A 55,945-nucleotide genomic window follows, 5' to 3' on the forward strand; every position below is an offset into this window, starting at 1 on the left:
ACTCCATGACCGGCTGGCGTATCGGTTATGCCGCAGGCCCGGCCTACATCATCAAGGCGATGGAAATCCTGCAAAGCCAATCCACCAGCAACCCGACCTCAATTTCGCAATATGCGGCCGAGGCAGCATTAAGTAGTTCTCAGGACTGCATCAAGCCCATGGTTGCCGCCTTCCGCGAACGCCACAAATATGTGGTGGATCGTTTTAACGCCATGCCAGGCTTGAGCTGCCTGATGGCAGGCGGCGCATTCTATGCCTTCCCGGATGCACGCCAGGCCATTGCCAACCTGCACCAGGCTGGCAAAATCAAGGAAACCACCGATATGGCGCTGGCAGAATACCTGCTTGAAGAGCACAATGTCGCCGTGGTCCCAGGCTCTGCGTTTGGCGCAGAAGGCTACTTCCGCATCTCGTTTGCCACCAGCATGGAAAACTTACGCGAAGCATTAGACCGCATCGAGCACGCACTTAAGGTTTAACAAGATCGTCCCAAATAGACTCACCAAAAAGCGCCTGCGGGCGCTTTTTGCTTTTGCATCGCAACACCTGTCACAAAATCAGTGTAGCGCTCAAAACAAGCGTATCAGCCTAAAACTCCATAGTTTTTCTGCGCTTTGCGCAGGGTTCAAGGTCGAGACTGCCATACCCATCTGCAAGGTATAACGCTCGCTCGCATCGAAATGTACTTGTGGCGTCAATCGGTAACGCCAAGTACCGCCGCGGCTGATTTCCTGATTTATTTCCATGCCCAAGGTCACGCGCGTCGATGCATCATAAAACACCGAGTGATTAAGCAAATAGCCAGCCCTGGCACGCCGATTGACATCCTGTACACGCAGTCCCAGCATACTCAGCGACGACCATGGCTCAGTCCATCGTTTGGCGACAATATAGGTTGCATCGACAGAAACAGTTTTACTATGTTTATGCATATCAACAAAAGCCTGCCAACCGGTGGCCATGCCTCGCGCAGAGGAAACCTGCAGCGTCTGCTGAATGGCCAATTTATAGCGTTCGTGCCGCGTATTCTCGATAGGCAATTCCAACTCCACCCCAATGTCGTCCGCCAGGCCATATTCAAGCTCAGGCGCCCAGCTGACATCCCCAGTCGCCGCACTCACATCCACCAGCGCATTTACCTCCAGATCGCCCTGCTTCACCCCCAACGGTCGCACCAGGTCATAGACCATAGGCTCAGGCACTCTCAACACACGGTCACTATGCGCAGCATCCGATTCAAGAAATAGCGCTTCTTCAGAAGCCTCCGAAACAAGGGCGCTGGTTAACAGCAACACATAAGCACAAACAACAGCACAGACGTTCACAATTACATTTATACAAATATAAAAACCACATCATACCAAGCAAGCGACCAACGCCCCAAGTGATTCATCCTCCCTTAGGCTATTATTGTTTAATATGGGCAGAGACGCCTTTGGAAGCAAACAGCAATGATCAGGCGTTTGCAAAATAAACAAAGAGAGACGAAAGAATGCATCAGGATAAGGTGATCCGATATTGCGAAGCGCTAGGCAATGCTGCAGAAAAGCAAAAAGGCCTCGCATTTGTGCAAGGCCTTTTTCTATTTGGCTCACCAATACAGCTAAAAATGAGAACTGGTGTTTAAAGTTTTATTTTGAATATTAAATTAATCGCTCGAGTTTTGTGGCGGCAATATTCAAAAGAATATTAACTACAACAAAGATTATGAAAGCTCTGACATTGGATTTTTGCTGAGTATTGAAGTCATCAATTAAATTTTGATCGCCTCGATTCATGTTCACGTAGGATAAGTGTGGGTAATTATCTATGAATCTTTCTAGCCGTGCTCCGATAAAAATATTCATCCAAACAACAAGTATTCCGCCATTAACAAAGATAATTAACATTCGTAGCATCGACTGAAGATCTTTGACGTAGTCTGGAATAGCTTTTAATGCTAGATACGTCATTAGAGAGATGCTAAATAAAAACAAAGTAATAGGAATGGTGAATGAGTACTCCTGTACTTTTGTTATCCATTTATTGGGTTTGGTCCGCTTGCAACCCTGAACCCATTCATCAAAAGATTCGAGAAAGCCACGTGCTATAACATAGTCCACATATTCAACTGTTATTTCGGCTATTGGTTCAGGGAACATTCTTATAAAACGTCCCTTCATGAAGGGTGGTTCTTCCTCTTCCGTTTCTTTTAATAGGGCAATTTTTGAATTCAAACCAATGGTTAAAGAGTATTCTTGTGCTTTGTCTATTCCCGCTGGAAGTATCGAAAAGTTGTATTTAAGAACAACTCGCAAAGTTGGCTTGGTATTGTTAGTGTTATATGTCTCGAATCTCTCAAATGAAGTGAATTGCTCTTTTCTTTCCTTTGAGTGAAATACGCTTACAGTTAAGTTATAAGCAGCGATTTTGTGAACGTCTTGTAACTGATTTATTTTGATATGGAGTTGTTTTATCTCATTGAAGTCTATGAGCAGTAACTCTCTGTATCGTTTTCTGATGTTTTCGGTACGACCTGTTATTTGGTGGTAGATTGCTTGATATTCTTTTATTGAAACACTAGGTAAATTTTCACCAATACTTATTCTTTCTATGTTTTCCTCGCCTGAACTATGTTCGATTATTTGGGACATTATGTGACTTCCTCTTTTAGATTTTTTTAACCCCGTTTATGTAACACGGGGGGCTATAAATACATTCCAATCATAATCTAAAACCCCTTAATAAAAAAATACATTGACTTTAGGTATTTATGGGTTATATTTGTAACCCAATTGAGTTACATTTATTTTTGGCGGCTATATGACAAAATATTCAGACGATATATCAAAGGCTAAACAATTAGCATCCATCCTCAGCGGTAAGGCTGGCTCAAGTTTTCGAGGAGCAACCGTTCAGCGGAGCCATCGCTTTCCACTTTACTATTTTGCTTTAATCGAAAACATGGCGAAGATTGCTGATTGCAGCGTTTCATCGATGATCAACCAAATCATTGAGGTTGGAGTTGATGCGATGTACAAGGAACTATCTCCAGAGATGGTGCAAAAAATTCACGCTCTTACAGAAGCCCAAATTAAGTTAGCTGACAAAACCCTGTCTGAAACGTCCGGCAAGTTGGATTAAGTCTGATATGTCAGCCAAACTATTGATCTCAGGCTTTGATACCGTCGAGTGCGCGTATTACCTGATCCCATCACTAGAAGGGAAACTTGACTTCGTAGAGTTGGCTTCACAAAAAGAAGCTCTGGTCAAAGCTAGAGTTAATAAGCCCAAACCAATCAAACTAGGTTCAGAAGAGTTTTTGCTGGCATCTCATGGCACGTCTAGTGGATACCCATTCTTAATTGAAAATGATGTTTTCATCATTCAGTTTGGAGAGTTTAATCGCCCCAACTTTTTCGTTAAGTTTCGCAGCATTGCGCTTTGGCACAGCGACTTAATCAGTTTGCATCAACGTTTTCTAAACTGGGCTGCATCTGTTGGCATGACTCAAGCTCAACCTGAGAGATTGTCTAGGGTTGATTACGCCTTTGACTATCACTTGCCAGTAATTGATTTTGATGAGGATAGTTTTGTATCCCGCTCAACGAAAGATAGTCAGTATCGAAAAGATGGCAAAGTCCAGACTTTTAAATTTGGTACTGAGAATGTCGTTTTAAGGGTTTACAACAAGGTCGATGAGATCAATGAGAAAAGTCAAAAAAGTTGGCTTTTTAATCTCTGGGGAATTGATCAGGATGTTTGGCGTATTGAATGGCAAGTCCGAAAAGACCAACTCCGTAAACTAGGCATTTCATCAATGCAATCACTTGATGAACGTCAGGCTGACCTTATACGCCTACTTTCGACCAATCACACGACATTGAGAGCGAAAAGTGATGACACTAACCGCTCTCGGTGGGAGTTGCATCCGCTCTGGTTAGATTTGCTAAACCAAATCGACAGCATGAATGGCTTGGGCGTTAAGCGAGATCATAAACAACTAGATTTGTATGACGAACGACTAACCAGAATTGCTTTAAGCGTTTATGGCTACCTTAAAAGAGTGGCTGCAATTGATGTCTTGTATTCGGGTAATCAGAAGTCATACATGGATGAAGCATTTCAGCATTTATTCAATATTGTCTCTGAAATTCATGACCCGCTCACATGGCAACAGGATGTTGACCGTAGAGCAAATGAAATGAGGTTGGGTGAATGGTAGTTTTCGGACTCTTTCATCCAATCAAACAATTAATCAATGCTCGTAAGAATAGGGTATTGACCATAGCTCAGGCCGCTTTGCCGGATTCTCAGTTTCAGGCGTTTAAAAAGCTATTCCTGGATGAAATGGGTGAGCGTGGTTTAGAGAAGGACTTAAAGGTTTTTCTGGATGAGCAAAATGGCATGGAACGGAATGGGCGGGAATAGATTATGCACGAAAGGGGGTGCCATCATGATTGAGCAAGCAAACCATATCGCTGCTGATCATTCTGTATCAACAGCAAGCCGATGAAAATGTCAGTGAAGTTGAGTTGCAGCATATCAGTACGTTTTTTCCTGAAATCTTAGCTGAGATATTGCAGCGTATTGAACAAGACGAGGAGTAAACCAAAATGGCGGTAGCACTTTACGCGAGAGTTTCCACAGTCAGACAAGCTGAAAAGGATTTGTCCATTCCAGACCAGCTTAACCAAATGCGTGACTGGTGTCAGGTAAATGGATATGTTGTTGCGATGGAGTATATCGAGCCAGGTGCATCCGCCACCGATGACAGGCGACCAGTCTTTCAGCAAATGATTACAGACGCGACCAGCGACAGTGAACCTTATGAGGCCATCATCGTGCATAGCCGGTCACGCTTTTTTCGCGATATGTTTGAGTTTTTGAACTATGAACGCAGATTGAAGCGGGCGCATTGCAAGCTGGTTTCAATTACTCAGATTACCAGTGACGATCCAGCCGGTGAAATGGCGAGCAAGATTTTCAGCTTGTTTGATGAGTACCAGAGCAAAGAAAACGGCAAGCACACCATCCGCGCCATGAAAGAAAATGCCAGACGTGGATTTATGAACGGATCACGCGCACCGTTTGGCTATCGGGCGATTGAAATCGAGATCATGGGCGCCAAGGGCAAAAAGAAAAAGAAAATCGACATTGATCCGCTGGAATCTGAAATCGTCAAAAAGATTTTTCATTTGTACCTGTTTGGCAATGAATACGGTCACATGGGTGCAAAAGAGATTGCCACCTATCTGAACGACAAAAACATCCGCTTACGCACCCAAAAATGGAACCGTAGCCGTGTGCATGAGGTGCTTTCCAATTCGGCGTACATCGGCGAATACTATTTCAACAAGCAGAACAACAAAACAGGTGAGTTGAAACCATCAAGCGAATGGATCAAGGTCGAGATACCCGCCATCATCGAGGCGAGCACGTTTGAGGACGCACGCATCCGCAGAGCGGAGCGCGCGCCCGCAAAAGTGCCGCCGAGGTTGGTCAACTCACCTACTCTGCTCACTGGTATATTGAAATGCGGCATCTGCGGTGCAGGCATGACGCTAGCAACGGGCAAAGGTGGGCGCTATCGGTACTATAAATGTAATACTCGCATCGGCAAGGGCAATCATTTATGCACTATGCCTGCTGTTCCAATGGAGAAACTGGACAACCTTGTGTTGACCACCCTTGCAGACAAGGTTTTCACGGCGGATCGAGTTTCCACAATGATGCAGGAGATGCGCAAGCGGGTTGTCCAGCGCAACAAAGAACAAACTAATCACGCGCAACCGCTACAAAAGGAACTGGAAGAGCTAAACCAGCGCAATGAGCGATTGTTTGAGGCGGTGGAAAAGGGCTTTTTGCCGATGGATGAAACCTTGCAAGCCAGATCAAGAAATATCCAGACCAGACGACAGGATATTTTGCTTGAGATTGCAGCCATGAAGCGGCAGCAGGATATGCCAGTCGATGCACTGAATCAAAAGAACATCAAAGTATTCGCGCAAGTTCTGAAAGAAAAGCTCTCAGACCGAAAATCCAATTTCGGCAAACAATACTTAAAAGGGCTGATACAGCAAATAGTGCTAAAAGATGGAGAGGCGACAATATCAGGAAGTTATGACGCCATGGCAAGTGCGATTGTTGAGACGAAAAAAATGGGCACTGATTTAACAGTGCCCACTTTTGCATCAAGTTGGCTCCTCAACCTGGGCTCGAACCAGGGACCTACGGATTAACAGTCCGGCGCTCTACCGACTGAGCTATTGAGGAATCGGTACGTCGTTTGAAGGCGCTATATTACTGAGACCACGCCCCTTGGTCAACCACTTTTTGCGAAATATTTTATATTTTTTTGGCCACAGGCCAGCCATCTGCAAAATGCCACTCACGCTGCAAATTTTCGGCAAATTTTTGTAATATTCAGCTTGTCCAAGCTTGACAGACTTAGGCATGTAAGGTTATGAGGATATAATATTTCCAGGAGAATAAAGATGCATAGCATGGTGGCAAAAATTTCACACCTGGATGGTCAGGTCGAAGCAGTCAACGCAATGGGCCAGCACCGGCCACTGATCGCTGGGGACTGGTTACGCGAGGGTGAGCGTATTGTGGCGCATGATGGCGTCCAGGTTTCGCTGGAGACTGCGACCGGGGAACGCTTGCAGGTGCAAGGTCTGCAAACCATGACACTGAGCGCGCAATTGACGGCGGATTATCTGCCGCATGCCAGTGATGATGCGATTGATGCACAATTGTTGCAACATGTCCTCTCCTCATTACAGGCGGGCGATACCGAACTGGATATTTCTACCCTCTTGCAATCACCATTAGAGTTTGCCGCTTTTGCGGCCCCAGCGGATCATCCGCCACAAACGGATGCCTTGCATATCGCTGACTTGATCCCCGAACAAGCCGCCGCTGAACATGGTGCATCCAGTTTAGCGCCTAACGATAGTGTCGCGTTGATGGTTGCCACCGCACTGCCTAGCGAGATCGCGCTGCAGCAGCAATTATTAAAAGACCTGGATCAACACTAATCTTGTGAGTGATGTCTGCTAAAAGCCTTGCATTGTTGCAAGGCTTTTTACTTATGCGGGCCTGCGCTCTTACCAACAAGTCATCAAACGGCGTCTCTTTGTCAGGCAAACGCCGAGGATAGATTTTTTTACTTGCAGACGGCCCTGTGGCAAACTTAATGGGCGTAGACACGGTCTATACGGTTGATTTCCGCAATAGCAGGCGATATCCCTCTCCGGCGGCGGGAAGGTAAGGTGGTAGAAAGATCAATATGTCTGATTTGGCACTGACACTGGCGCGTATCCAGTTTGGTTTTACGATTTCGTTTCACATCATCTTCCCGGCCATCACCATAGGTTTGGCCAGTTACCTGGCAGTCCTCGAAGCACGCTGGCTCATGACCAAACAAAGCGTGTATCTGGATCTCTACCACTTCTGGATTAAAGTGTTCTCGCTATGTTTTGGCATGGGCGTGGTATCTGGCCTGGTGATGGCCTACCAGTTTGGCACCAACTGGGCTGGCTTCTCCAATGTCGCCGGCGGCGTGACCGGTCCTCTACTGGCTTATGAAGTGCTTACCGCCTTCTTTCTTGAGGCGGGTTTTCTCGGCGTGATGCTGTTTGGCTGGAACAAGGTCGGGCCAGGCCTGCACTTTCTGTCAACCTTGATGGTCGCGGTTGGCACCTTGATCTCTGCCACCTGGATTCTGGCTTCGAATAGCTGGATGCAAACGCCACAGGGCTTTGAGTTAATCGCCGGTAAAGTAGTGCCGGTGGACTGGTGGCAGATCATATTCAATCCCTCATTCCCTTACCGGCTCATGCACATGGTCATCGGTGCCTATCTGGCCACAGCCTTGCTGGTGGTGGCGACAGCGGCCTGGCACTTGCTCAAGCAGCGGGATCACGCCAGCATCCGTAAAATGTTGTCCATGGGGTTATGGCTGATTCTGCTGATTGCGCCCTTGCAAGCATTTATTGGCGATATGCATGGCTTGAATACCCTCAAATACCAACCCGCCAAAATCGCCGCGATTGAAGCGCACTGGGAGAACAAAGGCAATGAACCGACACCGCTGATTCTGTTTGCCTGGCCAGACATGCAACAGGAAAAGAATCATTTTGTCCTCGAAATCCCGGTGCTTGGCAGCCTGATTTTGCGTCACTCATTGACCGAGCAGATTCCTGCACTCAAGCAATTCGCCCCTCAAGATCGGCCCAATGCCACCATTATTTTCTGGACCTTCCGCGTGATGGTGGCGCTGGGCTTGCTCATGATCTTGCTGGCATTCTCCTCCGTGTGGCTACGCTTGAAACAACAACTGTATCAACAGCCGCTGTTCCTCAAGTTTGCAGTGGCCATGGGGCCCGCAGGCATTATTGCCATCCTGGCAGGCTGGTTCACCACCGAAATCGGCCGCCAGCCCTGGGTAGTGTATGGCGTGTTGCGTACTGCAGAGGCGGTGACGCCGCACCCTGCCAGCGAGGTGGCACTGACCTTGGGCCTGTTTGTCATCATTTACCTGTTAGTGTTTGGCATGGGCACGCGCTTCATGCTCCGGCTGCTCAAAGCAGGCCCTAGTACCGGGGAGGCACTGCACGGCGACGCCATTTCACCGCAGCTTGACCACGCCACTGCATTTACGCTGGCCCCTGAGTTTCACCCGGAGACCAAGACACCCGCTTCGGCGCAGTCAGCAAAGCACCAGGCTGGCACTCAGGCTGACGATCAATCAAAGGATCAATAAATGGACTTGTCTCTGATATGGGCTGCGATCATTTTGTTTGGCATCATGATGTACATCATCATGGATGGCTTTGATCTTGGCATAGGCATTCTTTATCCCTTTTTTAAAGACAAAAGCGACCGTGACCTCATGATGAACACGGTAGCCCCGGTGTGGGATGGGAATGAAACCTGGCTGGTGTTGGGGGGCGCCGGCTTGCTCGCTGCCTTCCCCTTAGCCTATTCGGTGATTTTGAGTGCGTTTGCGCTGCCTTTGCTGCTGATGCTGATGGCACTAATCTTCAGAGGCGTGGCGTTTGAATTCAGGTTTCGCGCCAAGGATAGCGAAAGGCACTTCTGGGACAAGGCATTTACCGGCGGATCGGTTGCAGCGACCTTTTTTCAGGGCATGACGCTAGGGGCTTACCTGCAAGGGATCCCCATGGCAAACCAGGCGTATGCGGGTGGTTCACTGGACTGGATTTCACCCTTTTCGCTGTTTACCGGCGTTGGCTTGCTGGTCACCTATGCCCTGCTCGGCAGCACCTGGCTGATCATGAAAACCGATGGCGCGCTACAGGCCAGCTGTTACCGCCTGTCAAAACACATCGCCACCGCCTTGTTTGCCATCATTGTCATCATCAGCGTGTGGACGCCATGGATGGATAGCCGCATTGCTGAGCGCTGGTTCAGCATGCCGAATCTGTTATGGCTGTCGCCCGTGCCGTTGCTGGTAGGGTTGTGTTTTTACCGCTTGCAGCGAGCCCTGAGCCAGCAAGCTGAAGCCCGCCCATTCCTGTACACCCTGGCACTGGTTCTGCTGGGCTATGCCGGGCTGGGCATCAGCATCTGGCCTAACATCATTCCGCCCGACTTGCCGATACAAGCTGCCGCAGCGCCGCATATCAGCCAGATGTTTGCATTGATAGGCGCACTGGTGATCATCCCGATTATTTTAATTTACACCGCCTGGGGCTACTATATTTTCAGGGGCAAGGTGAATAGAGATGAGCACTACCATTAAGCACACAACAGGGACAAAGTCTGATCAGGCAGACGCCCCACGCCCCAACTGGCGCAAGCGTGTAGGCTGGCTATGCCTGATCTGGCTCGCCAGCATTGCGGCGTTGGGCCTAGTCAGTTTATTGCTGCGCTTTTGCATGCGCCTGGCAGGCCTGCATACTTAAGAGTCACATCAAAACAGGCGCGCACTCCTCTACTGAATACGTCGGCTTGCGCACACCCGGCAGCGCATCGCTCAGAAAATCCTTCTTGCCCCTTCCCCTGCTCTTTTCACCATGGCGAAAAGGATGAGACAACAGGGATTTCAAAGCGCATATGCGTTGAAAAATCGTGTGCATCAAACCGCCCTAAGAGACAATTCTTGTCATCAGTCCCTCTTAATGAGTGTCTAGAGCACGGAATTTTTCTTGCCTGATCAAATCCAATCCCATTACTATGCTTGTATCCAGCCTGTTGAAAAACTGACAATCCGCTGCCTGCAACCCCCTGTATGACGACCCAGCAACCGACAAAATGGCGACGCTTGCGTGCCTGCCCAGCCTGTGACATGGTCAGTGCCATTCCGGTACTGCGGCCGGGTCAGCACGCCAGTTGCCCGCGCTGTGGACATGTGCTGGCACGCCGCTACCTGCATCCGGTGCAACGCAGCATTGCGCTGGCGGCAAGCGCGCTCATCACGCTGTTGATTGCGGTGGCGTTCCCGTTTATCCGTGTCGATGCCGGTGGGCTGGATAACCAGATCGCGCTGTCGCAAACTGCCTCCACCTTGTTGCAATCGCATCAACCCATTGTGGCCTTTATTGTAGCGTGCACGGCAATTGTGCTGCCCGGCTTGTACCTGACCGGGGTGATTGCCATGCAGGCCAATGTATTACGCACGGTACCCAAAGCCTACAGCGATGTGATTGCGCGCCTGTTTTCACAACTGCACCCATGGATGATGGCGGATGTTTTTATCGTCGCCGCGCTGATCAGCCTGGTGAAGCTGACCGGCATGGCCGATGTGCATCTGGGCGCCTCGTTCTGGGCGTATTGCGTGTTTGCGCTACTCTTGCTGATGACGACACGCTCGGTGGATATAGACTGGCTGTGGTACCGGCTGGCAGGCGAACCGGAAACCCCGGAAGATATCCGTTGCGGCATCACCGCCGCCGAGCAGCATGTCACCGGCTGCCCGACTTGTGGGCTGATCAACCACCTGGCTAGTCATCCTGATAACGAAGGCCATCATGCCAGCTGTATCCGTTGTGGCACGCTCTTGCATGCGCGCAAGCCGCACAGCCTGCAGTTCACCTGGGCGCTGTTGCTCACCGCCATCATTTTATATATCCCGGCCAATGCCTACCCGATGATGATTACCACCGCGCTGGGGCAAAGCCATGCAGCCACCATTATCGGCGGCATGATGGAGCTCTGGCAGCATGGCTCGCAACCGATTGCGGTCGTGATTTTTGTCGCCAGTGTACTGGTGCCCATCCTCAAAATGCTGGTGTTAATCCTGTTATCGTGGCTGGTCAAACACCCGGGGCCACTCAATGCCCTGCAAAAAACACGGCTCTATCATCTAACCGAGTTTGTCGGCCGCTGGTCCATGGTGGATGTGTTTGTGGTCGCCATCATGGTGGCACTGATCCAGTCCGGCAACCTGATGTCGGTGTTGCCCGGCCCCGCCGCGCTGGCCTTTTGCGCCGTGGTGATTACCACCATGCTGGCCGCAATGGCGTTTGATCCGCGCCTGTTATGGGATACTCAAGGAAAACAATATGACTGATACGTCTGATGACAATTTATTGGCCCGGGTAGGCAAGCAGGCCCGAGTTTCACCGATCTGGATCGTACCCATTGTTGCGTTGCTGATAGGCTGCTGGCTCATCTATGACAACTATACGCGCGCTGGCAAGCAAATCACGCTCTCAATGTCAAACGCCGAAGGTATAGAAGCCGGCAAAACCAAAATCAAGGTGCATAGCGTCGATATCGGTCTGGTCGAGCAAGTCAAACTGTCCGAAGACCTCGGGCATATTCAGGTCATCGCCCGTATTGCGCCAGATGCGCAACCGCTGCTGGTCAAAGATACGCAATTATGGGTGGTCAAGCCCCGGATCGGCCTTGAGGGCATCAGCGGCCTCAATACCGTGATCTCAGGCGCCTACATCCAGTTGCAACCGGGCAAGGGTCATGAAGAAACAGACGAATTTACCGTGCTCGACCAGCCCCCCATTTCATTGAATGGCGCCGGCGGCGTACATATTAATTTGATCGGTACCGTCGGCAACGCCTTGCGCATTGGTGACCCGGTCACCTATCAGGGCCTGCGCGTGGGCCGGGTGGCGAGCGCCACCTTTGACCCCAAGCAACGCAAAATGCAGCATGAGTTGTTTATCGAGCAGCCCTACGACGTGTTGATCACTGAAAACACGCGCTTCTGGACCACCGTTGGCATAGACCTCAAGCTGGATTCCGAAGGCTTCAAGGCCAGCATCCCCACCGTGGAGTCGTTGATTGCGGGCGGGGTCAGCTTTGGCCATGCCGACAATCGGCCCATGGGTAAACCGGTGCCGTCCGAAACCACTTTTGAGCTGTATGCCAATGAAGAAGCTGCCCGCCAGCAAACCTACGACCAATATCTGGAATATGTGCTGCTGGTGGATGATACGGTGCGTGGACTCTCCAGTGGCGCGCCGGTCGAGTTCCGCGGCCTGCGTGTAGGCACGGTGATGCAAGTGCCGTGGAAATTCAACTCGCCCGCACGCAAACAGGACTTTAACTATGCGATTCCGGTGCTGATTCATCTCGAACCTGGCCGTCTGGCAGACAGTGGCAAGGCAGACCTCAACGAGTGGAAATCGCGCCTCGGCATTATGCTCAAAAACGGCCTGCATGCCACGCTCAAATCTGGCAACCTGCTGACAGGCTCGTTGTTTGTCGACTTGAACATGGACAAGCATGCACGCAAAGTCAACTACAAAGCCAAAACCTTTGAAGGCTTGCCAGTGTTGCCCACAAGCGCGACCAGCCTGGCACAGATCGAACAGAAACTGTCTGATCTGCTGGATAAACTGAATAAGCTCAATGTGGAGCCAGTATTAAGCGGCCTCGATAAAAACCTGCAACAATCCGAGCAAACCTTGCGGGAGATCCGTGCGCTGAGCCAGCAAGTGAACCAGTTTGTGGCGCAACCCGAGTTCCAGCAAATGCCGGCCAACCTGAACCAGACCATGCAAGAGTTGCGCACCACCATCAAAGGCCTGTCGCCCGAGTCACCGGCTTATCAGGAGCTCAGTAGCACCCTGCAACGGCTGGAAAAGGTCTTGCGCGAAGTCCAGCCGCTGGTGCGTACGCTAAATGAGCAGCCCAATGCCATCCTGTTTGACCGCAAACCCGGTAACGACCCGCTGCCACTGGCACCGGCAACTCCATAAGGACAGTTTTCATGCATATGCCTTTTTCTTTCTTGCGTACGACAATTTGCCTGCTCTGCAGCCTGTCGCTGACCGCTTGTCTGGGCAACCGCCCGCCGGTCAATACCCAGCGCTACAGCCTGCCAGAAGTCAGTCTGCCTAGCACGACCACGCCCCCCACACGCATCCTTATTCTGGGCAATCTGGTGCTGGCCGATGCGCTGGACAGCGACCGTATTCTGATCCAGCTTGATGACATTACCATTCAACCCACGCGTGACCATTTATGGAGCGCTTCGCTGTCTGAAGAATTACGGCAAGGCCTGCGCAGCCGACTCGCCCAACGCCTGCCTGACACCCTGGTCACCGATGCCTTGCCCGGCACCAAACTGCAAGCCAGCCGCTTGCAATTGCGCATAGATCAGTTTCAAGGACATTTGCGTGGCGTGGCGATCATGAGCGGCCAATGGCAATGGCTGTCCGCCGATCAACGTCCGCTCAAAATCCAGCCGTTTCAATTTACCACCCCGCTCACAGAAAACGGCTACCCAGCGCTGGTCCGCGCACTGGGGCAAGACTTGGACAAATTATCCGACCAGATCGCCAGCCAGATCAAAGCAACGCCAAGCCAACCCTGAAACATGAGTTAGTACCCAACGCCCTTTCACTCAAACAGCGCCCCTGACAAGCGCGCTGTTTGGCCTAGAACACATCACCCGCAACCACACCTTCGTTAGTAATTCTTTGCGTTTCTTAATCCATTGCCCCACAAGAGGGACAGGAAATTTTCAGGTAAACTCACTTGTTAGATTTACTCTTGATGGATAACAGTCTTGCAACGCTTTCTCCTCTTTTCCCTGATGCTGCTCTTGACCTGGCTGCCTACGCAAGCCCAGGCAGACGCGCAATTGTCGGGTACAACCTGCATGAGCAGCAAGGGCGAAATCGTAGGCAATATTCCGCTGCAAGGCGGCCGCTTCGTGTGTCAGGGCGTGCTCAAGATCACGCAGGCCGGTCAGTATGTGATTGACTTTAAAAACACCTCTACCCTGGCCCAGTTCCAGCACGAAATTTCTGATGGTCACCACACCATGCATGTCATGTCAGGCGGACTCAGTAGCGAGCATACAGACCAGCTTCTGCTCAGGCATGGCCGCCTCGTAGCACTGCAGCCGGGGACCTACCGGCTCATTACCTGGCTGCAATCCCCTTATTATCTGGCGCAACCAGAAGTGTTTGTGACTGACCTCGCCAGCTACCAGCAACAAACCAATATCAGCACCGCCGTGAGCCTGTTGCTGCTAGGCATTTTGCTGGGGATTTTCAGTTATTACATGGCCATTGGCATCATGCCCGGCCACGTCACCGAGCGCATGTATGCCTTGTTTATTCTGGGCAACCTGATTTTTCAAAGCGCGGTGCTCGGCCTGTTCAAACAATTGTTTGACTGGCACTGGTTCTACCTGACCAGCCTGCCTATCCTGTTTTCCAATCTCGCTTATATCAGCTTTGTCTGTCATTTACTCGGCATCAGCCCGTTTCGCCATAGCCGGCTTTATCAGGTTTCGATTGCGGCCAGGCTGACGCTACTGGCGCTCATGGTGTTCGCCATGATCTACCCCAACTGGATGCTGGAAATGGACAGGCTAGGCGTGGCCATTTTTCTGGTCTTTGGCCTGGTGTGTGGCATCCGTTTGAGCTTGCAAGGTCAGCGCGTGGCGCAGTTATACCTGCTGGCCATTTCCATTTTTGGCGTGCTAGGTGGTTTGACGATTACCGCAAATCGCCTCAGCTCAAACGCCTGGACTGTAGAGCAACTCGGCCTCATCGCAGTGACCGTGGAAGCCGTCGCGCTTTCACTGCTGGTGGCATACCAGATCAACCGTCTGCACAAAGAAAAAGAACACATGCTAGCCGAGCTCGAATCCACGCGCTCGCTGGCCATGACAGACCGCCTGACTGGCGTGCCCAACCGGCATGCGCTGGAGAATCAAATGCTGCATTTTCCCGAGCATGGTTGCCTGATGTTCCTTGATATCGACAACCTCAAGCATGTCAACGACCAATATGGCCACGAGGCCGGGGATCAGCTGCTCAAGAGTTTTAGCCGCATCCTGACGAACAAGCTGGATACGCATGGCAAGCTATACCGCCTGGGGGGTGATGAATTTGCCATCGTCTGCCATGAGGATGATGTGGAATGGTGCCAGCACCAGTTGGAATACACGCACTTGCACCTGCAAAAAGAAGGCATCGTTGGCGCGGGCACCAGCGTAGGCATCGTGTTTGCCCACGAAGCCACAGACACCGAATCGCTGATGCGCATCGCTGACAAACGCATGTATGCCGATAAGCGCGCACGCAAAAATCGCAAAGAAATGGTCCAGGTCTTTACGCACTAAGCCTGCGCAACAAAGCGCCGTTGGTTTTTTGCGACGTCATTGACACAGATGCAGCCCTGAACGCCAATGCGCGCCCTGATACATGCCATCCGCGCCTAAATCCGTTACACTCTATTCTGCACGCGCGCTACGCTAAGCCTGCACCGTCCGTGACTTTAATCTTGATGGTTCAAACCAAAAGAAGTCCTCGCGCAACGACCCCATTGATCTTGCCTTATGGCGCGCTGCCCAACCATAAGAGAAACCAATGCCATTACTGACATCGCTACTGATTCTGATCGTCACCGCCCGCCTGCTCGGGCAAGTCTTCAGTCGCTTTAGCCAACCCGCCATTATTGGCGAAATGTTGGCCGGGGTGTTGCTTGGGCCCAGCCTGCTCAACCTGATCACGCCCAGCCCAGCGCTGTCTGGCATCTCTGAGTTTGCCGTGTTCTTAATCGTGCTGTCGGCCGGGCTGGAGATGAACTTCAAGGAGGTCATAGACTCCATGCGTGGCAAAGGCGCAGTCATTGCGCTGCTGGGCTTTTTGCTGCCACTCACGGGCGGCATTCTGGTCGGGGTTGGCTTTGGTCTGGATGTCAGCCGTACGGTATTTCTGGGCCTGTGTGTCTCGATTACAGCGCTACCCGTCACCGTCAGCATTCTGCAAAGCTTCAAACTGCTGGACTCTACCATCGCACGCTATTCAGTCGCCACGGCGATCTTTAACGATATCGCCGCGCTGCTGGTGTTAGGGGTGATTCTCAACTTGCCCGAACAAAAATCCTATCAGGCCGTGGCCGCTGCCACGTTTAACGCGAGCTGGAAGCTGATTTTGCTCATGACGCTGATTGTCAGCATTAGTGTGCTGATCAAGCAGGTCATTCAAAGAGGCATTCTTATCGACCAACTGTCAGAAAAGCTGGTCACCATCATCGGCAACGAGGCCCTGTTCGGCTTGCTGCTCCTATTGGTACTCGTATTTGGTTCAGTCAGTGCCGCGCTCGGGTTTCACTTTATCATCGGCGCCTTCTTTGGCGCCCTGCTCATAGACCGCACCTTTTTCTCACCCGAACGCTACAAAGAGCTAGAGCTCACCTTGAGCTCCATCACGGGTGGCTTTCTGGCCCCGGTATTTTTTGCCTATCTCGGGCTGGAATTCAAAATTCAGGTCATAGATTCAGTCTGGTTTGTCGCTGTGGTACTGGTGGTGTCGATAGTGACTAAAATTCTGGCCGGTTGGCTGGGGGGCCGCCTCATCGGCCTGAGCAAAAGCGATGCACTAGGCATCGGCTTTATCCTCAATGGCCGCGGCGTGATGGAGCTGGTCATCGCCAGCATTGCCTATGAACGCGGCTTTATCGGGCAGGATTTGTTCTCAGTGCTGGTGTTGATGGGCGTAGTGACAACAATGATCACGCCGCTCATGTTCCGCAGATGGATCATGCCAAAACTCCCCAAGACAACGAATACAAGTAATCCTTAATCAATAACAAGGCTCGCAGGTTTTTATCATCGCCTGCGCGAGCTGGTAGCCGCTCATCCATGCGCCTTCTACCTTGCCGCCATTGAGCCAGTCGCCGCACATGCCCAGCTGCTGGGCTGCATCCCAGGCAAAGCCCTGGTGCAGATAATTGGCACAATCCGCATAGCGCCAGCGGTGCACACTGTGTTCCATGGGCGCTTCACCGCCCAAGGCCTGGAATGCCGCCAGCAACGCCAGCGCAACCTCCTCTGGTGCACGCTCAATATTGGCCTCGGACCATTCAGCACTGGCATGTAACACCCAGACCTCTTTGACCGCACTCCCCTCAGGCAAACGCCCGGGCTTGCTACTGTCTCTTGCCACCCAACTCAGCGGGCCTGCATTCACAAACAAGCCATCAAACGGCAAATCGAGCGTATGTGTATAGCGCCCCATCAAGGCCCAGCAGCCACGCATGTTTACACTGGCCGCCAGCGTCTGCATCTCCAGATTAAAGCCTAGCAGCGCCTGTGCCTGCGGTGCCGGAATCGCCAGCACAACCTTGTCAAACACCTGCGGATACGCGCCGTGCTCTTTGCTGTGCACGCGCCATTTCCCCTCGGCAAAGGTAATCTGCTGCACCGTCTGCTCCAGCTCTACGGTTAAAGACTGTGCCATCTGCCGCGCTGGTCGCGTATTGCGCGGCACGCCAACATAACGCTGTTTTTCAGACAGCTTGGCGCGTAAACCGGCCTCATTCGCCTCGTAAATGCGCCCTTGCCACTCAGCCACCACGCCCGCCTGCAACCACTTTTGCACCTGTGTCACAAACGGCTGCTGGCTCACCGTAAAATACTGTGCGCCATGGTCACACTGCCAGCCCTCGCCCAATCGCGTAGACACGCGCCCCGAAGGCCCACGGCTCTTTTCAAACACCGTCACCAGATAACCGGCCTGCTGCAACGCCTGGCTGCAAGACAAGCCCGCCATCCCCGCACCAATCACCGCAATATTTTTCACGCCACCCACCCCTGTTTCCACACTGCGCGGTCTTGCAACGCATGCCAGTCAATCACCTGCACGCGCCCAGTCATGACCGCTTCTAACTCAACGGTTTCAATCACTTGCGTCTCCTCATCACCCATCTTCTCATCGCTTACGATGAGCTTGGTCACCATAAAGTGTTTTTCTTTATTCACGGGCTTTACCGCTGTCCACTTAGAATGTAACAGCTTTTTAGGATTAAGCCGCAATGGTTTTGTTTGCATGATCGTGTGACAACGTAAATCCAACAATTTATCCACTATTTAAAGAGATTTCTAACGCTTGCTAACCATTGCAAGCCCCCCCCTGAACTCGGGATTGAGCAGCCCACTGATTTGTCAGTCCTGCACCGCAGGCCAAATGCAAGAGTTTTACGCTCAAAAAGCCATGACTCTCTTAGTGATTGACGTTCACAAAATATGGCATATACTATTTGTATATGCAAAAAGGAGTGCCTATCATGTCAAGTCCATCCAAAGCACCTCACCGAGAAGCCAAGCTGTTTCGCAACAACCGCAGCCAAGCTGTTCGCATCCCGGTTGAGTTTGAGCTACCAGGTGATCGTGTATTAATTCATCGTGAAGGCAACAAGCTGATTATTGAACCAGTAGAACGCCCCGCCAACCTTGCCGACCTATTGGCGCAATGGCGTCAGGAGCCACCACTCGCGCCAGAAGATCAATTCCCGGATATTGAAGATATGCCCGCCAAGCCGGAGGACATATTTTGAATGGCTACTTGCTAGACACCAATATCATCAGTGATCTGATCCGTAATCCATCAGGGGCTGCCGCACGTCATATCGAAAAAATCGAAGCCAAGGATATCTTTACCAGCATTATCGTTGCCGCCGAATTACGCTATGGTTGTGCAAAAAAAGCATCTCCCAAACTCACAGAAAAAGTGGAAAATCTACTCGCCACCATCACGGTGGTCCCATTAGAGAACCCAGTAGATACCGAGTATGGACGCATCCGCGCAGAACTTGAAGCAGCAGGCCAAACCATCGGCATGAACGATTTACTGATTGCTGCACAAGCCTATACTTTAAAGCTAACACTTGTAACGGATAATCTGCGAGAATTTAGCCGTATTCACGGCCTCAAAATTGAAAACTGGCAGGAGCGATAGCTGATGAAGGTTTTAATTTTACTCTGACACCAATCTACGTATGGAAATCATCAACCTTCAATAACTCTAGGCAATCATGCGAAAAATCACTCTGCTTATTTTTATCGCAATAGTCGTTGCGATTACAGGAAAAGCTGTAGCAACTGAAATTAATGATAATTCAAATAAAGAGGTGAACATCGCCTCATTCAGAAAGGTCATGGAAACTGGTCATAAACTACCTATTGATAAAAATATTAAACTTCAAATGGTATGGAAAGAAAATACGCCAGTTAAAGAACTGGACTCTCTGACAGGCGATACGAAAATAGTTGCCCTATATAAAGTTTTATTTTTGGTTAATAAAAACGAAAAGTTTATCTTTGATCAAACTGAAACAAACTCACATCAATTGGCAGCTAGTCTTCTGAGTAGAGTGGAGGCTTTATCAAATATCAAAGAGTTAGTTGGCAATTCTGAATTAGAGCTTGCTATAAAAGAATATTTAAATAATGAACTTGCTGATTTGACGTTAGTTCATTCAAGTACTTTAAGCCAAGATGAATATTCCAAAGCAAGGAAAATAAGAAATGAAAAGCTTTGGTCAAATCTAACTGGAAATGAGGACTTTAACAAAACATTCTCCATCAACACCAACAACGAGCAACAAAATCAGCTAGTAAGAAACGTCGCAAACCTAACCTCATGGCTTGCATACTCTAAGATTTGCATGACTCATAAAGAAGATCTATGCGTGAAGTTATAAACCATTTCACATAACTCTCTGCAGGTCCTTTGATTGTAAAAACCTCTTTTAAAAAGGAATTCACTTTTGCACTCCCCCATGTTATTTGACATGGGGTTTATTTTTAGACAAGTGAACGAACCTTTTACAAGACTTGGGATGGAATATTAAATAGAATCAATCGTGTATGAACCTTTAGATTCTGCTTATTTTATTTTGCAAGACCTGACCCCAAGATTGATTGCTGTGCTTATTGCTTAGGCATTCACGCCAAATCACTCCGCGCGGCTGGTGAAAGCAACTCGCGGATTGATCAATTAGGCGGCTGGCAAGTGAGCGACCAATATAGCGAAAAAGAACGCGCAGCCTTAGCCTGGACTGATGCCGTGTCCAACATCACCACCTCAGGCACACCAGATGATGTTTTTAATGCTTTAAAAACGCATTTTACTGATCAAGAAATCTCAGACCTGACGTTTGCGATTATTACCATGAATGCGCTTAATAGGTTGGGCATTAGCATGCGAAAATAACCTTAAGACTCGTGCTTTGGGAAGTTACAACAAAGAGAACGATTTTAAGAAATTAAAATCGTTCTCTCTTATTCGCGTGAGAATTATCGAAACCGTCTCACCTTTGATTGATTGCCTTTCAGCGATAATTGAGCTTATGACTATTGAAGATTGACGGCTTGACGAGATTCGCAATAGACCCATAACCTCCCTAATGAGCACCGATCTTTGCATATCCGTTGGAGCTGCTTTGATACAGAATTTGGATTAATATTCCAGAATGTAATTATTCACCCGTGTTACATTTACGGCTAAGCCTAATAATCGATCATTGAGAAAACACAACTTCATATGGTTACTCTTAACATCACAGATTTTTCTTGCATTGAGTCCGCGAGCTTAGAATTGAGCGAAATTACGCTAATCATTGGTCCGCAAGCTAGTGGAAAAAGTGTTATTTGCAAATTGAATTATTTTTTCTTTGATGTTTTAAATCAGATGCACTCTAACATTAGTGAGGGTCTTACTTTTCATCAATTCAAAGAAAGTATTAAAGAAAGATTTTTGGACTGGTTTCCAATTACAGCATGGGGAACAAATGGATTTGTTATTCAGTTTATAGCCGGTGATCTCGAATTACGTTTCACTAGAACAAGTTATAAAGGCAAAGCATCAGACAACTTCCGAATTTGGACATCATCTAATTTCGAAGAGGCCTATGTTCATATTGATAAAAAAGCTCTTGAAGAAGAAAGCCTTAACATTTCATACATCTTAGATTTAAGAGAAACCACAAGAAAAAATCTTAGGAAAATTTTGAGAGAAGATTACATTGAAAATCAAGTTTTTGTTCCCGCTGGTAGATCTTTTTTCACAAACATTGGGAAGGCATTGTCACTTTTTGAGCATGGAAAAGTGCTTGACCCGATGACTTTGAATTTTGGCAGAATTTATGCTCGACTTCGGGACAATGAACTAAACCTTTTTAGAAGAAGTACAAAAAATAAAACAACACAAATTCTGAACGAAATTCTCGGAGGGGAAATTAAATCCAATCGAAATGAAGAATACATCCTCTCTAATGACGGAAGAAAAATCCCATTTTCGTCACTATCCTCCGGTCAACAAGAACTACTCCCCCTTTTAACTGTTTTGCCGATTTTAATGGGTAAAAGAGATAATGTGACCTTAAATTATATCGAAGAACCTGAAGCGCATTTATTCCCCCAAGCCCAAAGCTCATTAATAACTGCTCTTAATTCAATTATTAACTCATCCGAACGTTCTTTGAAGATGGTTATTACAACCCATAGCCCTTATGTACTTTCAACTTTCAACAATTTAATAAAGGCTCATTTAGTTGCAAATTTGAAAAAAGAGAACTTCGAATTAGTAGAGAAAATAATTCCGAAATCTTCATGGCTTGACCCAAAAAACATTAATGCATATGCAATTATAAATAAGAGATTAGTAAAAATTATTGATGAGCAGGGCTTTATATCTAGTGCGTATCTAGACAATGTCTCCGACGACATTTCAAAAAAATATGAGGAGTTATTAGAAATTGAATACCCTGATTAATAATCAATGTTCAGAAAAAACAAGAGACTCCAAAATAAAAGTGGAGGAAAAAGGGAAAAAAGCAGTAATACTCAACAAAAACAATGAAGAATTTTTCAAAATAAATATTGATGGTTGCCTCATAAAAAATAAAACAGCTGCCGATAAAGCTATTAAGAAAGTCTCTACAAATAAACAAGAAGGATGTAAGTTATTAATCATTGAGCTTAAAGGCACGGATATCGATAAAGCTGTAGATCAAATTGATGCAACCATTAATTTCATCAAAAGTGAAGATACGGATTGCAAAAAGATTGCTGCCCTTATTGTTTGCAATAGCTCACCTCACTTTGCAAACAAAGCTCGTAAAGGGATTGAGCGTATTCGCAAAGACCATAGAATAATATTAAGAACTACAACTAAAAACCAAGAGCATGACTTTGATAGCTTTTTTTCTTAAGAAGAAAATTAGAAAAGCGGAGTTTGCCAAGTTAGTCGTGCTTAGTCTCAAAAGGCTTAATTTATTTAAGCTTTTTTAATTCTTACTTCTTGTAATTTGTCACCTTAGAACTATATAAGTCGAAACACTTAGCAATCCCCATAATCATCCGCGTTAAAATACTCCCACACTCGTTTTATTAGAATTGTTATGGATAAACGTATCCCCGTCACGCTGCTCACTGGTTTTTTAGGCAGCGGCAAAACCACCCTGCTCAACAAGCTGCTGCATAACCCGGCGATGAAAGACACCGCAGTGATCATCAATGAACTCGGCGAAGCAGGTTTGGACCAGATTTTTGCCAATAGCCAGATTTCGCAAACCATTGAGAGCGAGCATATTGCCGATAATACGGTGTTGTTGAGCTCTGGCTGTTTGTGCTGCTCACTCAAAAACGAGCTGGCTGACACCATGCGCGATTTGTTTTTTAAGCGCAGTTTGCAGGCAGTGCCGGAGTTTAACCGCTTGGTGATTGAAACCACTGGCATGGCTGACCCTGGCCCGATTTTGGCCAACCTGATGAATGAACCGGTGATTGAATCGGTTTATAGGTTAGATGCAGTAGTGGTGACGATTGATGCGGCTTATGGCTTGCAGCAGATTGCAGAGCAGAAAGAAGCGCTTAAACAAGCGGCGGTAGCGGATGTGTTGCTGATTACCAAGCGCGATACTGCCACGCCGGAACAGATTGAAGCCTTGCAGGCCAAGCTGAGCGAGATCAATCCGAATGCGACCCAGCAATTTGTGTCGCATGGTGAGATAGACCCGATGCAGATTATTGATGTAGGCTTATTTGACTTTGCCAGCAAGCAGGCGAGCCCGCAGCGTTGGTTGCGTGCCCCGGCCAGTGGGTTTAGTGCGGCGAAAAAAGGCACTTTGCCCAAGGCGCCCGCACATGATGGGGTGAGCACGTTTACCGTGTATTTACCCAAGCCGATGGCTTATGCGGATTTTAAAAGTGTGATTTTAAAGCTGTGCCAGACACACGGTGAAAAGCTGCTACGCATGAAAGGCATTTTGCATGTGGAAGATGCGCCTGCCCCGCTGGCGATTCACGCCGTGCACTTTACGCCCTACCCGCCCACCTTGCTTGAGGGTTGGGATGAAGATGAGCCGATTAGCCGCGTGGTGATTATCGGCAAGGGGATTGATGAAGAGGCTGTGCGTGAAATGTTGACGCAGTTCTAGCCGTTTGTGTTTTAAACCGCTGGGCATTTAAAGAGTTTATTAATCGCTATTTACGTTTGGAGTTTTCATGGCGAAGTTTTTGGAAAAAATTTTAGAGAGTTTGATTTTTAAGAGCCGCTGGCTGATGGCGCCGATGTACCTCGGCCTGGTCGGCGGGCTGGTCATTTTACTGGTGAAGTTTGGCCAGGAGTTTATGCATATTGCCGGGCATCTGGGCTCGCTCACCGAGCAGGAAACCGTGCTATCGCTACTGGCACTGGTGGATATCACCTTGGTGGGTAACTTGCTGATTATGGTGATTTTTAGCGGCTATGAAAACTTTGTCTCACGCATTGATACGGCTGATAGCGAAGACCGCCCTGAATGGATGGGTAAAGTCGATTACTCCGGCCTGAAACTCAAACTGATTGGCTCGATTGTAGCGATTTCTGCCATCGACCTGCTCAAGGCCTTTGTACACCAAAGCTCGGGCACGGCTACGTTTAGCACCGAGCAAATGGCCTGGCTGGTGGGCATCCACCTGACTTTTATCATCACTGGCGTGTTGTTTGCCTGGATGGATAAAATTGCCGGGCATGGGGATGACCACTAAGCCCTGCCCGGCTTGACTGAACAGCGTTGCTTGTCTTTAAAAGGCTAAACTACAAAACCCGCTGCGGCGGGTTTTTTGTTGCCTTAGAAACCTATTAAATCTTGCAAAAATAACAGCGTTTAAGGAACCTGTTAGCTATCGCGTTAATCATATTGACAACTTTATTGGGGTGGTTAAATATGAAAATTCCTGTTTTCACTTTTATTGTTTTTTTAATTCCATCGCTGTACCAAAACACGCATGCCGACGAACATGCGACAACGCCAGATTGCAATAAACTGTCGCCTAATTACAGCATGAATTATCTGGATGAAAACACCGATGGCATGATTTCTTTGCAGGAGTATTTGCAAGGCGACCCGACGCATCAGAAAAAAATGTTTGAGCATATGGATGCCAATCATGATGGTGTGCTGGATGTTGCGGAGCAAAAAGAAATCGAGCAGGTGTATCAGCTCATGCATGAGAAGCGTGCAGCGAGCAGCCACAAAACCTGAGCCAATAAAAAAGCCCCATCACTGGGGCTTTTTTTTACATGCGGCTGATTAAGCCTTTTTAAAACGGCGGGCGACAATCGCGCCCAAACCCACGAGCATCAAAGCCATGCTTTCTGGCTCTGGCACTGGGGTGACAACTGAGGAAAATGGCGTCAAGTTAGCATTGAAGCTATAGTTACCACCACCATTGATGTTGAATCGCAAGCTGTAAGAGCCTGACACTAAATTGCTGAAATTGAAGTTGTATACATCCCCGTTGGCAGGAACAAAATCTGCCAGGCCTTTAATTAGCGTATCGTTTTTGTAAAGACCAAACACAAAGTCCTGGTTACCATTTTTCTGGAGAGTACCGTCTAGGTCGAGTGACCCCACCAAATTAAACGCGGTATTCTGTGGAACGAAATCAATGATTTCAGTTTTACCCGCAGCAGCACCCGGCTGATCGTAGCCATTTGTGATTGTAATCGTAGCTGCATTTGCATTTAAAGCTGCAAACATGACCCCTGCACAAGTCAGTTTCCAAAACATATTTATATCTCCAAATTATTCGTATAGTTATGTCGACAATAATTATAACTATTAAGTGTTTTCATCCCAATAGCCCGAACAGGCTAATCACAGACTTGGTAGCGAATCATAAAACAACTACAAAGAATATACCTACATTTTACCTTTAAACGAAGAGGAAGTGACAACATATCTGTTTGATCTATTGAACACAAACACAAATCTCTCTCTTATCCCACCATGCCTTAACCCCTTGTTAGCATTTAATCTCATTTGGTATCGCGATAATAATTACAAGATAAATTTATATCAATGAGGGTGAAAAATGGACTGGAATATTTTTAAAAAGCTTAGCAAACAACCTTCTCAGGAAACACTGCTCCGGCAGCTAGATCAAGAAGGACAACTGCGCGCGATTGATAAAGTCATGGGCGTGATTGAATTTGACCTGGAGGGAAACATCCTTGCGGTCAACGACAACTTTGCGGCGGTGACGGGTTATAGCAGGCAGGAGCTGGTCGGCCAGCACCATCGGCTGCTTGTGGATGCCGCGTATCAGGCAAGCCCGGAATATCAGGCACTCTGGCAAAAGCTAGTGCGCGGCGAGCCAGATCAAGGCCTATATTTGCGCAAGGGCAAAGACGGCAAACAAATCTGGCTGCAAGCCAGCTACAACCCGATTCTCGACAAACAGGGCAAACCATTCAAGGTAGTCAAATACGCCACTGATATCTCGGCAGAAAAACGCAAGAACGCTGACTTTGAAGGCCAGATGTCTGCGATCGACAAGGTGATGGGGGTGATTGAGTCTGACCTTGGCGGGAGAATCATTGCTGTGAATGACAACTTTGCCGCAGCCACTGGCTATAGCAAGCAGGAAATCATTGGCAATCACCACAGCATGTTTGTTGAAACCGCTTATAAAAACAGTGCGGAATATAAACAGTTTTGGGACAAACTGGCCAAGGGTGAGGCCGATAACGCGCAATACAAACGCATCGGCAAAGGCGGCCGAGAGGTTTGGCTACAAGCCAGTTACAACCCCATTTTTGATGCGACAGGCAAACCCTTCAAAGTCGTCAAATATGCCACCGACATCACCGCTGAAAAAAGTAAAAGTGCGCAGTTTGAAGGCCAAATTTCGGCCATCAACAAGGTGATGGGCGTGATTGAATTTGACCTCAAAGGGAATATCACACATGTAAACCCCATTTTTGCCGCAGTCACCGGTTACAGCGCGCAGGAAATCATCGGCAATCACCACAGTATGTTTGTCGAGCCGGCTTATAAAAATAGTCAGGAATATAAACAGTTCTGGGAAAAACTGGCGCGCGGCGAAGCCATGAGCGGCCAATGCAAGCGCTTGGGCAAAGGCGGCAAAGAGATCTGGCTACAGGCCAACTACAACCCGATTCTGGATGCCGCTGGTAAGCCGGTGAAGGTGATTAAATACGCCACCGACATCACGGCAGAAATCGTTAAAAATGCAGACTCTGCCGGACAAATTGCGGCCATTAGCAAAGTGATGGGCGTGATTGAATTTGATTTAAAAGGCACGATCACCCATGTCAATGACAACTTTGCAGCCGTCACTGGCTACCGCCCGCAGGAAATCATCGGCAACCACCACAGTATGTTTGTGGAGTCAGCTTATAAAAATAGTCAGGAATATAAGCAGTTCTGGCAAAAACTGGCACGTGGTGAAGCCGATAACGGCCAATATCTGCGTATAGGCAAAGGCGGTAAGCAGGTCTGGCTACAAGCGAGTTATAACCCGATATTGGATATGGAAGGCAAACCCTTCAAGGTGGTGAAATACGCGACGGACATCACCGACAAAATGCTAGAAGCACAAGCCATGAAACAGGCGGTCGATGAAACCGGAGAAGTGGTGGCTTTAGCTAAAGCAGGCGACTTGACAAAGCGCATCAAGACAGATGACAAACAAGGAGAGATCAGGGAATTGTGCCTGGGGGTCAACAGTATTGTCGACACCATGGCTGAGATTCTCGCTGCCATCAAAATTGCCGGAGAAACCATCAAGACCGCCGCCAGCGAGATTTCTGTGGGCAATAATGATTTGTCTCAACGTACCGAAGAGCAAGCCAGCTCGCTGGAAGAAACCGCGGCCAGTATGGAACAGATTGCCTCTACGGTAAAACAGAATGCTGAAAATGCCAAACAGGCTAACAGCATGAGCGCCCAAGCCAGCGAAATTGCTGCACGCGGTGGCGAGGTATTTGGCAAGGTGGTCATTACCATGTCCGAAATTACCGAGAGCTCCTCACGGATTGAGGAAATTATTTCAGTGATTGATGGCATTGCTTTTCAGACCAATATTCTGGCCTTGAATGCAGCCGTGGAAGCCGCACGTGCGGGGGAGCAAGGCCGTGGCTTTGCCGTCGTCGCCAGTGAGGTGCGCAATCTGGCCCAACGCTCAGCCAGTGCGGCCAAAGAGATTAAACAACTGATTGTAGACTCTTCTGAAAAAGTCTCGAGCGGCTCTCAATACGTCAATCAGGCAGGCAGTACGATGGACGAGATGATAGGCGCGATACGTCAAATTTCGGACTTAATCACTGAAATCACTTCTGCTTCGCGTGAGCAAAGCATAGGCATCGAACAGGTGAATACGGCAGTGACGCAACTGGACGAAGTCACGCAACAAAATGCCGCCCTGGTCGAAGAAGCGGCCGCTGCGGCCATGTCACTGGTAGACCAGGCAGAGCAATTAAACGAGAAAGTCAGTCAATACAAATTGAATCACAGTGGCAATACTGCCGGACAACAAAACCAGTTCACGCCACAAAACACTCAAAAAAGACGGGCGTAGCGGCGCATGTCAGCGCCACTACCCGTCATGAAACGGATGCCCGGAGCGACTGGGCATCCTTTTAGGCATAAACGGCGGCTTCCCCTTGATGCCCTGCCTGTTCTGGCTGGCGATCAAGGGGATCACCCTACAATTGCACGCGGCTACCCAGCTCAATGACACTATTGGCCGGGATATTGAAAAACTCAACCGCACTGCTGGCATTGCGCGACATCACCGAGAATAACTGGTCACGCCAGCGTGGCATGGCACCGCCTACATCCGGCACGATAATCTCGCGGCTCAAGAAATAAGAATTGGTGAACGGATCCAGCGTCTTGCCATCCAGCGCCACCGAGCGCAAGGCTTGCGGAATATCAGGATGTTGCATAAAGCCATACCGTAACTGGATTTGCCAGAAGCCTTCTGCCAGCCGCGTCACCCTCACACGCTCTTCTGCGCTCATAAACGGCACCTCCTCAAACGTGACATTTACAAACAGGTTATGCTGATGCAGCACCTGGTTATGCTTGAGGTTGTGTAACAGCGCTTGTGGCACGGTTTCAAGATTGGAAACCATGTAGACGGCAGTGCGCTGGACGCGGGGCAGCCTACAGTGTGCCAGTGACTCGATAAAAGGCAGCAATTTGGGGTCAGACTGCGCAATGCCGTTGAGCAGGCTAAAACGGCCTTTTTTCCAGGTGGTCATGAACAGAATCAACACCACACTCAGCGCAACCGGAAACCAGCCACCTTGCATAAACTTCATGGAGGCAGAACTGAGCAAGATACCATCTACGCTCGCCAATACGGCAGTCAACAAACCTGCTAGCCAAAGCGGAAACTGCCAGCGCTTGCACATGACGATAAACAGCAGGATGGTGGTAATCAGCATGGTGCCCGTCACAGCAATGCCATAGGCCGAAGCCAATGCCGATGAGCTTTGGAAAGCCAGACAGACGATGATGACGGCGATCAGCAGCGCCCAGTTGACGGAGGGCATGTAGATTTGGCCGGACTCGCTGGCTGAAGTGTGAATAATGCGCATACGAGGCAAAAACCCTAATTGAATTGCCTGACGTGTCATGGAGAAGGCGCCCGAAATCACGGCTTGCGAGGCAATAATGGTGGCCAGAGTGGCCAGAATCACAGCGGGAATCAGCAAGGGCTCGGGAAACGACAGGTAAAACGGATTGTTGACGGCTTCAGGATGATGCAGCAGCAAGGCGCCCTGGCCCAGATAATTTAAAATCAGGCACGGAAATACCAAGCCCAGCCAGGCCAACTGAATGGCCGGACGGCCAAAGTGCCCCATGTCTGCATACAAGGCCTCGGCCCCGGTCACGGCCAGCAAGATGGCGCCAATCGCGATAAACACGCCAGCCCCGCGTGATTGCAGAAACTGCCAGGCATACTGCGGATGAATGGCCTGCAATACTTCTGGCGCCTGGCTAATTTGCCAGACACCGATACAGGCCAGCGCCAGAAACCAGCCAATGACCACCGGGCCAAAAAAACGCCCCACCGCATGCGTGCCATGACGCTGAACCCAAAACAATCCGATCAGGATGCCTATCGAAATCGGCAGCACCTGCGCAGCCAGGGTGGGCGACGCCACTTGCAGGCCTTCTACGGCAGACAGCACCGAAATGGCCGGCGTCAGGACACTGTCGCCATAAAACAGCGCCGCCCCGAGGACGCCGAGTAATAACAGCACAGTGCTACGCTTATCTTGTGGACGCAAGCTGGAGACCGCCAGCGACAGCAAGGCCATGACGCCGCCCTCGCCTTTGTTATGAGCCCGCAGCACGAGCAGGACGTATTTAAACGTCACCACAAACATGAGTAACCAGAAAATAGACGAAATCGCTCCCAAGATATTGGGCTGGTTGAGCGGCACACCGGTGCTCTCGCTAAAAATGACCTGTACGGTATAGAGCGGACTGGTTCCGATATCGCCATAGACGACACCGATCGCCCCTAAGGCCAAGGCGGCCAGACTGCTTTTTTTGGTGGAAAACGTTTCCATCACATCCCCTTATGGTTGATTGATGGCGCAAGTGTGCAATCAGGCGTATATCAATCGCATATACATGATGCAATGTTTACAACGCCTATGGTCATGACGACAATGATTAAGCCAGCCGGTAGCCGATCCCCAGCTCGGTTAACACCACTTTAGGCTCAGCGGGCTGATCTTCGAGCTTGGCGCGTAAACGGCCAATGTGAATACGCAGGTATTGCGTATCGTTGAGATATTCTGGCCCCCACACCGCTTGCAGCAATTGCGCATGGGTAAAAATGCTGCCGGGTTTGCTGGCCAGTTGCATGAGCAAGGCGTGCTCAATGGGCGTCAGGTGCAAGGGCGTACCAGCCTTGGTCACAATTCCGGTGGCACGGTTGACGCTGATACCGGCGTGCTGATACACATGGTCGCGCATTTGCATCATGGCAGAACGCCTCAGGGCCGCCTGTAATCTGGCCAGCAACTCCTGCAAGCCAAACGGCTTCATCAAATAGTCATCTGCGCCTAGGTTAAGACATTGCACTTTGTCTGCCTCATCCTGCCGTGCGGACAGCACCAGTATCGGCACGTCGGAATAACTGCGCAGATGCGGAATCAGTTGTTCGCCCTGCCCGTCTGGCAAGCCAAGGTCGAGTATCACCATGGCAAAGCCGCTGGCCTGCCTGGCCTGAGCCAGGTCACGTGCATGCTGCACGTGATAGCCATGCGCAGACAGCGCGGGCAGCAGAAACTGGTAAACACCCGGATCATCTTCGACCAGCAACAGATGTGGGTGCGTAGAATGATCGACTGGTTGGCTCATCAGGCATCCCCTGCACTCAAGGTGGTAGCGGGCACAAATGGAAACAACATACGCACACAGGTGCGCCGGGCGACTACCGTTTTATCTAACGGCGCTGCATTTAATGGGGGCTCATCTGACTGCTGCGTCAGTTGCAATTGCCCTTGATGCAACTGCATGATGGTATTGACGATACTCAGGCCCAGGCCAAAGCCACGGCTACCACTGCCCGCAGGACGGCGCGAGTGAAACGAGGCAATCTCAAAATCTGGTGCAAAGCCGGGACCTTCATTGATGACAGATAGTACCAGCCAATCCGCTTCCCTTGCCAGCTGCAATGCCACGGGCGTCTCGGTGCTGCGCCATTGCAAGGCGTTATCCACCAGATTAGAGAGTGCATGCGCCACCAGCACCGCATCCATATGCACCAGCCATTCTTCACCCTCTGCAACAGCGGCAAACGCCAGTGATACGGGGGGCGTGCGCTGCAGGTAGCGGTGCATCACATGTTGGATCACCTCTTGCAACGATTGCCATTCGCGATGCAAGGCCCGCTCGCCCGCTTCCAGCTTGACCAGAGTCAGGATATTTTCTGTGGCCTGGCTTAAATAACCGGCTTCTGCCAGGATGCTTTGCAGTAACTGTGTGGACTGTGCGGGTGCCAGCGTAATTTGCTGGTCGGCCAGCACATTGGCCGCGCCTAAAATCGCTGTGAGTGGCGTACGCATATCATGCGACAAGGCGGTCAGCAGCGTTTTTTTGAACTGGACCTCAGTGGTCTCGCGGGCGGCGTCTGCCAGGGCAATCTGCTGCCTGAGCTTGAGCGTAGCGTCAGCACATTGTTGTACCAGCCGCTGTAAAAAATGCAGGTCAGGCACATGATCGGCTGGCACGGCAACCACCAGCACTTCGTGCTGCGGGAAACCAAACGGTAGTAAACATTGGCCCAGCGCTGGCCAATCCTGAGTGCCTGCGCCGATGGCACGCTGGTAATCGAGTGCCCATTGCACACTGGAAGGCTGTACAAGCAGCGTGGACTCACCGGCCAGTCGCTGCAATTGCATGTCGGGCGCCAATTGCACCACACAAACCTGCCAGCCCAATCCCTGTTGCATATGCTGGCAAGCGGCCTGCAACAACGCTGCAAGGCTCAAGTGGCTGGATAACACTTCGGCCAGTGATTGAAAAAAACGGGATTGTTGTGCGGCCAATTGTGCCTGTTGCCTTTGCCGCTTGAGCTGTTGCATGGCCCGGCTCACCGTCAATGCCAGCACGGCAAACACCATGAGCATCACCCACGATTGCAGGCTAGCCACGCGCAAGGTGTACAGCGGTTCAATAAAACAGAAATTGATCAGCAGGACAGCGGCAATCGCCGTCAGCATAGCCGTGGCAAAGCGCAGAAAGTAAGCCGCCCACAACACCCATAGCATATACAGCAACGTAAGCAGCGTAACGCCCAGACTGGCAAAATGCCAGACACCCATCCAGGTGGTGAGGGCCATGCCCGACCACAGTACTAGCTGATATTGCCAGTCTGGCCGATGCGACGTTGTGGGGGTAACAAAGCCGTCTGCCATCTGCTGCTCCGGGCGCTAGCGGCCGTAAATATCCTGATTTTTATAATTGGGCCCAAAGAACTCTTTCATCAAAAAGTCTTCGAGCCCCGCGCTGTCTGCAGGCCGTGCAGACAGCGTGACAGTACGGCCCAGGCGATTGGATATCCAGTCAAAATCACCGTTATAGTGCTCGCGGATGATACTGATCATTCGTCTGACCATCACCAGGCGGATATCTTCACCGCTGCGGGCTTCCACCTCGTAGTACTGCGTATTGGCCGAAGTGTAATCATTGACCCAGCCCTTGAAGCTGAAGGTTGCATTCAAGGGATCCATGCGGCGGATCTGGAACAAGCCGTTGGTACCGAACTTGAGATTGTTCATGATGTTTTTGGTGCGGCGCTCATCCTCGGAAGGACCACGCTCGGCCGCTGCAGCAGCATCATTGGCCTGTTTGGCTGAGATTTCATCCGCATAACGGTCCGTCTGCTTGCGCTTGATAAAACTCGAAAAGTCTTCCACCGGCGGTGGCGGCAAGTTTGGGGTAGGCTCTGGCCTGGGTTGCGGCTTGGGCTCGGGCAATTTAAAGGCGCTATCCGGCCGCTGTGACTGAATAATCTTTTTAGGCAGCTTGAGCTCAGATTTGGGCGGTGGCTTTGGTTTAGGCTCGGGCCGCGGTTGTGGGGTGGGCGGAATCTCAGGCGGCGGCGAGACCACTTTGGGTTTGGTCGGCGCAGGCACACCCAAGTCGAGCACAATATTCAGCGGCGCTTGCGCGGGCTCCTCAAGCGGCTTGAGCAAATCGAGTAAAAAGCCCCAGAACAGGATGGCGTGTATCAGCAGCGACACCAAAATCGCCCACATCAGGCGTGCCGGGATACGCAACACGCGCTCGCGTTGCTTGGGCTTTAGCCAGTTAGGCGTACTAAATGGTTCAAAGGGAGAAGGCTGCATGAACAGGGTTGGTCACAGGTTAGCAGTGGTCACGCGATACTATTGCATTTCTTGCCAGAGTTTTTCAAGACGTTTGATTGAGACAGGATAAGGCGTCCTTAATTCCTGCGCAAATAATGATACACGCAACTCCTGTAATTGCCACGCAAAGTCTTGTAACTGGATGGTTACAGGCAGATGCGCCTTGCGCAATTGCTCAATTTTTTGCTGCCAGCGCTGCTCCAGTTGTACCAGCGCCTGCGCATGGCGGCCATCACGCTCTATGCTGGTCGGATATTTGTCTATGCGCAGCTTGATCGCCTTGAGATAACGCGGCAGATGCGGCAATTGCTCCCACGGGGTCTGGCTAAAAAAACCGTGATACAACAAACCCTGTAATTGTTGCTCGCACTCGCGTTTGATTTTCTGCGTCACCGGCGTCATTTTCTGTAACTGGGCAAGCAGCACCTGATACTCATTGGCAATCAGTTGTGCCTGCCGGGTCAGCGCCTCGGTCACTGCTGGCAAGCGGGTCCGCGCCCGTGTTTTAAGTTGCATAAACTCGGCATTGCTGCGCGGCAAGTCGTCCTCGGCAATAAAGGCGCGGTCAGCAATACATTGCAGCATGTCTTCACGCAACTGGTCAGGATTCATGATGGCGCGCAACAGCAAGGCATACTGGTTAAAGCCTGGCAGGCCTTTTTCCAGTTGTTTGACCTGCTCCTTAAGCTCAAAACGCATCAGGCGGCAGACGCCTTTACGGTGAGCGGCCAAGGCAGCTTCTGGCGTATCAAACAGTTTGATGGCCACGCTGTCACCATTGTCTTCCAGGCCCGGATAGCCAGTCAGTTGGCGACCATCTTTGCTAAAGGTAAGGGTGGCTGGCAAATCGCCAAAATCCCACTGCTTGAGTCCGGATTTTTCAATGCCGGGCGAGCCGGTTCTAAACGTCAGTTGCGCGGCCGAACCCAGTTGTTTTTTGAGCTGATTCCAGTCGCGGCCCATGCCTAGCTCACGGCCTTTTTCGTCGACCACGCTAAAGTTCATGCGGTGATGCGGTTCCAGGCCCGCCAGGTCAAACTCTTCCGGCTTGAGCTTAAGCCCGGTTTTTTGCTGGATAAACTCAGCCAGAGCGGGCAATAATGGCTGCGCAGTCTGTTTGGCTTCGAGGAAGCCGGTCACAAACTCCGGCACCGGTACACAGACGCGGCGCAGGGTTTTGGGCAAGGCTTTTATCAGTGCCGTCACCTTGTCGCGTACCATGCCCGGCACCAGCCATTCAGTGACGGTGGCATCAAGCTGATTGAGCAAGGCCAGCGGTATCGTCGCTGTCACCCCATCCAGCACATGCCCGGGTTCAAAGCGGTATTTGAGTGGCACGGTTTCGCCATCTACCACCATGGTCTCGGGAAACTGTACCTCGGTAATGGCACTGGCGCCATGGCGCATCAGCGATTCGCGCGTCAGGTACAACACCTTGGGGTTGGCTTTTTCAGCGTCCTGCCGCCATTTTTCAAATGCAGCGCCATTATAGACACGGTAAGGGTCTGCAATCGGCGGCACCACCTGGTCATAAAACACAAACAACTGGTGTTCGTCGACCAGCACGTCCTGACGTCTGGCTTTATGTTCCAGCGCCTCCACTTCGGCGATCAGGCGACGGTTGGCTTCAAAAAACGGGGCCCGCGTGTCAAATTCCATATTGGCCAGGGCTTCACGGATAAAAATTTCACGCGCTTCGGTCGGCGCAATCGGCCCATAATGTACGCGGCGTTTGGGCACAATGGTCAGCCCGTACAAGCTCACGCGCTCCCAGGCCACCACTTGCGCGGTTTTGCGGTCCCAGCGCGGGTCGCTGTAATGGCTTTGTGTAATGCCACGGCCGCCGCCTTCATGCGCAATTGGTTCTATCCAGTCCGGATCAATTTTTGCAACGCAACGGGCATAAAGCTTGGTGGTGTCGACTAACTCGGCGGCCATCACCCACTTGGGGCGGTTTTTCTTGAGCACCGAACCTGGTGCAACGGTAAAGCGGATCCCGCGCGCGCCGGCATAGGTCTCGCTATCGCCATCTTTAAAGCCGATATTGCCAAGCAAGCCGGACAGTAACGCACGATGGATTTGCGCATAATTCGCTTCTTGCTGATTAGGCTTGATATCAAGCTCATCCACCATTTCCAGCAACTGCGCATGCAGCTCACGCCATTCCTTCAGCCGTAAAAACGAGAGAAAATTCTGGTGGCACTGATTGAGCAAATCACGGTTGGACTTTTTGCTTTTGAGCGCCTGCTCATACCAGTCCCACAACTTGAGATAACTCATAAAGTCAGAGTCATCCGCCTTGAATTTGGCATGCGCATTGTCGGCGGCCTCGCGTTTATCCATGGGCCGCTCCCGCGGATCCTGGATGCTGAGTACGCTGGCAATAATCAGAATCTCACGCACGCAGCCTTCTTTTTTTGCGGTCAGAATCATGCGCGCCACACGCGGATCCAGTGGCAAGCGCGCCATCTGCCGACCCAGCTCTGTAATCTCACGGCGCTCGGTCACCGCCCCCAGCTCTTGCAGCAACTGATAGCCATCGCTGATCAGGCGTGAAGAAGGCGCCTCAATAAACGGGAATTCACCGACATCCCCCAGCCGTAAATCCGCCATGCGCAAAATCACGCTGGCCAGTGAGCTACGCAGAATCTCGGGATCGGTAAACGCCGGACGCTGGTTAAAATCATCCTCGCCGTACAAACGCACGCAAATGCCGTTAGACACACGCCCGCAGCGCCCTGCCCGCTGCTTGGCCGCCGCTTGCGAGATTTTTTCAATCTGCAATTGCTCGACCTTGGCACGTGGGCTATAGCGGTTGACTCGGGCCAGTCCGGTATCAATCACATACTTGATGCCAGGCACGGTTAGCGAGGTTTCCGCCACGTTGGTCGCCAGCACAATGCGGCGCTGGCCGCTGGGCCGGAAAATCTTTTGCTGGTCTTCTATACTCAAGCGCGCGAATAGCGGCAAAATCTCAATCGACTTCAGCTTGGGCGAGCGGCCCTGGTATTTACGCAGATGCTCGGCGGTGTCACGGATTTCACGCTCACCCGGCAAAAACACCAGAATATCGCCATCCCCCAGACGCAACAAATCCTCGGCGGTATCGAGGATGGCATCTTCCATGACTTCCTCTTCGTCATCCTCTTCCAGCCAGCGCGTCTCGGTACGCGGCGGCTTGCGCTTGATGCCCATCAGGTCCTGCGCAAAACGGTCTATGTCATCCAGCCCGTCATCAATCGGCACTTCCACGGCCACCATGGTGGTTTTGTTGCCCAAGGGCCGGTAACGGATTTCCACCGGATAAGTCCGGCCAGACACTTCAATCACTGGCGCGCCATCAAAGTGGTTCGAGAAGCGGTCTGCATCAATCGTCGCCGAGGTGACGATGATTTTCAAATCTGGCCGCTTGGGGAGTAACTGTTTGAGATAGCCCAACAGAAAATCAATATTCAGGCTACGCTCGTGCGCCTCGTCGATAATGATGGTGTCATAGCCGTTAAGGAATTTATCGCTCTGCGTCTCCGCCAGCAAAATGCCGTCCGTCATCAACTTGACGTAACTGCGCTCGGACAACTTGTCGTTAAAGCGCACCTTGTAACCGACCACCTCACCGAGCGGACTTTGCAGCTCCTGCGCAATGCGCGACGCCACCGAGCGCGCAGCAATCCGGCGTGGCTGCGTATGTCCAATCAAGCCACTCACCCCGCGACCGAGCTCGAGGCAGATTTTAGGCAATTGTGTGGTCTTACCCGAACCGGTTTCACCACACACGATCACCACCTGATGCTTGGCAATCGCCGCTGCAATCTCATCCTTTTTACCACTCACTGGCAACTCTGGCGGGTAATCAGGCTGGGGCAATGCCGCCTGACGCGCCTGCAACCGCTGCTGGGAAGCCTGCACCTTGTGTGCAAGTTCCACCAGCGGTTTATCCACGGGTTTATTTTGTTTTAAAGCATCGCGTAGCTGCTGCAAACGACGCTTAAGCGAAAAGCGATCAGCCAGCATGCACTGGGGGAGTTGTTTTTCGAGTTGGCTGATGAGTTGGATGGGAGAGACGGCAGTCATAGGGCAGTGATTTTATCATGGCATGCTAATTGGCATGCAGCCTAGCTGCTTACATATAACTTAAGTTTCTCTAGTTTAATGTATGTTTTTTCGCCTTAATGGCGAGTTACTTTTTTTGCTTGCCCCAAAAAAGTAACCAAAAAGAGGGCACCCAGCCATCCCGGCCTTCGGCTGCCTTGCGTTGTTGGCTTCGGCCGCTACGCTTAACATCGCTACGCGAGTTAGCCTACGCCGTAACAGACTGCTTAGCAGTCTTAGTTATCAACAAAGTAAGCGGTCACGAAACTCGCCCTAGCAGCTTGCCCACCCCGCAAGCTGCCGCGGAGCTCAGACAGTCGCTCCCTTCTTCCTTACTTTTTTCCGCTACTCAGCGTGATGGGATGGGATTTGTCTCGCCAAACTACGAGCGTAGAAGTTTGGACCGTTCAAAAAAATAACTCTTTTATTTATTTCACTGATCGCTGCGCCCATCAGGTGTTCGGGGTCCCCATCTGCCGCGCCGAGTAGCGCAGGCAAAATAAGATGAAGCGAGCGGCTGTCCGAATCCCGCGGTGGCCTGCGTTTTGTGCAGGCCGCTAGGATGAGTTCTGCGAGCGCTTATGCCTAAGTCCGGCAAAGCAACGGACGAAAGTCCTAAACCGAGCAACGCAGGAAACAAGCGGAAGTTGGGGTGCACTTTCTTTTGGTTACTTTATCTTTGTGCAAGCAAAGAAAAGTAACTCGCCTACAGGCGAAACAGAACATCACATACAACACACACCAATCCGCGTGGGCATTCATGCCCACCCTACAACTTCTACTTTTCACCTAAGATTGAACGGGATGCAGGGCAAAGAAATTAACTCGCCGACAGAGGAAAATAACCTATCCAACATTCATAAACCTCTAATTAAAATGCTAAAAATTACTTCCTCACGCACTCCTCGACTCCCGTATTGCCACCTTTAAACCCAGGCTCAAAATAAAACTTCCTAAAACTCAACTGCCCCTTGGCATTCTTCTTAAACTCGGCAATCCCGGTTCCATAATCATGCGTCTTGCCGCCATATTCGCCATTTTCCATCGGCAAGGCAAAATGCATCGCCGCATGCATGCCGTGCGCGGCGGCGTGGCCTGTATAGGTACCGTAATCCGGGACGTCGAGTTGAAAGTCATAGCTGGCATCCGCACCTTTGCTGTGTTCCGGGCGCAACTTCATGGTGACGGTGCCGGTGTATTTGCCTTCATGCGCGTCATCGCCGGTGCAGCTGTAAACACCACTTAAATCCAGCGCATAGGCGTTGATTGCAACAAAAATGCCGACCAATCCAAGCATCCATTTCATTGTGTGATCCTTTCTGTGTCAATTATTCCGGTGGCCGTACCCGTACAAAGCGCGCAAATTTGGGTTTGCCGTTTTTGGTGAGGTCGCGGTAGGTATAGGTCACCTGGCTGCCGATCGGCGGCGGGTTTGCGCGATCGCTATCTTTAAAGCCGGTGCCAAGTTTAAAACGTATCCCTTGCGCGGTTTCTACCAGTAACGCGCCCATTTTACCTTGGTATTTACCTTTGCCGGGCACGTAGGCGATGACTTTGGCTTCGGCATCCAGCTGTGGCTTGAGTTTGAGTAGCACATGGCTGCGGCCGGTCAGATAAGGTGCATCGGCTTGATGCAACATGAGGCCCTCGCCTTTGCGGGCCACCACCCAGTCCAGCGTGCGTTTGAGGGCAGCAGCATCTGCCACGCGAAACTGTTTGATGGCTTTGAGATACGGGCTCTGCTGACGTTTAACCAGTTGCTCGATGTGCTGGGCACGTTGAGTGAAAGTGCCTGGGGCCATTGGCAGTTCAAACACATAATAGGCCACATGACGCCACTCCGCTTCATCAGGCTGGGCGCGGCGCACAGTGCCAGAGAGTCGTTCAAATTGAGCGCGGGCGATCCACAGTTCACCATCCAGGGCCTGTTGGGGGAATTTTTGCACAAACCAGGCCGGGGCGTGGATGGGATGGCCCTGTCGACTGATCAGTTGTTTGCCATTCCACACGGCGCGTATGCCGTCCAGCTTTTCGCTGACCAAGTAGTCGTTGACAGCGATGCCTTCGTGGTAAACCTGTGCCAGCAGAATTTCTGGTACCTGCGCATAGGCTGGCATGCCAAGCTGACTGATCAGCCACAGTAAAAAACAGATGCGCATCCATATCATCATCACCGCCCTCAATTGTTAATTTAATTTAACAATCGTAAATTAGCGGAATTTAACTCGGTAGGCAATACACGGATGTCGAAAATGAGCATCCCGGAGGCTGCTGGTGCAAACAATCAGACACGGCTATAACAACTGGCACCACAATTTGTCGTGATGCATGACGTCCATCCACAGCGCCACCAGGCTGAGAGCGACCAGCAAGCCGCCACTCAGGCGCATGCCTGCCGCTTCACTGAACCAGTGCGGCAGGCTTTGCTGGCCCGCGCGCCAGAAAAAGGGGGCCAAAGCGAGGATGGTGGCGGAACCGGTCGCGAAAGCAATCATGACCAATGCGCCTTGCAGCCATTGCGACTGGAGGGAGGCCAGCATCACCGCCGAGTACAGCAAGCCGCAAGGTAGCAAGGCCCAGACGATGCCGGTCACAAAATAGCCCGACCTGGCATGCGCGGTATGTTGCTTGATCCATGCCCAGACCAATTGCGCCCGCTGCACCGCCCATTGTGGCTGTCGGCCGAGGATAAGCAGCAACACGCCCCAGGCGAAGATCAGCGTATGCGAGAACGTCCAAAATGGTTGAAACAGATGGCTCTGATTGGATAACCAGGCCAAACCGCGCAAGGTTTCGGCAGCAATCGCGCCGAGCAAGCCATAGCCCAGCATACGGCCCAGGTAAAAACTCCAGGGGATGGTCTGTACGACACGCAGAGGGATGGAACGCAGGGGACTAGAAAGATTCGGCGGCGTTTGCATGGCGCCGCAAGCAGCGCCACACATCAGCACACAGTGCGGGCCGCCTGCCAGCCCCATGACAAAAGCAGTCAAGAGTAAACTGGCTAACATGCCAGCAGTTTAAAGGATTTTGGAAAACCTTGCACGGTTGGCATCGTGCTGCAAATAACGGTCAAACACCATGGCAATGGCGCGCACAAAATACCAGCCCATTTCGGTGACTTTGAGGCCATCGTCTTCGAGTACGACCAGGCCTTGTTTCTCTTTCTCGGCCAATTGCGCAATTTCTGCCTGAAAATATTGCTTGAAATTGACCATGTAAGACAACTCAATGGATTCGTAACTCAGTTCACCATGGCACATGACCGCCATGATCACGGCACGGCGGATCAGGTCATCGCGGCTTAATGCCAGCCCTCGCACGATAGGTAACTGGCCTTGGTCAAGAAAGTCGTAATACTCTTCGAGGGTTTTGGCATTCTGGCTGTAGGTAGCACCGATCTTGCCAATCGCGGAGACACCCAAAGCCAGAATATCCTGATCAGCCATGGTGCTGTAACCCTGAAAGTTGCGGTGCAACCTGCCCTGCTGTTTGGCAATCGCCAGCGGGTCGTCAGGCAAGGCAAAATGATCCATGCCGATAAAGACATAGCCTGCCAGCATCAGCTGCTGAATCGCTTCTGACAGCATTTGGATTTTATCTACGGCATGTGGCAAGTCCGCTTGCAAAATCCGGCGTTGCGGCTTGAAACGTGACGGCAAGTGCGCGTAGCCATACAGCGCGATACGGTCTGGCCGCAATTGAATAATCTGGGCGATGGTCTGGCGGAAGGTCGCCGGGGTTTGTTTGGGCAAGCCGTAAATCAAGTCGGTATTGATAGACGCAAACCCCAGGTCGCGCGCATGTTGCATCAGGCTTTCAACCTGCGCATAAGACTGCACCCGGTGCACGGCCTGCTGTACCTCGGCATCAAAGTCTTGCACGCCAAAACTCAGGCGGTTAAAGCCCAGCTCGCGCAAGTGTTGCAAGCGTTGCTGATTGACGGTACGTGGATCAATTTCAATCGAGTATTCACCGTCTTTGGCAAAGGCAAACGCCTGCTTGAACATCTGCATGAGTTGCGTCAACTCGGCATCATTGAGAAACGTCGGCGTGCCCCCGCCCAGATGCAACTGGTTGACGGTTTGCTTTTTGGCAAACTTGTCCAAGTGCAAATCAAGCTCGCGTTGCAGGTAGTTGAGGTAAACCGCGCCTTGCTCATAACGCTTGGTGACTATCTTGTTGCATGCGCAATAAAAACACAGCGAGGCACAAAACGGGATATGCACATACAACGAGAGCGGCTGCGTCCAGTTGCTGATATTGCGCTGCTCGGCCGCCTTGAGATAAGCAGCGGCGTCAAACGCCTCAACAAAGCGGTCTGCTGTAGGATAAGAGGTATAACGAGGCCCGGAGACGTCATAGCGCTCAATATGCTCTTGAGTAATCAGCAACGGGGAGTTCATGGTTTCTGGCAAATTCTTTCCTATCAGTATCCCGAAACTGGACTTTACGGGTTCATCTGGCGCTACTGTGCCATAAACCAATGCAGGGCTTTTTGACACACGTCAAATGCAGCTTGCGTCGCCTGCTGCATAATGCGCCTAAATACAAAAGGAAGAGGTCACACCATGTTCAATGAAATCGCAACCGAAGAGGCGTATAATTTGCCGCATGTTCAACGTCAGTCAAGGACGCCCTCCATGCAAGCAGAATCCAGTTTCAAGGTTGCCTGCTCCAATTGTAACTTGCGTGAACTGTGCCTGCCGGTAGGCTTGAGCACAGATGAAATGACTAAACTGGATGGCATGGTTGCCACCCGTAAAAAGATCAAGCAAGGTGGTCACTTGTATAGCAGTGGCGATGCCTTCACCACGCTTTATGCGATCCGCACTGGTTTTTTCAAGACCTGCGTCGTCTCGGAAGATGGCCGTGAACAAGTCACCGGCTTTCAGATGGCCGGTGAAATCATGGGCTTGGATGGCATTGTCAGTGACAAGCACAACTGTAACGCTATTGCCCTCGAAGACGCCGAAGTCTGTGTGATGCCCTTCAATCATGTCGAAGACCTGTCGCGTGAGATTCCTGTCTTGCAACGCCATGTGCACAAAATTATGAGCCGCGAGATCGTGCGCGAAAACGGCGTCATGATGTTGTTGGCTAATATGCGCGCCGAAGAACGCCTGGCGGCGTTTCTGCTCAACTTGCTGCAACGCCTGCATGCACGTGGCTATTCCAAAAGCGAATTGATTTTACGCATGACGCGTGAAGAGATAGGCAGCTACCTGGGCATGAAACTGGAAACAGTGAGCCGTACTTTCTCCAAATTTAGTGATGAAGGCATTATCGAGGTCAAGCAAAAGAATATCCGTATTCTGGACCACGAAAAGCTTAAAACCATCTTCAACGCCAGCACCTGCTAGGCGGTTGCTGACGTCTGTAAGCGCTGAGGGATGCCACTGCCTTCGTCTCTAGTTGAGGCCTTACAGCGCATGGCCGCGCAACAAGCCTGGCAATATGTTTATCCAGTGTGGTCCCGCCGCGCGCAGGGCCTTTCCATCGGCATCAACCTGCACCCGAATCAATGCTGTAACTGGCATTGCATTTATTGCCAGGTGCCTGGGCTGCATCGCGGCCCCTCCCCGGTCATTGACTTGGACCACCTGCAACAAGAATTAAGCGCCTGCCTGCACTGGCTAAGACAGCACTTACACGCAGCAAAGCGTGTATTGTCGGAAGATGTGCAGGATATTGCCTTTGCCGGAGACGGTGAACCGACCACCTCGCCGCAATTTCCTGAAGCCTTGGCACTGGTTGAACGATTGCTGAGCCAGAGCGCGCAAACAGACCGTCCGGCACGGGTCAGGCTCATTACCAATGGCAGCCAAATGCATCTGGCCACGACACAGCAAGCCTTAAAGGTACTGCAACAGATGGGGGGGGAAGTCTGGTTTAAGCTCGATGCAGGCAACGATGCGGAAATGCTGGCAGTGAATGATGCGCGTTTGCCACTTAGCCTGCATCTGCAACGGTTGGCGGCTTGCAGCATGGCTTGCCGGACCTGGGTACAAACCGCTGTGATGCAGCGATGCATCACGGATCAACTGGTCACCACCCCCGCATTAGCCGGCTATGTGCAGGCGTTGCTACCACTTAAAGAGAACATTGAAGGCGTTTTGTTGTATGGCATCGCCAGACCTAGCCAGCAAGACACGCTGGCCAGCATTCAAGCATCAGACATACTGCTGTTACAGCAGTATGCTGAGGCTTTGCGCACGCAGGGTTTTAACGTGCGCCTATTTGCCTAAACGCTGATCCCTTACCCGCAATGCTCGCGCCTGAATCAGGGATTAGATGCGCGTCAGCGCTGAGAGACAGGCAGACGGTTACTGTTCAGCCGGTTTCAGGCCGGTCTGCGCATGGTTACGCGCCTGGATGGCGGGCGCCATGGCATCTGTCTGGCCGTCTTGCGCTTGCGCATCCAGCGTCTTGTTGATTTCTATGCCCTTGCGGTAGTAATCATCAATCGCTGGGTCAGGATGCGTAATCGCCAGATACAAGGTGATGAATGAAGCCACAATCACGGCAGAAGGGCCGCCTATAATCATCCAGACATAAGGGTTGTGATACCACTTTTTCTGGTCAACCGCTTTAGCGGCCGGTTTCTGCTGTGCTTGGTGTTGTGACAATGTCTGCTCCATTAGTTGCTCGGCACAATAAAGACCGACTTTTCTTTGACCGCTTCGCTGGTTTGTAAATCCGTCATTTCGAAAAAGATTTTATGCGAACCAGCTCTGGTGACACCATCAGGCAACTCCAGCTCAATCACCACATTGCGTGTCTCAAACGGCCGCAAGCCTTTGAAGTCCTGGCTATTCTCGTCAGCAAAGTGCACCACCAAGCCTTCAAGCCCCGTGACCTTCAATGCATAGTCATGGACGGCTTCAGTATCATTTTCAAGCTTGAGGTTATACACGTTTTCAATCATGCCATCATCTGTGTAGCGAGACATGACTGCACGGTCACGTAACACATCCAGCCTGAAATCAGGCTTGAAGTAGAGGCTGACCACCATGCCAACGGTGAGTGCCAACAAAATCGCGGTGTAAATAATCACGCGCGGGCGCAGCAAGCGCTGCAGCATTTGCTGACGGTTCCAGCGGTTGGTGATGCCGTTTTGCGTGGAGTACTTGATCAAGCCCTTGGCATAGCCCATTTTGTCCATCACATCGTCGCAAGCATCAATACAGGCACCGCAACCAATACACTCGTATTGCAAGCCTTTACGGATATCAATCCCGGTCGGACAGACTTGCACACAGATACTGCAATCGATACAACTGCCCAGACCATTGGCATTCTCGGCGACTTTTTTAGAGCGTGCGCCGCGCGGTTCACCACGCGCCTCGTCATAGGTCACGATCATGGTGTCATCGTCAAACATGGCACTCTGAAAGCGGGCATAAGGGCACATATATTTGCAGACTTGCTCACGCATATAGCCTGCATTGCCATAAGTGGCAAAGCCGTAAAAGCAAATCCAGAATGTTTCCCAGCCACCCAATTGCCAGTTCACAATATTGGGTACCAGCTCGCGAATGGAGGAGAAGTAACCCACAAAGGTCACACCTGTCCACAAGCCAAAGGCGATCCAGGCAAACTGCTTGAGCGATTTGCGCGTAATCTTGTTCAGATTCCATTTGCTGTCATCGAGGCGCATACGTGCGATACGATCCCCCTCGATTTTATTTTCCATCCACATGAAAATCTCGGTATACACCGTTTGCGGACAGGTGTAGCCACACCACAAGCGACCGGCAATGGCCGTAAACAGAAACAGCGACAGCGCAGACACAATCAGCAGAAACGACAAATAGATCAGATCCTGTGGATGAAAGATCAGGCCGAAGATATAAAAGCGCTTGGCATCCAGGTCGAACAGCATGGCCTGACGACCATCCCATTGCAGCCAGGGTACACCATAGAAAAACAGTTGCGTGGCCCACACCATGACCCAGCGCCAGTTGTTGAACATCCCGGAGACGCTACGGGCATAGATCTTATCTGCGGATTTATAAAGTGACAAAACCACCTCCTGTTCAGGGATGGTGGTTTTGTTCACAGCGTTTTGTTTAATATCGCTCATGGGTTATCTGCATTCGCCTATTTGTTGGAAAGACCCCAAACATAAGCAGTCAGCAGATGAATTTGCTCTGGGCTGAATTTTTCTTTCCAGGCTGGCATCACGTTGTTTTTACCTTCATGAATACGCTTGATGATCGCGGCTTCGCCTTGACCATGCAACCAGATGTTGTCTGTCAGGTTAGGCGCACCAATCGCCTGGTTGCCTTTGCCTTCTGGACCATGGCAAGCAGCACAGACCACAAACTTGTCTTTACCGGCATTGGCACGACCAGAGTCATGAATACTGCCAGACAAGCTCAATACGTAGTTGGCGACGTTTTTCACATCTTCTTCACTACCAACAGCGGCCGCCATCGGCGGCATGATGCCGTTACGGCCGTTGGTGATGGTCAGCTTGATGGTGTCAGGTGAACCACCATACAACCAGTCATTGTCGGTCAGGTTAGGAAAGCCACGGCTCCCTTTGGCATCTGAACCATGACAAGCAGCACAGTTGTTTAGGAAAATACGCTTGCCAATGTCACGCGCCTCAGGAATCTTGGCTACTTCTTCTACCGGCATGGCTGCATATTTGGCATACAGCGGAGCGATCTTGGCATTGTTCTTTGCCACTTCAGCTTCGTACTGCTTAACTTCCGACCAGCCGAACTTGCCGTTGTAAGTGCCCAGACCTGGAAACAGGTACAAATAGGTCAGGCCAAAAATTACGGTAATGATAAACAAGCCTACCCACCACATTGGCAGCGGATTGTTCATCTCCTTGATGCCATCCCATTCGTGACCATTGGTGTTATCGCTATCCAAAGGCACTTTGACGCGGCTTGCGAAAATCAGCAAACCGACACAGAAAGCAATCCCGCCCAAGGTAATGGTCGAAATCCAGATCGGCCAAAAACCATTTACAAAATCATTCATGATGTTTTCCTTAACCTTTCCGCGCAGTATTTAGTCTTGGTCGAACGGCAGATTTTGCGCGTCCTTGAATTGCGCGGAGTTGCGATTGCGCCATGCCCAAATCAAAATTGCCACAAACAGGACGAAACTCAGTACTGTAAAAAATATGCGTAGTATGTTGATATCCATGGCGCGTCTCCTTATTTCAGGTGTGTACCCAACACTTGCAGGTAAGACACCAGTGCATCCTGCTCGGTTTTGCCTTTGATTTCATCCCCTGCAGCCTTGATCTGCGCGTCGGTGTAAGGCACGCCAACTTTACGCAGCGCAGCCATATGGTCACCAATGGTTTTGTCGTCAACCAGGTTTTCTTCCAGCCATGGGTAGGCTGGCATGATGGACTCAGGTACGACATCACGCGGGTTGTGCAGGTGCACACGGTGCCAGTCATCACTGTACTTACCACCAATACGGTGCAGGTCAGGACCCGTACGCTTACTGCCCCACTGGAACGGGTGATCATAAACGTACTCACCAGCAACTGAGTAATGGCCATAACGCAGCGTTTCAGCGTGGAAAGGACGAATCATCTGTGAGTGGCAGTTGTAGCAACCTTCACGCAGATAAATGTCACGGCCAGCCAGTTGCAACGCGGTGTAAGGCTCCAGACCACGGATAGGCTCTGTTGTGGACTTCTGGAAGAACAAAGGCACGATTTCGACCAGACCACCAAAGGAGATCGTGATGAAGGTCAGCACGATCAGCAGGAAGTTGCTGGTTTCAATCTTTTCGTGAAAATTGCCACTATTGTTTTGATGCGTAGCCATAGTGAATTCCTTAAGCGTGAGCAACCACAGCGGGCACTTCTACAGTGACTGCTTTGCCGTTAGTTGCTGTTTTATATGTATTCCACAACATGATGATCAAACCGCTCATGTACAGGAAACCACCCAATGCACGTGTGAAGTAGTATGGGAACTTGGCTTTCACACTTTCAACGAAGGTGTACGCCAATGTGCCGTCAGCGTTCATGGCACGCCACATCAAGCCTTCCATCACGCCAGAAATCCACAATGCAGCGATGTACAGCACTACGCCGATGGTTGCCATCCAGAAGTGCACTTCAATCGCTTTCACGCTGTACATTTGTTTTTGACCAAACAAACGTGGAATCAGGAAGTACAGGGAACCGATAGACACGAAACCAACCCAGCCCAGCGCACCAGAGTGCACGTGACCCACGGTCCAGTCAGTGTAGTGAGACAAGGCGTTCACAGTCTTGATCGCCATCATCGGACCTTCAAAGGTACTCATACCGTAGAAAGACAGGGAAACAATCAGGAAGCGCAAGATTGGGTCTGTGCGCAGTTTGTGCCATGCGCCAGACAAGGTCATGATACCGTTGATCATGCCACCCCAGCTTGGTGCAAACAGGATCAGGGACAACACCATACCCAAGGATTGTGTCCAGTCAGGCAAGGCAGTGTAATGCAGGTGGTGAGGACCCGCCCACATGTAAGTGAAGATCAGTGCCCAGAAGTGCACGATAGACAAGCTGTAAGAGTAGACAGGACGCTCAGCTTGTTTAGGCACAAAGTAGTACATCATGCCCAGAAAGCCCGCTGTCAGGAAGAAACCAACCGCGTTGTGACCATACCACCACTGCACCATCGCATCTTGTACGCCAGCGTAAGCAGAGTAAGACTTCATGTAGCCTGCTGGAATCGCAGCACTTTCAACGATGTGCAACAAAGCCACCGCCAGAATAAATGCACCGTAGAACCAGTTAGCCACATAGATATGCTTCACTTTACGGATACCGATGGTACCGAAGAAGTTGACCGCGTAAGCAATCCAAACCACTGCAATCAGGATGTCGATTGGCCATTCCAGTTCGCCGTATTCCTTACCTTGGGTATAACCCAGTGGCAGGGAAATCGCAGCGGACACAATCACCGCTTGCCAGCCCCAGAAAGTAAAACTACTCAATTTGTCGCTGAACAGACGTGTCTGGCAGGTACGTTGCACGACATAGTATGAAGTCGCGAACAGCGCACAGCCACCAAACGCAAAAATCACTGCGTTGGTATGCAGTGGTCTCAAGCGGCCAAAAGAGGTAAACGGCAGGCCCAGGTTCAGCTCTGGCCACACCAGCTGGGACGCAATAATCACGCCCATCAGTGTACCCACAACACCCCAAACCACTGCCATGATTGCGAACTGGCGGACTACACTATCGTTGTAGGTCGCAGCCTTCACGGTTGCATTTTGCATGGATTTCTCCCAATGATTAAAACAAACACCCAACACTAAAAAAACTTCTAGTTGTTCACCCTGATATTCTCAGAGATGTCACAAATTTGATTTGACTCACATCAATACTGCTTAAGAATCCCCGATCCTGCTTGAGAATTCCTAATCCTGCTCGAGAATTCTGGACCCCTCTTCCTCCAAGTCTTCAAATTGCCCGGTTTGAATGGCCCACCATAAGCCACCCAAAATCACAAACACCAGCAGCACTGCCAGTGGGATCAGTAAGTATGCAATTTCCATTGAGCGATGCCTAACCTTTCTGCCAGGCCGACTTATCCCAGTCGGTCAATCGCAATGCATTTAACAGTACCAGCAACGAACTGGCCGCCATCCCCAACCCGGCTAACCAGGCAGGCAACAGCCCCATAATCGCCAAAGGCACCCCGGCCGCGTTATACAACGCCGCCCACAACAAATTCTGTTTTACGATGAGGATGGTTTTTTTGCAGTGTGAAATGAGCGAAACCAGCACGCCGATATCATTGCCCAACACTACCATATCGGCCTGTGCCTGCGTCAAAGGGACGCCGGAACCCATTGCAATAGAAGTATGCGCTGCTGCAATGACAGGGCCGTCATTCAAACCATCACCTACCATCAACACTTTCCGCCCCTGTTGTTGCAGCTGCTTGACATGCTGCAGCTTATCTTCTGCTTTTTGTAACCCTGCTGCTCGCTGGATACCCAGTTGTGATGCAAGGTTTTTAACGGCCGCTATTCTATCACCAGATAACAGTTGAATATCAAGCCCGGATGCAATTAATTGTGAAACAGCCGCCTTGGCGTGTGGCTTCACTTGCTCCGACAACGCCAATGTTGCCAACATTTGGCCATTGCTAGCCAAATAGACTACTCGCAACGCCTCGTGTTCCGGCTTGACCGTGATCCCGCAAAACTCAGCATTGCCCAATTTTAATGGCATGGAATCACCAGACTGTGTGATCAAGGTCGCAGACATGCCACCCCCCACAATTTCTTGCCAGTCCTGCATCTCCAGCTGGTCACTCGCGTCTTGCCGGGTGGCAAATCCATGCAAGGCCTGCGCCACCGGATGCAGGGAATCACGGCTCATGCTGGCAATCACATCCAGCAGCCAATGATGGTCTTGCCCGGCGGCCATTTCGACCGCGCTGACCTCTTGCAAGCTCTCGGTCAAGGTTCCGGTTTTATCAAATACAATGGTGTCAATTTCGCTGAGGGCCTGAATCGCCTGCAGACGGCGGATCAGCACCCCGCCTTTGGCAAACGTGCCCGCACTGGCCAGCATGGCCGCAGGCGTTGCCAGCGACAAGGCACAAGGGCAAGTCACTACCAGCACCGCCACTGCTGACATAATCGCTTTGGCCGGATCGGTGGTCCACCAGAAAACCAGGGCATACAGCGCGGCCAGCAGCACACCCCACAAGAAGGGTTGCGCCACTTTATCAGCCAGCAAGGCGATGCCAGGTTTCTCGGTTGAAGCAGAGGCCATCAGGTTCACCAGCGCATGATACTGTGTACCCTCACCCACCTGCTCCACCTGCATTTCAATCGCCGAAGTCAGGTTACCCGAACCGGCAATCACAGTTGCGCCGGCAGGTTTCAACACTGGGTCCGACTCACCTGTCAGCATGGATTCATCGGCACTGGTATTGCCTACCAGCACCTTGCCGTCGGCGGCAAACACTTCACCAGGGCGCACATATAAGACATCGCCCACATTGATGTTGCTGGCGGCGATTTGCACCCATTCGCCCGTTTCATTCTTTTTGAGCACCGCATGTGGCAAGCGACGCATCATGTTTTCCAGCGCGCCTGCCGTGCGGTTGCGCAGCTTCACATCCAGCCAGCGGCCAACCAGCAAAAAGCTGACAAACATGGTCAGAGAATCGTAATAGACCACATCGCCCCACCAGCCACCCGGTACAAACGTGGCCAGCGTACTCATGATAAAGGCAGCCAGTATGCCCAGTGACACCGGCACATCCATGCCTAACTGGCGTTTTTTGAGACTGTTCCAGGCCTGGGAGAGAAACGGCGTCGCAGAAAACAGCATCACGGGCAGTGTCAGCACCCATGATGCCCACTTCATCAACTGCACCATGTCAGGCGCCATGTCATTACTGCCTGTCCAATAAGTGGGATAGGCATACATCATGACCTGCATCATGCAGAAGACGGCGACCACCAGGCGCCACAGCATCTTGCGCTGCTGCACGGTTCTGTCGCTGATGGCGTTGTATTCGTTAAGCGGAAGCGCTGGGTAGCCAATCTCGTTAAGACCGGCAAACCATTGCGAGGGGGAGGTTTGATGCGCATCCCATACCACACGGACGCGCTTGGAAGCGGCACTGGCATGCACAGCCAGCACACCACGCATTTGTTTCAATGTCTGCTCAATGCGACCACTGCAGGCGGCACAATGCATGCTATCAACCCAGACATGCGAGGTCCACACCTCGTTGGCAGAAGCATCACGCTGACTAAACCGCTCCCACTCGGACTGGACATCCAGCCCCTGCCAGGGATTTGCACTGCTCACTGCTAAAGGGGTTGCCATTGGGTGATGGAGCATCCGTGAAACAATCTATAACTTTATATTATATGATTGAATATAATATAAATCAATGTGTTAGCGAACTTTTCAAGCTGTCATTAAAGCAGCAAACGATCTTCTCTTTGTTGATTTGGCGCAAACATCGCGTCCATGACAGCCCAAGAAAACCGCCTGATGCGCATGCAACCATTATTTCACACGCATCCCCGCTTGCGCACCACTGTCAGGTGAGAGGATATAAGGTCCGCCCCGCTCATCACTGGCGGCCAGCACCATGCCCTCACTCATGCCAAACTTCATTTTGCGTGGCGCCAGATTAGCCACCATCACAGTCAGCCGCCCCACCAGCGTCGCTGGGTCATAAGCGGACTTGATACCGGCAAACACTTGACGCGGCTTCTCTTCGCCAATATCGAGTTGCAGCTTAAGTAACTTCTCTGCACCCTCTACGTGCTCGGCGCTGACAATTTTGGCAATCCGTAAATCCACCTTGCCAAAGTCATCAATCGAGATATACGCACCCTCTTCTGCCGCCTTGGCTTCGGCTTTCGCTTCTACCTTTACTTCAGCTTTGGCAGGTGCTGCCGCTTGCAGGCTTTCTTTATTGGCTTCGACCATGGCCTCGATTTGCTTGGCCTCCAAACGCGTCACCATATGACTATATGCCTGGATTGTTTGCGCAGCCAGACCTTGGTTCACATGTGACCACTGCAAGGCTGGCACGTTCAAGAAAGCCTCCACCGCACTAGCGATATTTGGTAACACCGGCTTCAGATAAATGGTCAACAGACGGAACATTTCCAGCGCATTACTGCAAATGATATGCAGCTCAGCCGCCTTGCTTTCGTCTTTAGCCACCACCCACGGCGCCGCTTCGGCGACATAGCCATTCGCGGCATCGGTCAGCTTCATGATTTCACGCAAAGCACGCGCAAAATCACGCGCGGCATAGGCTTCGGCAATCACAGGCGCGGCGGCGCGCATCTCGTCAATCACAGCGTGCTGCGCTGCAATCACTTGGTGATCGAATTTTTTGGCGATAAAGCCGGCCGTGCGGCTGGCGATATTGATATATTTACCCACCAGATCACTATTCACCCGGGCAACAAAATCTTCCAGGTTGAGATCGACATCTTCCATACTGCCATTCAGTTTAGCGGCATAGTAGTAGCGCAAGTATTCAGGATTTTTGACATGTTCCAAGTAGCTACGCGCCGTGATAAACGTGCCGCGCGACTTGGACATTTTTTCGCCGTTCACAGTCAAAAAACCATGCGCAAACACCTGCGTAGGCGTGCGGTGACCGGAATATTCCAGCGTGGCTGGCCAGAACAAGGCATGAAAATACAGGATATCCTTGCCGATAAAGTGATACAGCTCGGTCGAAGAATCCTTTTTCCAGTACTCATCAAAGTCCAAACCAGCTTTGGCACACAGATTTTTGAAGCTGGCCATGTAGCCAATTGGCGCATCCAGCCAGACATAAAAATACTTGCCTGGCGCATCCGGGATTTCAAAGCCAAAATAAGGCGCATCGCGCGAAATATCCCAATCGGAGAGCTTGTTCTCGCCCGCCTCGCCTACCCACTCGCTCATCTTGTTGGCAGCTTCGGCTTGCAGCGTGCCAGACCGTGTCCAGTCACGCAAAAAGTCAGCACATTCACTGAGCTTGAAGAAATAGTGTTCGGTCTCTTTACGTACTGGCGTCGCACCAGAAACGGCAGAATAGGGATTTAGCAAATCTGTCGGGCTGTAGGTCGCACCGCACACTTCACAGTTATCGCCATACTGGTCTTTGGCGTGGCACTTGGGGCACTCGCCTTTGATAAAGCGATCCGGCAAAAACATACTTTTCACCGGGTCAAAATATTGCTCTATGGTTTTGCTGGCGATTTTGCCGTTGGCCTTGAGCGCCTTGTAAATGCCAGAGGCCAGTTCGCGGTTTTCTTGCGAGTTGGTGGAATAGTAGTTATCAAACTGCACCAAAAATTCGGCAAAATCCTGGCTGTGCTCAGCGTGGACTTTCTCAATCAACGCCTCAGGGGTAATGCCCTCTTTTTCAGCACGCAACATAATCGGCGTGCCATGCGTATCATCCGCGCAAACATAATGCACGGTATGCCCCTGCATCTTGTGAAAACGCACCCAGATATCGGTTTGAATGTATTCAACCAAATGGCCCAGATGGATACTGCCATTGGCATAAGGCAAGGCGGAGGTCACCAGAAGTTTGCGTGTCATGTCAGCCAGATCAAAATAAAACGACTATTTTAGCAAACCATGCGGCATTTCAGCGATGCCAGCGGCAGATAATGTTTGTGAGCAAACGCGCGATCAACCCCTGGCTCATTTAAACCAATATGGTTGATATCAACCATATACTCACAACCAAAGTCACAGCTTGAATTTATAAAAATCATGATAAACAACAAGTTAGCCCATGCTGGCTGCACGGTACAATCCTTGCCTGATGCCAAACAAGTTCACCTTACTGGCAAATTCGCATGTTATGGCATGGCATTAATCTTCATTGGGCATATAGCACGTTGCTACCCGGCATCCGCCGTAAAACGCAATGCCAGCATCATGCCAAGGATATTTTGCATGATGGCTTTCTGCGCTTTGCCCTGACCACCAGCCCCAACCGCGGGCAAGAACCGCATGCCTATCTGCGTACCATCGTACAAAATCTGCTGCTTGAGCATTACCGTAAAGAGCGTTATTTTGCCGAGTATCAGCAACAGGCAGACTTGGAAGAACCCGTCACGATTTCCGTCGAACATCTGGCAGACATCAAACAACGGCTGGAACTCGTCACCCAAATCATTCAGGACCTACCGCCCAAATGCCGCCAGGTGTTTGTCATGTACCGCATTGAAGGCCATGCGCAAAAAGACATTGCAACGCAACTCAACATTAGCCTCAACATGGTCGAACGCCACCTGATCCGCGCCTTGCTAGACCTGCGTGCGGCGCGCGAGCAGTTTCTCAAATAAGCGCATGTCGGCCCATCAAAAAATCGCTGAGACAGCTGCCCGCTGGTTTATCCGCATGCAAGAAGCGGCACCAGACGCGCCGGAACGCAGCCAGTTTGAAGCCTGGCTCATGCAAAGCCCATTGCATCAACAAGAATACCGTAGCATCAGCGAAGCCTGGCAAGGCATAGACTCGGTCACCGAGCTGCAATCTCTGGCGCAGGCCAAACAGGCTGATGCTTTCTTCAAACAGAGCGAGCGCAAAAAATCGCGGCAGAAACTGGCTGGCACGGTGGCCAGCGTGGTCGCGGCGCTGTGCATAGGCTGGGCAGGCTTGCACCAATATCAGGTTTGGCAAAGCACGCCCACGCTACAACTCGCCGCGCAAACCACCACCGCCCAACTCAGCACACAAACGCTGGACGACGGCAGCCGTGTCACACTCAATGCCAACTCGCGTATTGAGATCAAGTACTACCGCAACCAGCGCCACATTGACCTGCTGCAAGGTGAAGCCGTGTTTGAAGTGCAACCAGACCGAGACCGACCCTTTGTAGTAGAAACCCAGCGCCTGAAAGTCACCGTGCTGGGCACACGCTTTGCCGTCAACAAACTCAAACAGCTTGAACGTGTCAGCGTCGATCACGGCAAGGTACAAGTGCTCAACAAGCAAGATCAGCAAGGCCTCATCCTGCAAAATAACCAGGTCGCTGAAATCAACCAGCACGGCCTGCAAGCTCGCCCACAAGTGAGTGCCCAGGACTACTTCCGCTTTATTAGCGGCACCTTGGTATTTAATCAATCCTCGCTCTCAGAAATCGCCGAAACCCTCACCCGCTACCAGCCCCAACCCATCACCAGCGATGAGCGTTCCAGCGAAAAAATCAGCGCCGTGGTCGCCATTAAAGACAGCAACAGCTTTATCGCCACCCTGCCCCGCATAGCCAATGTGCGTGTGCACCGCAGCCCAGAAGGTATTCAACTAGAAACTTACCCCGCAGCCAAATAAGCAAATCGCACATCATTACATTTTTTTGCAATCAACATATCAGGGTTTTGACGCCCCGTGCATTAAGGCAATAACAAGCCAAAAAGTAACGGGGAAGTCAGATGCACACACCAAAAAAATTGATTCTGGGCGCAGCCATCGCCGCCTGCTTTAGCAGCCAGCCGACCTGGCTCAACCCTTTATGGGCGGCAGAGCTTAATACCAAGTTGCCGCAGTCAGAAGAAGACGTTTTGCTCTCGCAAAAAATCACCATCACCTTGCCAGCCCAACCACTGGCCGCTTCGCTAAAAACACTGAGCGCCAAAATAGGTTTAAACATCACTTATAACGATAAGCTTGTGTCAGATAAACAAGCCCCGGCGCTGAGCGGCACCATGCGTAGCAAAGAGGCGTTGCAAAAACTGTTGGCAAATACCGGGCTTGAAGCGAAGTTAAATGACAACACGCTTTATATACAACGCATAACAAAGGTTGAAACAAAAGATATACAGCTAGATAAAGTAGAAGTCCGTGCAAAACGGTTTTATGAAATTGGGCCTTTGGGAGGCACTGGCCTGACCAAAGAAGAAATCCCTGGCAACGTGCAATCGCTCACAGCTCAAGACATTAAAGAGGCGCATGCTTTAAGTCTAACCGATTT

The 55,945-nt window shown here is 50.8% G+C and carries 54 protein-coding genes and 1 tRNA gene (1 of these 55 running past the window's edge); 30 read left to right on the plus strand and 25 right to left on the minus strand.

The annotated features are described in order from the left end of the window. Positions 1 to 479: the 3' end of a pyridoxal phosphate-dependent aminotransferase gene (locus tag ACT53C_RS13165; protein ID WP_476146712.1), read on the plus strand. It extends 736 nt beyond the left edge of the window; only the last 479 of its 1,215 coding nucleotides appear in the window; its start codon lies off the left edge, out of view; the stop codon is at positions 477 to 479. 90 nt (positions 480 to 569) lie between these two features. Here the strand turns inward: ACT53C_RS13165 and ACT53C_RS13170 are convergent, their stop codons facing one another. Both ACT53C_RS13170 and ACT53C_RS13175 read right to left on the minus strand, forming a co-directional pair. Then, positions 570 to 1,325 carry a hypothetical protein gene (locus ACT53C_RS13170; protein ID WP_368667912.1) on the minus strand — a complete coding sequence of 252 codons (756 nt, stop codon included), beginning with the start codon at positions 1,323 to 1,325 and terminating at the stop codon, positions 570 to 572. Between the two features lie 318 nt (positions 1,326 to 1,643). Then, on the minus strand, positions 1,644 to 2,633 hold the full coding sequence (locus tag ACT53C_RS13175) for a hypothetical protein (RefSeq protein ID WP_476146714.1): 990 nt from the start codon (positions 2,631 to 2,633) through the stop codon (positions 1,644 to 1,646). Between the two features lie 169 nt (positions 2,634 to 2,802). On the opposite strand from ACT53C_RS13175, the gene ACT53C_RS13180 reads away from it, so the two are divergent. From ACT53C_RS13180 to ACT53C_RS13200, 5 genes are read left to right on the plus strand one after another with little or no spacing between them, the layout of a single operon-like run. Then, positions 2,803 to 3,123, plus strand: a complete 321-nt coding sequence (locus ACT53C_RS13180) for a hypothetical protein (protein ID WP_476146716.1) — start codon at positions 2,803 to 2,805, stop codon at positions 3,121 to 3,123. A gap of 7 nt (positions 3,124 to 3,130) precedes the next feature. Further along, the gene (locus tag ACT53C_RS13185; protein WP_476146718.1) at positions 3,131 to 4,204 is read left to right on the plus strand and encodes a hypothetical protein; all 1,074 of its coding nucleotides are present in this window, start codon (positions 3,131 to 3,133) and stop codon (positions 4,202 to 4,204) included. Further along, entirely contained in the window at positions 4,198 to 4,410 is a 213-nt protein-coding gene (locus ACT53C_RS13190; protein ID WP_476146720.1) for a hypothetical protein, read from the plus strand. Before ACT53C_RS13185 ends, ACT53C_RS13190 begins: the two co-directional genes overlap by 7 nt. A 29-nt stretch (positions 4,411 to 4,439) precedes the next feature. Next, positions 4,440 to 4,589, plus strand: a complete 150-nt coding sequence (locus tag ACT53C_RS13195; RefSeq protein ID WP_476146722.1) for a hypothetical protein — start codon at positions 4,440 to 4,442, stop codon at positions 4,587 to 4,589. Positions 4,590 to 4,595: 6 nt separating this feature from the next. After that, on the plus strand, positions 4,596 to 6,221 hold the full coding sequence (locus ACT53C_RS13200; protein ID WP_476146794.1) for a recombinase family protein: 1,626 nt from the start codon (positions 4,596 to 4,598) through the stop codon (positions 6,219 to 6,221). On the opposite strand, the gene ACT53C_RS13205 is transcribed toward ACT53C_RS13200, so the two are convergent. Continuing rightward, positions 6,180 to 6,255: transfer RNA gene (locus ACT53C_RS13205), tRNA-Asn, on the minus strand. The genes ACT53C_RS13200 and ACT53C_RS13205 overlap by 42 nt on opposite strands. A gap of 221 nt (positions 6,256 to 6,476) precedes the next feature. On the opposite strand from ACT53C_RS13205, the gene ACT53C_RS13210 reads away from it, so the two are divergent. From ACT53C_RS13210 to ACT53C_RS13250, 9 genes are all read left to right on the plus strand, one after another. Continuing rightward, positions 6,477 to 7,022: a hypothetical protein gene (locus ACT53C_RS13210; protein WP_476146724.1), complete on the plus strand. Its 546-nt coding sequence runs from the start codon at positions 6,477 to 6,479 to the stop codon at positions 7,020 to 7,022. Between the two features lie 251 nt (positions 7,023 to 7,273). Then, positions 7,274 to 8,749, plus strand: coding sequence for a cytochrome ubiquinol oxidase subunit I (locus ACT53C_RS13215; protein ID WP_194747913.1), 1,476 nt, complete (start codon positions 7,274 to 7,276; stop codon positions 8,747 to 8,749). Further along, complete coding sequence (gene cydB, locus ACT53C_RS13220) at positions 8,750 to 9,751, plus strand: cytochrome d ubiquinol oxidase subunit II (protein WP_476146726.1); 1,002 nt, start codon at positions 8,750 to 8,752, stop codon at positions 9,749 to 9,751. Further along, entirely contained in the window at positions 9,735 to 9,914 is a 180-nt protein-coding gene (locus ACT53C_RS13225; protein WP_476146728.1) for a DUF2474 domain-containing protein, read from the plus strand. The genes cydB and ACT53C_RS13225 overlap by 17 nt, the downstream gene beginning before the upstream one ends. Positions 9,915 to 10,240: 326 nt before the next feature. Continuing rightward, positions 10,241 to 11,521 carry a PqiA/YebS family transporter subunit gene (locus tag ACT53C_RS13230; RefSeq protein WP_379075820.1) on the plus strand — a complete coding sequence of 427 codons (1,281 nt, stop codon included), beginning with the start codon at positions 10,241 to 10,243 and terminating at the stop codon, positions 11,519 to 11,521. Beyond that, the gene (pqiB, locus tag ACT53C_RS13235; RefSeq protein WP_476146730.1) at positions 11,514 to 13,172 is read left to right on the plus strand and encodes an intermembrane transport protein PqiB; all 1,659 of its coding nucleotides are present in this window, start codon (positions 11,514 to 11,516) and stop codon (positions 13,170 to 13,172) included. Before ACT53C_RS13230 ends, pqiB begins: the two co-directional genes overlap by 8 nt. A gap of 11 nt (positions 13,173 to 13,183) precedes the next feature. Then, positions 13,184 to 13,789 (plus strand): PqiC family protein, encoded by a 606-nt coding sequence (locus tag ACT53C_RS13240; RefSeq protein WP_476146732.1) that lies wholly within the window; start codon positions 13,184 to 13,186, stop codon positions 13,787 to 13,789. 195 nt (positions 13,790 to 13,984) lie between these two features. Continuing rightward, a complete protein-coding gene (locus tag ACT53C_RS13245) occupies positions 13,985 to 15,553 on the plus strand; it encodes a GGDEF domain-containing protein (RefSeq protein ID WP_476146734.1) in 1,569 nt (522 codons plus the stop codon). A gap of 247 nt (positions 15,554 to 15,800) precedes the next feature. Then, the gene (locus ACT53C_RS13250) at positions 15,801 to 17,018 is read left to right on the plus strand and encodes a cation:proton antiporter (RefSeq protein ID WP_476146736.1); all 1,218 of its coding nucleotides are present in this window, start codon (positions 15,801 to 15,803) and stop codon (positions 17,016 to 17,018) included. Here the strand turns inward: ACT53C_RS13250 and ACT53C_RS13255 are convergent, their stop codons facing one another. Then, entirely contained in the window at positions 17,019 to 18,017 is a 999-nt protein-coding gene (locus tag ACT53C_RS13255; protein ID WP_476146738.1) for an NAD(P)/FAD-dependent oxidoreductase, read from the minus strand. After that, a complete protein-coding gene (locus tag ACT53C_RS13260; RefSeq protein ID WP_313988036.1) occupies positions 18,014 to 18,196 on the minus strand; it encodes a TIGR02450 family Trp-rich protein in 183 nt (60 codons plus the stop codon). Before ACT53C_RS13260 ends, ACT53C_RS13255 begins: the two co-directional genes overlap by 4 nt. Positions 18,197 to 18,501: 305 nt before the next feature. Here ACT53C_RS13260 and ACT53C_RS13265 point away from each other — a divergent pair, with 305 nt between their 5' ends. The 9 genes from ACT53C_RS13265 to ACT53C_RS13305 all read left to right on the plus strand — a co-directional run bounded on the left by ACT53C_RS13265 (position 18,502) and on the right by ACT53C_RS13305 (position 24,744). Then, entirely contained in the window at positions 18,502 to 18,771 is a 270-nt protein-coding gene (locus tag ACT53C_RS13265) for an antitoxin (RefSeq protein WP_476146740.1), read from the plus strand. After that, a complete protein-coding gene (locus ACT53C_RS13270) occupies positions 18,768 to 19,172 on the plus strand; it encodes a PIN domain-containing protein (RefSeq protein ID WP_476146742.1) in 405 nt (134 codons plus the stop codon). The genes ACT53C_RS13265 and ACT53C_RS13270 overlap by 4 nt, the downstream gene beginning before the upstream one ends. 76 nt (positions 19,173 to 19,248) lie before the next feature. Continuing rightward, positions 19,249 to 19,917, plus strand: a complete 669-nt coding sequence (locus tag ACT53C_RS13275) for a hypothetical protein (protein WP_194747928.1) — start codon at positions 19,249 to 19,251, stop codon at positions 19,915 to 19,917. 215 nt (positions 19,918 to 20,132) lie between these two features. Then, entirely contained in the window at positions 20,133 to 20,429 is a 297-nt protein-coding gene (locus ACT53C_RS13280) for a carboxymuconolactone decarboxylase family protein (RefSeq protein ID WP_476146796.1), read from the plus strand. A 384-nt stretch (positions 20,430 to 20,813) separates the two neighbouring features. Continuing rightward, positions 20,814 to 21,989, plus strand: a complete 1,176-nt coding sequence (locus tag ACT53C_RS13285; protein WP_476146744.1) for an AAA family ATPase — start codon at positions 20,814 to 20,816, stop codon at positions 21,987 to 21,989. After that, on the plus strand, positions 21,973 to 22,428 hold the full coding sequence (locus ACT53C_RS13290; RefSeq protein ID WP_476146746.1) for a hypothetical protein: 456 nt from the start codon (positions 21,973 to 21,975) through the stop codon (positions 22,426 to 22,428). Before ACT53C_RS13285 ends, ACT53C_RS13290 begins: the two co-directional genes overlap by 17 nt. 189 nt (positions 22,429 to 22,617) lie before the next feature. Continuing rightward, a complete protein-coding gene (locus tag ACT53C_RS13295; RefSeq protein WP_476146748.1) occupies positions 22,618 to 23,655 on the plus strand; it encodes a CobW family GTP-binding protein in 1,038 nt (345 codons plus the stop codon). A 67-nt stretch (positions 23,656 to 23,722) separates the two neighbouring features. Beyond that, entirely contained in the window at positions 23,723 to 24,247 is a 525-nt protein-coding gene (locus tag ACT53C_RS13300; RefSeq protein WP_194747933.1) for a TIGR00645 family protein, read from the plus strand. A 179-nt stretch (positions 24,248 to 24,426) separates the two neighbouring features. After that, positions 24,427 to 24,744, plus strand: a complete 318-nt coding sequence (locus tag ACT53C_RS13305; RefSeq protein WP_476146750.1) for a hypothetical protein — start codon at positions 24,427 to 24,429, stop codon at positions 24,742 to 24,744. Positions 24,745 to 24,792: 48 nt separating this feature from the next. Here the strand turns inward: ACT53C_RS13305 and ACT53C_RS13310 are convergent, their stop codons facing one another. Beyond that, complete coding sequence (locus tag ACT53C_RS13310; RefSeq protein ID WP_476146752.1) at positions 24,793 to 25,272, minus strand: PEP-CTERM sorting domain-containing protein; 480 nt, start codon at positions 25,270 to 25,272, stop codon at positions 24,793 to 24,795. 304 nt (positions 25,273 to 25,576) lie between these two features. Between ACT53C_RS13310 and ACT53C_RS13315 the strand changes: the two genes are divergently transcribed. Next, on the plus strand, positions 25,577 to 28,084 hold the full coding sequence (locus tag ACT53C_RS13315) for a methyl-accepting chemotaxis protein (RefSeq protein WP_476146754.1): 2,508 nt from the start codon (positions 25,577 to 25,579) through the stop codon (positions 28,082 to 28,084). Positions 28,085 to 28,211: 127 nt separating this feature from the next. Here the strand turns inward: ACT53C_RS13315 and ACT53C_RS13320 are convergent, their stop codons facing one another. The 9 genes from ACT53C_RS13320 to hemN all read right to left on the minus strand — a co-directional run bounded on the left by ACT53C_RS13320 (position 28,212) and on the right by hemN (position 41,899). Next, the gene (locus ACT53C_RS13320; RefSeq protein ID WP_476146756.1) at positions 28,212 to 30,092 is read right to left on the minus strand and encodes a potassium transporter Kup; all 1,881 of its coding nucleotides are present in this window, start codon (positions 30,090 to 30,092) and stop codon (positions 28,212 to 28,214) included. A gap of 106 nt (positions 30,093 to 30,198) precedes the next feature. After that, positions 30,199 to 30,891 (minus strand): winged helix-turn-helix domain-containing protein, encoded by a 693-nt coding sequence (locus ACT53C_RS13325; protein WP_476146758.1) that lies wholly within the window; start codon positions 30,889 to 30,891, stop codon positions 30,199 to 30,201. Continuing rightward, positions 30,891 to 32,450, minus strand: a complete 1,560-nt coding sequence (locus tag ACT53C_RS13330; RefSeq protein ID WP_476146760.1) for a DUF4118 domain-containing protein — start codon at positions 32,448 to 32,450, stop codon at positions 30,891 to 30,893. Before ACT53C_RS13330 ends, ACT53C_RS13325 begins: the two co-directional genes overlap by 1 nt. 15 nt (positions 32,451 to 32,465) lie before the next feature. Then, entirely contained in the window at positions 32,466 to 33,383 is a 918-nt protein-coding gene (locus tag ACT53C_RS13335) for a hypothetical protein (protein ID WP_194747944.1), read from the minus strand. A gap of 39 nt (positions 33,384 to 33,422) precedes the next feature. Next, positions 33,423 to 37,415, minus strand: coding sequence for an ATP-dependent RNA helicase HrpA (gene hrpA, locus ACT53C_RS13340; RefSeq protein ID WP_476146798.1), 3,993 nt, complete (start codon positions 37,413 to 37,415; stop codon positions 33,423 to 33,425). Between the two features lie 964 nt (positions 37,416 to 38,379). Then, the gene (locus tag ACT53C_RS13345) at positions 38,380 to 38,799 is read right to left on the minus strand and encodes a hypothetical protein (protein WP_476146762.1); all 420 of its coding nucleotides are present in this window, start codon (positions 38,797 to 38,799) and stop codon (positions 38,380 to 38,382) included. A 22-nt stretch (positions 38,800 to 38,821) separates the two neighbouring features. Continuing rightward, on the minus strand, positions 38,822 to 39,664 hold the full coding sequence (locus tag ACT53C_RS13350; protein ID WP_476146764.1) for a DNA ligase: 843 nt from the start codon (positions 39,662 to 39,664) through the stop codon (positions 38,822 to 38,824). Positions 39,665 to 39,787: 123 nt separating this feature from the next. Further along, positions 39,788 to 40,504 (minus strand): sulfite exporter TauE/SafE family protein, encoded by a 717-nt coding sequence (locus ACT53C_RS13355; RefSeq protein ID WP_476146766.1) that lies wholly within the window; start codon positions 40,502 to 40,504, stop codon positions 39,788 to 39,790. A 9-nt stretch (positions 40,505 to 40,513) separates the two neighbouring features. Continuing rightward, positions 40,514 to 41,899, minus strand: coding sequence for an oxygen-independent coproporphyrinogen III oxidase (gene hemN / locus ACT53C_RS13360; protein ID WP_194748455.1), 1,386 nt, complete (start codon positions 41,897 to 41,899; stop codon positions 40,514 to 40,516). 237 nt (positions 41,900 to 42,136) lie between these two features. Between hemN and fnr the strand changes: the two genes are divergently transcribed. Further along, on the plus strand, positions 42,137 to 42,856 hold the full coding sequence (gene fnr, locus ACT53C_RS13365) for a fumarate/nitrate reduction transcriptional regulator Fnr (RefSeq protein WP_194747950.1): 720 nt from the start codon (positions 42,137 to 42,139) through the stop codon (positions 42,854 to 42,856). 30 nt (positions 42,857 to 42,886) lie between these two features. After that, a complete protein-coding gene (locus tag ACT53C_RS13370; RefSeq protein ID WP_476146768.1) occupies positions 42,887 to 43,741 on the plus strand; it encodes a radical SAM protein in 855 nt (284 codons plus the stop codon). Between the two features lie 78 nt (positions 43,742 to 43,819). On the opposite strand, the gene ACT53C_RS13375 is transcribed toward ACT53C_RS13370, so the two are convergent. The 10 genes from ACT53C_RS13375 to ACT53C_RS13420 form a co-directional block, all read right to left on the minus strand. Next, entirely contained in the window at positions 43,820 to 44,041 is a 222-nt protein-coding gene (locus ACT53C_RS13375; RefSeq protein WP_228518788.1) for a FixH family protein, read from the minus strand. A 92-nt stretch (positions 44,042 to 44,133) separates the two neighbouring features. Then, positions 44,134 to 45,579, minus strand: a complete 1,446-nt coding sequence (gene ccoG / locus ACT53C_RS13380) for a cytochrome c oxidase accessory protein CcoG (protein ID WP_476146770.1) — start codon at positions 45,577 to 45,579, stop codon at positions 44,134 to 44,136. A gap of 17 nt (positions 45,580 to 45,596) precedes the next feature. Then, entirely contained in the window at positions 45,597 to 46,493 is an 897-nt protein-coding gene (gene ccoP, locus ACT53C_RS13385) for a cytochrome-c oxidase, cbb3-type subunit III (protein WP_476146772.1), read from the minus strand. A gap of 30 nt (positions 46,494 to 46,523) precedes the next feature. Beyond that, complete coding sequence (locus ACT53C_RS13390) at positions 46,524 to 46,661, minus strand: cbb3-type cytochrome oxidase subunit 3 (protein ID WP_194747960.1); 138 nt, start codon at positions 46,659 to 46,661, stop codon at positions 46,524 to 46,526. Between the two features lie 11 nt (positions 46,662 to 46,672). Further along, entirely contained in the window at positions 46,673 to 47,299 is a 627-nt protein-coding gene (gene ccoO, locus ACT53C_RS13395; RefSeq protein WP_476146774.1) for a cytochrome-c oxidase, cbb3-type subunit II, read from the minus strand. A gap of 10 nt (positions 47,300 to 47,309) precedes the next feature. After that, positions 47,310 to 48,746 (minus strand): cytochrome-c oxidase, cbb3-type subunit I, encoded by a 1,437-nt coding sequence (gene ccoN / locus ACT53C_RS13400; RefSeq protein WP_476146776.1) that lies wholly within the window; start codon positions 48,744 to 48,746, stop codon positions 47,310 to 47,312. Positions 48,747 to 48,887: 141 nt separating this feature from the next. Beyond that, positions 48,888 to 49,025: a cbb3-type cytochrome oxidase assembly protein CcoS gene (gene ccoS / locus ACT53C_RS13405; protein WP_194747968.1), complete on the minus strand. Its 138-nt coding sequence runs from the start codon at positions 49,023 to 49,025 to the stop codon at positions 48,888 to 48,890. Positions 49,026 to 49,035: 10 nt separating this feature from the next. After that, complete coding sequence (locus ACT53C_RS13410; RefSeq protein WP_476146779.1) at positions 49,036 to 51,324, minus strand: heavy metal translocating P-type ATPase; 2,289 nt, start codon at positions 51,322 to 51,324, stop codon at positions 49,036 to 49,038. A 186-nt stretch (positions 51,325 to 51,510) separates the two neighbouring features. Next, complete coding sequence (metG, locus tag ACT53C_RS13415) at positions 51,511 to 53,562, minus strand: methionine--tRNA ligase (protein ID WP_476146781.1); 2,052 nt, start codon at positions 53,560 to 53,562, stop codon at positions 51,511 to 51,513. A gap of 29 nt (positions 53,563 to 53,591) precedes the next feature. Next, positions 53,592 to 53,774 carry a hypothetical protein gene (locus ACT53C_RS13420; protein WP_476146783.1) on the minus strand — a complete coding sequence of 61 codons (183 nt, stop codon included), beginning with the start codon at positions 53,772 to 53,774 and terminating at the stop codon, positions 53,592 to 53,594. Positions 53,775 to 53,825: 51 nt separating this feature from the next. Between ACT53C_RS13420 and ACT53C_RS13425 the strand changes: the two genes are divergently transcribed. The 3 genes from ACT53C_RS13425 to ACT53C_RS13435 form a co-directional block, all read left to right on the plus strand. Continuing rightward, positions 53,826 to 54,317: an RNA polymerase sigma factor gene (locus tag ACT53C_RS13425; RefSeq protein ID WP_194747977.1), complete on the plus strand. Its 492-nt coding sequence runs from the start codon at positions 53,826 to 53,828 to the stop codon at positions 54,315 to 54,317. A gap of 4 nt (positions 54,318 to 54,321) precedes the next feature. Next, positions 54,322 to 55,305, plus strand: coding sequence for a FecR family protein (locus tag ACT53C_RS13430; protein WP_476146785.1), 984 nt, complete (start codon positions 54,322 to 54,324; stop codon positions 55,303 to 55,305). Positions 55,306 to 55,406: 101 nt separating this feature from the next. Next, positions 55,407 to 55,945 (plus strand): STN domain-containing protein (locus tag ACT53C_RS13435; RefSeq protein ID WP_476146787.1); only part of this gene is annotated, 539 nt, incomplete at its 3' end.

Source organism: Methylophilus sp. DMC14 (genome assembly GCF_056314085.1).

What these genes read in the sequence shown, in the direction of transcription:
- ccoO (WP_476146774.1), bottom strand. Translation starts at nt 47,299, where the DNA reads ATGGCTACGCATCAAAACAATAGTGGCAATTTTCACGAAAAGATTGAA.
- ACT53C_RS13200 (WP_476146794.1), top strand. Translation starts at nt 4,596, where the DNA reads ATGGCGGTAGCACTTTACGCGAGAGTTTCCACAGTCAGACAAGCTGAA.
- ACT53C_RS13390 (WP_194747960.1), bottom strand. Translation starts at nt 46,661, where the DNA reads ATGGATATCAACATACTACGCATATTTTTTACAGTACTGAGTTTCGTC.
- ACT53C_RS13330 (WP_476146760.1), bottom strand. Translation starts at nt 32,450, where the DNA reads ATGGCAGACGGCTTTGTTACCCCCACAACGTCGCATCGGCCAGACTGG.
- ACT53C_RS13410 (WP_476146779.1), bottom strand. Translation starts at nt 51,324, where the DNA reads ATGGCAACCCCTTTAGCAGTGAGCAGTGCAAATCCCTGGCAGGGGCTG.
- ACT53C_RS13275 (WP_194747928.1), top strand. Translation starts at nt 19,249, where the DNA reads ATGCGAAAAATCACTCTGCTTATTTTTATCGCAATAGTCGTTGCGATT.
- ACT53C_RS13430 (WP_476146785.1), top strand. Translation starts at nt 54,322, where the DNA reads ATGTCGGCCCATCAAAAAATCGCTGAGACAGCTGCCCGCTGGTTTATC.
- ACT53C_RS13370 (WP_476146768.1), top strand. Translation starts at nt 42,887, where the DNA reads ATGCCACTGCCTTCGTCTCTAGTTGAGGCCTTACAGCGCATGGCCGCG.
- ACT53C_RS13215 (WP_194747913.1), top strand. Translation starts at nt 7,274, where the DNA reads ATGTCTGATTTGGCACTGACACTGGCGCGTATCCAGTTTGGTTTTACG.
- ACT53C_RS13295 (WP_476146748.1), top strand. Translation starts at nt 22,618, where the DNA reads ATGGATAAACGTATCCCCGTCACGCTGCTCACTGGTTTTTTAGGCAGC.
- cydB (WP_476146726.1), top strand. Translation starts at nt 8,750, where the DNA reads ATGGACTTGTCTCTGATATGGGCTGCGATCATTTTGTTTGGCATCATG.
- ACT53C_RS13185 (WP_476146718.1), top strand. Translation starts at nt 3,131, where the DNA reads ATGTCAGCCAAACTATTGATCTCAGGCTTTGATACCGTCGAGTGCGCG.
- ACT53C_RS13265 (WP_476146740.1), top strand. Translation starts at nt 18,502, where the DNA reads ATGTCAAGTCCATCCAAAGCACCTCACCGAGAAGCCAAGCTGTTTCGC.
- ACT53C_RS13210 (WP_476146724.1), top strand. Translation starts at nt 6,477, where the DNA reads ATGCATAGCATGGTGGCAAAAATTTCACACCTGGATGGTCAGGTCGAA.
- hrpA (WP_476146798.1), bottom strand. Translation starts at nt 37,415, where the DNA reads ATGCTGGCTGATCGCTTTTCGCTTAAGCGTCGTTTGCAGCAGCTACGC.
- ACT53C_RS13355 (WP_476146766.1), bottom strand. Translation starts at nt 40,504, where the DNA reads ATGTTAGCCAGTTTACTCTTGACTGCTTTTGTCATGGGGCTGGCAGGC.
- pqiB (WP_476146730.1), top strand. Translation starts at nt 11,514, where the DNA reads ATGACTGATACGTCTGATGACAATTTATTGGCCCGGGTAGGCAAGCAG.
- ACT53C_RS13300 (WP_194747933.1), top strand. Translation starts at nt 23,723, where the DNA reads ATGGCGAAGTTTTTGGAAAAAATTTTAGAGAGTTTGATTTTTAAGAGC.
- ccoG (WP_476146770.1), bottom strand. Translation starts at nt 45,579, where the DNA reads ATGAGCGATATTAAACAAAACGCTGTGAACAAAACCACCATCCCTGAA.
- fnr (WP_194747950.1), top strand. Translation starts at nt 42,137, where the DNA reads ATGCAAGCAGAATCCAGTTTCAAGGTTGCCTGCTCCAATTGTAACTTG.
- ccoP (WP_476146772.1), bottom strand. Translation starts at nt 46,493, where the DNA reads ATGAATGATTTTGTAAATGGTTTTTGGCCGATCTGGATTTCGACCATT.
- ACT53C_RS13345 (WP_476146762.1), bottom strand. Translation starts at nt 38,799, where the DNA reads ATGAAATGGATGCTTGGATTGGTCGGCATTTTTGTTGCAATCAACGCC.
- ACT53C_RS13190 (WP_476146720.1), top strand. Translation starts at nt 4,198, where the DNA reads ATGGTAGTTTTCGGACTCTTTCATCCAATCAAACAATTAATCAATGCT.
- ACT53C_RS13175 (WP_476146714.1), bottom strand. Translation starts at nt 2,633, where the DNA reads ATGTCCCAAATAATCGAACATAGTTCAGGCGAGGAAAACATAGAAAGA.
- ACT53C_RS13310 (WP_476146752.1), bottom strand. Translation starts at nt 25,272, where the DNA reads ATGTTTTGGAAACTGACTTGTGCAGGGGTCATGTTTGCAGCTTTAAAT.
- ACT53C_RS13230 (WP_379075820.1), top strand. Translation starts at nt 10,241, where the DNA reads ATGACGACCCAGCAACCGACAAAATGGCGACGCTTGCGTGCCTGCCCA.
- ACT53C_RS13375 (WP_228518788.1), bottom strand. Translation starts at nt 44,041, where the DNA reads ATGATTATAGGCGGCCCTTCTGCCGTGATTGTGGCTTCATTCATCACC.
- ACT53C_RS13425 (WP_194747977.1), top strand. Translation starts at nt 53,826, where the DNA reads ATGTTATGGCATGGCATTAATCTTCATTGGGCATATAGCACGTTGCTA.
- ACT53C_RS13320 (WP_476146756.1), bottom strand. Translation starts at nt 30,092, where the DNA reads ATGGAAACGTTTTCCACCAAAAAAAGCAGTCTGGCCGCCTTGGCCTTA.
- ACT53C_RS13225 (WP_476146728.1), top strand. Translation starts at nt 9,735, where the DNA reads ATGAGCACTACCATTAAGCACACAACAGGGACAAAGTCTGATCAGGCA.
- ACT53C_RS13250 (WP_476146736.1), top strand. Translation starts at nt 15,801, where the DNA reads ATGCCATTACTGACATCGCTACTGATTCTGATCGTCACCGCCCGCCTG.
- ACT53C_RS13350 (WP_476146764.1), bottom strand. Translation starts at nt 39,664, where the DNA reads ATGATGATATGGATGCGCATCTGTTTTTTACTGTGGCTGATCAGTCAG.
- ACT53C_RS13180 (WP_476146716.1), top strand. Translation starts at nt 2,803, where the DNA reads ATGACAAAATATTCAGACGATATATCAAAGGCTAAACAATTAGCATCC.
- ACT53C_RS13305 (WP_476146750.1), top strand. Translation starts at nt 24,427, where the DNA reads ATGAAAATTCCTGTTTTCACTTTTATTGTTTTTTTAATTCCATCGCTG.
- ACT53C_RS13335 (WP_194747944.1), bottom strand. Translation starts at nt 33,383, where the DNA reads ATGCAGCCTTCTCCCTTTGAACCATTTAGTACGCCTAACTGGCTAAAG.
- ACT53C_RS13240 (WP_476146732.1), top strand. Translation starts at nt 13,184, where the DNA reads ATGCATATGCCTTTTTCTTTCTTGCGTACGACAATTTGCCTGCTCTGC.
- ccoN (WP_476146776.1), bottom strand. Translation starts at nt 48,746, where the DNA reads ATGCAAAATGCAACCGTGAAGGCTGCGACCTACAACGATAGTGTAGTC.
- ccoS (WP_194747968.1), bottom strand. Translation starts at nt 49,025, where the DNA reads ATGGAAATTGCATACTTACTGATCCCACTGGCAGTGCTGCTGGTGTTT.
- ACT53C_RS13315 (WP_476146754.1), top strand. Translation starts at nt 25,577, where the DNA reads ATGGACTGGAATATTTTTAAAAAGCTTAGCAAACAACCTTCTCAGGAA.
- ACT53C_RS13325 (WP_476146758.1), bottom strand. Translation starts at nt 30,891, where the DNA reads ATGAGCCAACCAGTCGATCATTCTACGCACCCACATCTGTTGCTGGTC.
- metG (WP_476146781.1), bottom strand. Translation starts at nt 53,562, where the DNA reads ATGACACGCAAACTTCTGGTGACCTCCGCCTTGCCTTATGCCAATGGC.
- hemN (WP_194748455.1), bottom strand. Translation starts at nt 41,899, where the DNA reads ATGAACTCCCCGTTGCTGATTACTCAAGAGCATATTGAGCGCTATGAC.